General features: G+C 52.9%; 60 protein-coding genes (1 of these 60 running past the window's edge). 45 read left to right on the top strand and 15 right to left on the bottom strand.

Features of this window, described 5'->3' with window-relative positions; all coding sequences use genetic code 11:
- The 6 genes in view from VGS28_03475 to VGS28_03450 are tightly spaced (at most 59 nt apart) and all read left to right on the top strand, a layout consistent with a single transcriptional unit that may run on beyond the window.
- Window positions 1-3,697 carry the 3' portion of a fibronectin type III domain-containing protein gene (locus VGS28_03475; protein HEV2412841.1) on the top strand. Its footprint begins 353 nt before the window's first position, so only the last 3,697 of its 4,050 coding nucleotides appear in the window; the start codon falls outside the window, past its left edge; its stop codon occupies window positions 3,695-3,697.
- 10 nt (window positions 3,698-3,707) lie between these two features.
- Window positions 3,708-4,301 carry a hypothetical protein gene (locus VGS28_03470; protein ID HEV2412840.1) on the top strand — a complete coding sequence of 198 codons (594 nt, stop codon included), beginning with the start codon at window positions 3,708-3,710 and terminating at the stop codon, window positions 4,299-4,301.
- A gap of 59 nt (window positions 4,302-4,360) precedes the next feature.
- Window positions 4,361-4,882, top strand: coding sequence for a hypothetical protein (locus VGS28_03465; protein ID HEV2412839.1), 522 nt, complete (start codon window positions 4,361-4,363; stop codon window positions 4,880-4,882).
- The gene (locus VGS28_03460) at window positions 4,879-7,596 is read left to right on the top strand and encodes a PQQ-binding-like beta-propeller repeat protein (protein ID HEV2412838.1); all 2,718 of its coding nucleotides are present in this window, start codon (window positions 4,879-4,881) and stop codon (window positions 7,594-7,596) included. Before VGS28_03465 ends, VGS28_03460 begins: the two co-directional genes overlap by 4 nt.
- The gene (locus tag VGS28_03455) at window positions 7,596-8,075 is read left to right on the top strand and encodes a prepilin-type N-terminal cleavage/methylation domain-containing protein (GenBank protein HEV2412837.1); all 480 of its coding nucleotides are present in this window, start codon (window positions 7,596-7,598) and stop codon (window positions 8,073-8,075) included. The genes VGS28_03460 and VGS28_03455 overlap by 1 nt, the downstream gene beginning before the upstream one ends.
- Window positions 8,076-8,114: 39 nt before the next feature.
- The gene (locus tag VGS28_03450; protein HEV2412836.1) at window positions 8,115-9,920 is read left to right on the top strand and encodes an alkaline phosphatase family protein; all 1,806 of its coding nucleotides are present in this window, start codon (window positions 8,115-8,117) and stop codon (window positions 9,918-9,920) included.
- Window positions 9,921-9,933: 13 nt separating this feature from the next.
- Here the strand turns inward: VGS28_03450 and VGS28_03445 are convergent, their stop codons facing one another.
- From VGS28_03445 to VGS28_03435, 3 genes are read right to left on the bottom strand one after another with little or no spacing between them, the layout of a single operon-like run.
- A complete protein-coding gene (locus VGS28_03445) occupies window positions 9,934-10,200 on the bottom strand; it encodes a hypothetical protein (GenBank protein ID HEV2412835.1) in 267 nt (88 codons plus the stop codon).
- Window positions 10,201-10,203: 3 nt separating this feature from the next.
- Window positions 10,204-10,443, bottom strand: a complete 240-nt coding sequence (locus tag VGS28_03440; protein ID HEV2412834.1) for a hypothetical protein — start codon at window positions 10,441-10,443, stop codon at window positions 10,204-10,206.
- 11 nt (window positions 10,444-10,454) lie between these two features.
- Window positions 10,455-10,817 (bottom strand): YbjQ family protein, encoded by a 363-nt coding sequence (locus tag VGS28_03435; protein HEV2412833.1) that lies wholly within the window; start codon window positions 10,815-10,817, stop codon window positions 10,455-10,457.
- A gap of 58 nt (window positions 10,818-10,875) precedes the next feature.
- Here VGS28_03435 and VGS28_03430 point away from each other — a divergent pair, with 58 nt between their 5' ends.
- From VGS28_03430 to VGS28_03415, 4 genes are read left to right on the top strand one after another with little or no spacing between them, the layout of a single operon-like run.
- A complete protein-coding gene (locus tag VGS28_03430; protein ID HEV2412832.1) occupies window positions 10,876-11,106 on the top strand; it encodes a hypothetical protein in 231 nt (76 codons plus the stop codon).
- Between the two features lie 5 nt (window positions 11,107-11,111).
- Entirely contained in the window at window positions 11,112-11,516 is a 405-nt protein-coding gene (locus VGS28_03425) for a VOC family protein (protein HEV2412831.1), read from the top strand.
- Complete coding sequence (locus VGS28_03420) at window positions 11,517-11,882, top strand: hypothetical protein (protein HEV2412830.1); 366 nt, start codon at window positions 11,517-11,519, stop codon at window positions 11,880-11,882. It abuts the gene before it with no gap.
- Window positions 11,883-11,913: 31 nt separating this feature from the next.
- Complete coding sequence (locus tag VGS28_03415) at window positions 11,914-12,447, top strand: hypothetical protein (protein HEV2412829.1); 534 nt, start codon at window positions 11,914-11,916, stop codon at window positions 12,445-12,447.
- Here VGS28_03415 and VGS28_03410 read toward each other — a convergent pair.
- The 3 genes from VGS28_03410 to VGS28_03400 are packed head-to-tail and all read right to left on the bottom strand — an operon-like array spanning window position 12,444 to window position 15,415.
- Window positions 12,444-13,406: an alkaline phosphatase family protein gene (locus VGS28_03410; GenBank protein ID HEV2412828.1), complete on the bottom strand. Its 963-nt coding sequence runs from the start codon at window positions 13,404-13,406 to the stop codon at window positions 12,444-12,446. The genes VGS28_03415 and VGS28_03410 overlap by 4 nt on opposite strands.
- Before the next feature lie 42 nt (window positions 13,407-13,448).
- A complete protein-coding gene (locus VGS28_03405; protein ID HEV2412827.1) occupies window positions 13,449-15,065 on the bottom strand; it encodes a PspC domain-containing protein in 1,617 nt (538 codons plus the stop codon).
- Complete coding sequence (locus tag VGS28_03400; protein ID HEV2412826.1) at window positions 15,038-15,415, bottom strand: PadR family transcriptional regulator; 378 nt, start codon at window positions 15,413-15,415, stop codon at window positions 15,038-15,040. The genes VGS28_03405 and VGS28_03400 overlap by 28 nt, the downstream gene beginning before the upstream one ends.
- Before the next feature lie 65 nt (window positions 15,416-15,480).
- On the opposite strand from VGS28_03400, the gene VGS28_03395 reads away from it, so the two are divergent.
- A complete protein-coding gene (locus VGS28_03395) occupies window positions 15,481-16,068 on the top strand; it encodes a hypothetical protein (GenBank protein ID HEV2412825.1) in 588 nt (195 codons plus the stop codon).
- A 3-nt stretch (window positions 16,069-16,071) separates the two neighbouring features.
- Here VGS28_03395 and VGS28_03390 read toward each other — a convergent pair whose 3' ends face one another.
- Genes VGS28_03390 through VGS28_03380 form a run of 3 tightly spaced genes read right to left on the bottom strand, consistent with a single transcriptional unit; the run spans window position 16,072 to window position 17,729 of the window.
- The gene (locus VGS28_03390) at window positions 16,072-16,386 is read right to left on the bottom strand and encodes a hypothetical protein (GenBank protein ID HEV2412824.1); all 315 of its coding nucleotides are present in this window, start codon (window positions 16,384-16,386) and stop codon (window positions 16,072-16,074) included.
- A gap of 31 nt (window positions 16,387-16,417) precedes the next feature.
- On the bottom strand, window positions 16,418-16,921 hold the full coding sequence (locus VGS28_03385) for a hypothetical protein (GenBank protein ID HEV2412823.1): 504 nt from the start codon (window positions 16,919-16,921) through the stop codon (window positions 16,418-16,420).
- A gap of 25 nt (window positions 16,922-16,946) precedes the next feature.
- Window positions 16,947-17,729: a hypothetical protein gene (locus tag VGS28_03380; GenBank protein HEV2412822.1), complete on the bottom strand. Its 783-nt coding sequence runs from the start codon at window positions 17,727-17,729 to the stop codon at window positions 16,947-16,949.
- Window positions 17,730-17,882: 153 nt separating this feature from the next.
- On the opposite strand from VGS28_03380, the gene VGS28_03375 reads away from it, so the two are divergent.
- The 9 genes from VGS28_03375 (at window position 17,883) to pyk (ending at window position 25,360) form a co-directional block, all read left to right on the top strand.
- Window positions 17,883-18,437: a hypothetical protein gene (locus VGS28_03375; protein HEV2412821.1), complete on the top strand. Its 555-nt coding sequence runs from the start codon at window positions 17,883-17,885 to the stop codon at window positions 18,435-18,437.
- A 37-nt stretch (window positions 18,438-18,474) separates the two neighbouring features.
- Window positions 18,475-19,158: a VIT1/CCC1 transporter family protein gene (locus VGS28_03370; GenBank protein ID HEV2412820.1), complete on the top strand. Its 684-nt coding sequence runs from the start codon at window positions 18,475-18,477 to the stop codon at window positions 19,156-19,158.
- A 49-nt stretch (window positions 19,159-19,207) separates the two neighbouring features.
- Window positions 19,208-20,308 (top strand): DUF3048 domain-containing protein, encoded by a 1,101-nt coding sequence (locus VGS28_03365; GenBank protein ID HEV2412819.1) that lies wholly within the window; start codon window positions 19,208-19,210, stop codon window positions 20,306-20,308.
- Window positions 20,309-20,364: 56 nt separating this feature from the next.
- Window positions 20,365-21,093, top strand: a complete 729-nt coding sequence (locus tag VGS28_03360; GenBank protein HEV2412818.1) for a hypothetical protein — start codon at window positions 20,365-20,367, stop codon at window positions 21,091-21,093.
- A gap of 57 nt (window positions 21,094-21,150) precedes the next feature.
- Entirely contained in the window at window positions 21,151-21,819 is a 669-nt protein-coding gene (locus VGS28_03355; GenBank protein HEV2412817.1) for a hypothetical protein, read from the top strand.
- A 36-nt stretch (window positions 21,820-21,855) separates the two neighbouring features.
- Window positions 21,856-22,581, top strand: coding sequence for a DUF4232 domain-containing protein (locus VGS28_03350; GenBank protein ID HEV2412816.1), 726 nt, complete (start codon window positions 21,856-21,858; stop codon window positions 22,579-22,581).
- 68 nt (window positions 22,582-22,649) lie between these two features.
- Complete coding sequence (locus VGS28_03345; protein ID HEV2412815.1) at window positions 22,650-22,874, top strand: hypothetical protein; 225 nt, start codon at window positions 22,650-22,652, stop codon at window positions 22,872-22,874.
- Window positions 22,875-22,880: 6 nt separating this feature from the next.
- Window positions 22,881-23,828, top strand: coding sequence for a phosphotransferase (locus tag VGS28_03340; protein HEV2412814.1), 948 nt, complete (start codon window positions 22,881-22,883; stop codon window positions 23,826-23,828).
- 71 nt (window positions 23,829-23,899) lie between these two features.
- Window positions 23,900-25,360, top strand: a complete 1,461-nt coding sequence (pyk, locus tag VGS28_03335) for a pyruvate kinase (protein ID HEV2412813.1) — start codon at window positions 23,900-23,902, stop codon at window positions 25,358-25,360.
- 3 nt (window positions 25,361-25,363) lie between these two features.
- On the opposite strand, the gene VGS28_03330 is transcribed toward pyk, so the two are convergent.
- Window positions 25,364-28,759 (bottom strand): glycosyl hydrolase family 28-related protein, encoded by a 3,396-nt coding sequence (locus VGS28_03330; GenBank protein ID HEV2412812.1) that lies wholly within the window; start codon window positions 28,757-28,759, stop codon window positions 25,364-25,366.
- 159 nt (window positions 28,760-28,918) lie between these two features.
- Between VGS28_03330 and VGS28_03325 the strand changes: the two genes are divergently transcribed.
- From VGS28_03325 to VGS28_03310, 4 genes are all read left to right on the top strand, one after another.
- Window positions 28,919-30,193, top strand: a complete 1,275-nt coding sequence (locus VGS28_03325; GenBank protein HEV2412811.1) for a phosphoglycerate kinase — start codon at window positions 28,919-28,921, stop codon at window positions 30,191-30,193.
- 81 nt (window positions 30,194-30,274) lie between these two features.
- Window positions 30,275-31,045, top strand: a complete 771-nt coding sequence (tpiA, locus tag VGS28_03320; protein HEV2412810.1) for a triose-phosphate isomerase — start codon at window positions 30,275-30,277, stop codon at window positions 31,043-31,045.
- Window positions 31,046-31,061: 16 nt separating this feature from the next.
- Complete coding sequence (locus VGS28_03315; protein ID HEV2412809.1) at window positions 31,062-32,072, top strand: hypothetical protein; 1,011 nt, start codon at window positions 31,062-31,064, stop codon at window positions 32,070-32,072.
- Between the two features lie 41 nt (window positions 32,073-32,113).
- Entirely contained in the window at window positions 32,114-34,282 is a 2,169-nt protein-coding gene (locus VGS28_03310; protein HEV2412808.1) for a UvrD-helicase domain-containing protein, read from the top strand.
- 6 nt (window positions 34,283-34,288) lie between these two features.
- Here the strand turns inward: VGS28_03310 and VGS28_03305 are convergent, their stop codons facing one another.
- Entirely contained in the window at window positions 34,289-34,657 is a 369-nt protein-coding gene (locus tag VGS28_03305; GenBank protein HEV2412807.1) for a hypothetical protein, read from the bottom strand.
- A 111-nt stretch (window positions 34,658-34,768) separates the two neighbouring features.
- Here VGS28_03305 and VGS28_03300 point away from each other — a divergent pair, with 111 nt between their 5' ends.
- The 5 genes from VGS28_03300 to rsmA all read left to right on the top strand — a co-directional run bounded on the left by VGS28_03300 (window position 34,769) and on the right by rsmA (window position 38,337).
- Window positions 34,769-34,957 (top strand): hypothetical protein, encoded by a 189-nt coding sequence (locus VGS28_03300; protein ID HEV2412806.1) that lies wholly within the window; start codon window positions 34,769-34,771, stop codon window positions 34,955-34,957.
- Complete coding sequence (locus tag VGS28_03295; protein HEV2412805.1) at window positions 34,950-35,726, top strand: alpha/beta fold hydrolase; 777 nt, start codon at window positions 34,950-34,952, stop codon at window positions 35,724-35,726. The genes VGS28_03300 and VGS28_03295 overlap by 8 nt, the downstream gene beginning before the upstream one ends.
- Window positions 35,727-35,833: 107 nt before the next feature.
- A complete protein-coding gene (locus VGS28_03290) occupies window positions 35,834-37,096 on the top strand; it encodes a ubiquitin-like domain-containing protein (protein HEV2412804.1) in 1,263 nt (420 codons plus the stop codon).
- Window positions 37,097-37,122: 26 nt separating this feature from the next.
- On the top strand, window positions 37,123-37,548 hold the full coding sequence (locus VGS28_03285) for a PPC domain-containing DNA-binding protein (GenBank protein ID HEV2412803.1): 426 nt from the start codon (window positions 37,123-37,125) through the stop codon (window positions 37,546-37,548).
- Window positions 37,549-37,551: 3 nt separating this feature from the next.
- Entirely contained in the window at window positions 37,552-38,337 is a 786-nt protein-coding gene (rsmA, locus tag VGS28_03280) for a 16S rRNA (adenine(1518)-N(6)/adenine(1519)-N(6))-dimethyltransferase RsmA (protein HEV2412802.1), read from the top strand.
- 15 nt (window positions 38,338-38,352) lie between these two features.
- On the opposite strand, the gene VGS28_03275 is transcribed toward rsmA, so the two are convergent.
- Complete coding sequence (locus VGS28_03275) at window positions 38,353-38,478, bottom strand: hypothetical protein (protein ID HEV2412801.1); 126 nt, start codon at window positions 38,476-38,478, stop codon at window positions 38,353-38,355.
- A gap of 247 nt (window positions 38,479-38,725) precedes the next feature.
- Here VGS28_03275 and metG point away from each other — a divergent pair, with 247 nt between their 5' ends.
- Genes metG through mnmA form a run of 7 tightly spaced genes read left to right on the top strand, consistent with a single transcriptional unit; the run spans window position 38,726 to window position 44,617 of the window.
- Window positions 38,726-40,204: a methionine--tRNA ligase gene (gene metG, locus VGS28_03270; protein ID HEV2412800.1), complete on the top strand. Its 1,479-nt coding sequence runs from the start codon at window positions 38,726-38,728 to the stop codon at window positions 40,202-40,204.
- Window positions 40,191-40,955: a TatD family hydrolase gene (locus VGS28_03265; protein ID HEV2412799.1), complete on the top strand. Its 765-nt coding sequence runs from the start codon at window positions 40,191-40,193 to the stop codon at window positions 40,953-40,955. The genes metG and VGS28_03265 overlap by 14 nt, the downstream gene beginning before the upstream one ends.
- A gap of 11 nt (window positions 40,956-40,966) precedes the next feature.
- Window positions 40,967-41,302, top strand: a complete 336-nt coding sequence (locus VGS28_03260; protein ID HEV2412798.1) for a hypothetical protein — start codon at window positions 40,967-40,969, stop codon at window positions 41,300-41,302.
- An 11-nt stretch (window positions 41,303-41,313) separates the two neighbouring features.
- On the top strand, window positions 41,314-41,748 hold the full coding sequence (locus VGS28_03255) for a hypothetical protein (protein HEV2412797.1): 435 nt from the start codon (window positions 41,314-41,316) through the stop codon (window positions 41,746-41,748).
- Between the two features lie 52 nt (window positions 41,749-41,800).
- A complete protein-coding gene (locus VGS28_03250) occupies window positions 41,801-42,958 on the top strand; it encodes a cysteine desulfurase family protein (protein ID HEV2412796.1) in 1,158 nt (385 codons plus the stop codon).
- Window positions 42,955-43,578 (top strand): YdcF family protein, encoded by a 624-nt coding sequence (locus VGS28_03245; protein HEV2412795.1) that lies wholly within the window; start codon window positions 42,955-42,957, stop codon window positions 43,576-43,578. The genes VGS28_03250 and VGS28_03245 overlap by 4 nt, the downstream gene beginning before the upstream one ends.
- Window positions 43,565-44,617 carry a tRNA 2-thiouridine(34) synthase MnmA gene (gene mnmA / locus VGS28_03240; protein HEV2412794.1) on the top strand — a complete coding sequence of 351 codons (1,053 nt, stop codon included), beginning with the start codon at window positions 43,565-43,567 and terminating at the stop codon, window positions 44,615-44,617. The genes VGS28_03245 and mnmA overlap by 14 nt, the downstream gene beginning before the upstream one ends.
- Here the strand turns inward: mnmA and VGS28_03235 are convergent, their stop codons facing one another.
- Both VGS28_03235 and VGS28_03230 read right to left on the bottom strand, forming a co-directional pair.
- Window positions 44,618-44,926: a hypothetical protein gene (locus VGS28_03235; GenBank protein HEV2412793.1), complete on the bottom strand. Its 309-nt coding sequence runs from the start codon at window positions 44,924-44,926 to the stop codon at window positions 44,618-44,620.
- Entirely contained in the window at window positions 44,926-45,198 is a 273-nt protein-coding gene (locus VGS28_03230; GenBank protein ID HEV2412792.1) for a hypothetical protein, read from the bottom strand. The genes VGS28_03235 and VGS28_03230 overlap by 1 nt, the downstream gene beginning before the upstream one ends.
- 53 nt (window positions 45,199-45,251) lie before the next feature.
- Here VGS28_03230 and VGS28_03225 point away from each other — a divergent pair, with 53 nt between their 5' ends.
- The 8 genes from VGS28_03225 to VGS28_03190 all read left to right on the top strand — a co-directional run bounded on the left by VGS28_03225 (window position 45,252) and on the right by VGS28_03190 (window position 54,560).
- Window positions 45,252-47,159 carry an alanine--tRNA ligase gene (locus VGS28_03225; GenBank protein HEV2412791.1) on the top strand — a complete coding sequence of 636 codons (1,908 nt, stop codon included), beginning with the start codon at window positions 45,252-45,254 and terminating at the stop codon, window positions 47,157-47,159.
- An 81-nt stretch (window positions 47,160-47,240) separates the two neighbouring features.
- Complete coding sequence (locus tag VGS28_03220) at window positions 47,241-47,936, top strand: hypothetical protein (GenBank protein ID HEV2412790.1); 696 nt, start codon at window positions 47,241-47,243, stop codon at window positions 47,934-47,936.
- Entirely contained in the window at window positions 47,936-48,628 is a 693-nt protein-coding gene (locus tag VGS28_03215; GenBank protein HEV2412789.1) for a hypothetical protein, read from the top strand. Before VGS28_03220 ends, VGS28_03215 begins: the two co-directional genes overlap by 1 nt.
- Before the next feature lie 91 nt (window positions 48,629-48,719).
- The gene (locus VGS28_03210; protein ID HEV2412788.1) at window positions 48,720-50,003 is read left to right on the top strand and encodes a cell division FtsA domain-containing protein; all 1,284 of its coding nucleotides are present in this window, start codon (window positions 48,720-48,722) and stop codon (window positions 50,001-50,003) included.
- Entirely contained in the window at window positions 50,000-51,682 is a 1,683-nt protein-coding gene (locus tag VGS28_03205; protein ID HEV2412787.1) for a hypothetical protein, read from the top strand. Before VGS28_03210 ends, VGS28_03205 begins: the two co-directional genes overlap by 4 nt.
- Window positions 51,675-52,082 (top strand): Holliday junction resolvase RuvX, encoded by a 408-nt coding sequence (ruvX, locus tag VGS28_03200; GenBank protein HEV2412786.1) that lies wholly within the window; start codon window positions 51,675-51,677, stop codon window positions 52,080-52,082. Before VGS28_03205 ends, ruvX begins: the two co-directional genes overlap by 8 nt.
- A 3-nt stretch (window positions 52,083-52,085) precedes the next feature.
- Window positions 52,086-53,207, top strand: a complete 1,122-nt coding sequence (gene mltG, locus VGS28_03195; protein HEV2412785.1) for an endolytic transglycosylase MltG — start codon at window positions 52,086-52,088, stop codon at window positions 53,205-53,207.
- A gap of 159 nt (window positions 53,208-53,366) precedes the next feature.
- A complete protein-coding gene (locus VGS28_03190; protein HEV2412784.1) occupies window positions 53,367-54,560 on the top strand; it encodes a CHAP domain-containing protein in 1,194 nt (397 codons plus the stop codon).
- Window positions 54,561-54,571: 11 nt separating this feature from the next.
- Here VGS28_03190 and VGS28_03185 read toward each other — a convergent pair whose 3' ends face one another.
- Complete coding sequence (locus VGS28_03185) at window positions 54,572-56,308, bottom strand: hypothetical protein (protein HEV2412783.1); 1,737 nt, start codon at window positions 56,306-56,308, stop codon at window positions 54,572-54,574.
- Between the two features lie 112 nt (window positions 56,309-56,420).
- Between VGS28_03185 and obgE the strand changes: the two genes are divergently transcribed.
- On the top strand, window positions 56,421-57,671 hold a 1,251-nt coding region (gene obgE / locus VGS28_03180), incomplete at its 3' end, for a GTPase ObgE (protein HEV2412782.1).

Here is a 57,671-nt window from a genome sequence, read left to right as displayed (position 1 = left end):
TAACCAGCCCGCCTATGATTTTCCGGAGACGCCGATTCTTTACTTCTTTGAAGGTGGAACGTATGGACCTCTTGGCCTAGCGTCTATCAGCGGCGACGAATTTATTGGTGGATCGGCCAATGGCTACGGAGAACCCCAATTTGATGACGGTGGGAACGCGGATGGCATCGATGCCGGCAATGGCAGCCACTACTTCTCGGGCGGATCAAGCACCTTGGCCGCGATCGCCAACTCCGGCTCATCGACTATTACGACTACGTCGTCCATCCCCGGCTTCATCAGCAAGGTAACTTTCGCCGACGGCTCAACCTACGGTATTGCCACTGCCTCAGGGACATCCATTACTCTCAGCTCTCCGTTAACGGCTACGGAATCGTCAGGCAGTCAGGTGTGGGCCAACGTGGAGCAGCCGCTTGCAGAGGCCGCGTCCTCCGCTTCGCAAGGAGGCACCACTCTCACGCTGACAAGCTCGTCAATCCCGTTGGTCCAATATGCCAGTATCGTAATTGGCAGTGATACCTATACCATAACGTCGGTATCAGGCAACGAATCGGGATACACGATCGGGGTGGCCGGCTTGGACTCAGCTGTGGCAGCCAATACCCCTATCTATTACAACGCGCCAGCCGGCAGTGTGACGGTGTCATACCTCAATATAGCTCATGACTCGCATAACACCACGGGGACCATCTATACGGGTACCGGCTGGACGATTACGCATAACGATATTCACGATGGGTATATGAATGCCCAGGGGACACCTACTCCTGGCGATGGGGTGGCGTTATATGGCGGCGATCAGGGTACCATCGAGTACAACTGTCTCTCGAGGATGGGTGACTACGGCATTAATGCCTTTGGGACCAATAACACTTTTGACTACAACGAGATCTATGAATCCAACTATGAGCCCGATCCGGGTTGTGGCTGTAGCGGCGGTGGAAAGTGGTGGGGGACACTCAATGCCAACATTGTGGACAACTCATTCATCAACGACTCTCCGGTCGGCGGCACACCAGTCTGGTTAGATAACGGCAACTCGGGCACCTTGATCCAGGGCAACTTCTTTAATATGAGCTATACCTCGTCGATCGCGAGTGAGACGGGTTTCAATCTTGACGTAACTGGCAACCTTTTCGAGGATGGCGGCTGGGGCAGTGGCACCGGAGGATGTGGTGGAAATAACAACTGTAACGGAGCTATTAACATCAACACGTCAGGCGGCGCCCAGGTTCCTGGCAGTCGCTATGAGAACTCTATCTCCATCAGCAGCAACTACTTTGTCAACGATTGGCAGGGTATAGATATCTGGCAGGCCGGCGGCCGGTCATGCGAAAACTCTGGTGAAGGCTGGCCAGATGATGCGCCGTACTGCTCTGGAGGTTTTCCGAATACAGCAACGACAGCCGGTGGCGGGCAGTATTACTTCTCACATACCGGGGATACGGCCCATGGGGGCACGACCACAGTGGCTCAGTCCGCCTCTTCTGGTAGTTCCACGGTCGAAGTCGTCGGCACTGAGGCAATCGACGATCAGATCGGTTTTGCCGATCCTACCTCAACGACCACTACTGACACCACAAGCGTAACGACCTTTAGTGGGTCGGGCACCATTAACGCGAGTACAAGCGGCTTCCCCTCTTCTGGACAGTTACGTGTCGGTACCTCAGCTGCCTGGAGTGACGGCAAAGGCAGCTGGACGGGGGCTATCCTCTCATACACTAACACGACGGCCGGTACCTTCACCGGCGTCTCGCTGGTACGAGGTACGGGCACCTTGTCCGGCCCTATCCAGCAGGTTCAACCATACAAAGTTACAGCTGAGACCTGTTACGCTAACGACTGTAACCTCTCGATAACACCATCACTGTCATCGAATGAATCTTCCGGGACGGAAGTCAGCAACGCCGGTACCTGCCAGCTATACGCCACCAGCACCGCTACGCCGTCGAGCCCGATGGCCCCCTCCACTCCAGCCCTCTCGTACTGGGATGGCTGCCAATGGGAAGCCAAAGACATCACGGTTACCGGTAACACGTTCGTCTTCCAACCATCGGTGATTGCCAGTAGCGCGCCGCTGACGGGCGGAGGGACTTCGACGGCCTGTAGGTCTAGTAATACCGACTTCTGTGGCACAAACTTTATGGCCTACCAAGTAGGCGGTGAAGCGCCATTTCTTTCACAACTCACTGCAAATGCTATGGTAAGCAGTTCCTCATTCACTACCTGTCCGACATGGGACTCAGGTTGCACCTCAGACCCGCTTAATAACTTGAACGCGCTTTCCAGCCCGCCGGGCGTTCCAGCGGGCAATGGTATGGCGGCAGATAACGATGTATGGTCCAATAACACTTATTACGGTCCATGGAGCTGGTCAGACTTTATCTATGGGAACTGTAACGGAGGTGGCCTGGTCATGCCAGACGACCCGGCGACTGGCAAGAGCCTGACGGCTACGGCCTGCACCACCAACTTCTCTACGTGGCAGTCTGACTGGCAGCAAGATCAAGGTTCTACTTCGTCTAACGCCACACCGCCTTCGACCCCCTCGAACGTCACCGCCACAGCCAATGGGCCAACGAGCGTAAACGTCTCATGGTCAGCCAGCACTGACGCGGGGGGCCCAGGGCTCGGCGGTTACTACCTCTACCGTAACGGTGTTCTGGTTACGTCACTGGGCGCTGGCACCACAAACTACAACGATACAGGCCTGACTGCTGGCACCCAGTACAGTTATGTCGTCATCGCCTACGATTCGGCCTCACCCCAGCCGACTGTCTCTAATGCGTCGTCGACGGTCAACGTCACTACGCCGCTCTCATCCGTCCTCTCCTGTACGTCTCCTTCGGGTACCGGCAACAGCCTGGCCTGGTATGACGGCACGGCGCTCTTTGGCTTTTCCGGGCTAACCGGTTATAACACAGCTTCGACGGTATCGTCTGGCTACAGCCTCCCCAGTTGGGCCGGTGTCGGACAGTATAGCGGCAGCAAGAACGGCATCTTCTGGTACGACCCAAATACGACGACGATCTACTATATTAACGGCAGCAGTTTCGCCAATGCCCAAGCTGTCCGCGGACCTGGCATCGGCGCTCCGACGTGGGCCTGTGTCGGAGACTTTACTGGTGACGGTCGAGACGACAGTATCGCCTGGTATAGCGGCGGGACGCTCTATCTTTTGGCAGGCCCCGGACTGGCTACCAAAACCGCGATCACCGGTTACAGCTCGCCTGCATGGGCTGGCGTCGGCGACTATAACCATGACGGCAAGGATGATCTTTATTGGTATCTCGGCAGCACCGGAACGATCTACGTCATGACCTCGAATGGTTCGAGCTTCAATGGAGCCGCTCAGGTCAGGGGACCAGGCATCGGATCACCGACTTGGGCTGGCATCGGTAACTTCAGCGGCAATGGCTATCGGGACGCTCTAGCATGGTATGACGGATCTACACTTTATACCTTTGAGGGTCCTGGGCTGAACACGTCAGGTGCGGTCAGTGGCTACAGCCCGCCCGAATGGATGGGCGTGGGCCAGTGGAGTAACAACACATCGAAAGACGGTCTTTACTGGTATCTGTCTAACGGTACGGTTTACGGTCTTAGTAGTGACGGCAGTGCGTTCTACGGGGCTGCGACCCTACGAGGCCCCGGTGTTGGCGCCCCTGAGTGGGCAGGGACTGGGCAGATATACTAAGAGTCGGCATATGGCAGTAAAGAAGTATAGGAAAAAGCAGAAGAGCTTATCGCGCTATGTTAGATGGACGATGGCAATTGTCGTTCTTGCCGTCGCACTTATACTCGTAATCACCTATATCGTTCAACCAAGTTCTATAACACCTTCACCGAAAAACACTATTTCACGACCCTTATCGCCTCCTTCGACACCAGCCGTTCACTGTTCGGCCCCTGGGGCATCTTTCTGTCAGACACAGAACCTGTTCGTGCATTACGTCGGCATGAACGACTTTTCAGATATTCTTGAACATCAGGTCGCTACACCGATTACCTGTGGAGCTGCGGCCGATTCGACCGGAGTCTGTAGCGGAATCTCTGATAAGCTGGCTATCCAGACTTTTAAGGTCAGTCAGAACGGGATCGTTACTTATATGACCCGGAATGATTACATTAACTACTTCCTTACCTACGCCCAGCAGTACGGACCCTTTCACATGAGTGGTGATACAGGAGATAGTTCAGACATAACGATGGACTTTGTGAACGCGTCGGCCACAAAAGTGCTGGATTTCACATTTCATCACGTCAGTAGCGGCTGGCAGTTTATCTTCCCATCTACCTGAGCATAGCTAACGAGCAAACTTTTGAGAACTAAGTCAAATGACTTACAATAGCCGTAGTTATGGCAGAAAAAGAAAATAAGAGGGGAACTAGATTATCTGCCTCGAGAGTTCTGATCTTACTCTCGATACTCCTGTTGGTGATTGCCGGTTATAACCTGGAGAGATACAGCGGTTCAGCCTACTTCGCCCTTACCGGACGACCATTAAATCTCGACTTCTGGTCGAGCAAACCGAGCTTCTCACAGGCGCTGCCGGTCTTTTCGGGCACTGAAACATTCGGTCGTTCGACCTTAGCACCTGGCGATACACAGACGATTACGGTGAGCGCCACATCAAATACGACCATTTCAGCTTACTTTGAAGCATGGATAACGAGTCCGAAAGGCAAGCAAGTCTGGAAGAGCCCGATGATCAATCCGGTAAGCTTTAAAGCTGGCAAGCCCACGACTACTACCTACTCTTACGCCTTGCCTGCTGGCCTGCCTCCAGGAGTCTACACAGGTTCGTTGATCATCAACTCTCAGGACACCCACACAGACTATCTTGCTAAAGAGAATATCGTGAGGTTTAAGGTATCGTGAACCGTATTTGGGAAGAGATTCGCAGTAGCAAGCTATCGGTAGCCATCTTTCTGGTCGCCCTTGCTCTCTTTGTCGGTTCATTCGGCGTCAAATTCTTCGTTCTGAATCAGGGCCGCTTTCGCCCAGGCGTAGCCAAGGCCCTAAACGGCGACGTTGCCTGGCAGGTCTTTGACGGCGGGGCAGATGATCCAGGTACCAACTATAACGAGTCCGCTATAACTCAGTCGAACGTCCATAGTATGGCCGAGCTGTGGTCGTCAAGTCTGCCGATCGATGCCGACAACGCCATCGTCGAGCAACCTAATGTCAGTACCCCCGAAGGAGTGATGGATCTCGTCTTCGTCAACACCGAAAAAGGCAATCTTATCGCCTATAACGCCTGGAACGGGACGAAGATCTGGGAGGCCGATCCCTCATCAGCCAACTGGAACGGGCAGGGGACAAAATCAGCTCCGGCTATCGATCCGTCCGGCAACTACGTATACGCCTACGCCATAGACGGCTATATCCACAAATACAACATCGGAACTGGCACAGAAGTAACCGGTAACGGTTTCCCGGCTCAAGTGACCCTCCTCGCTAATAACATCGAGAAAGGTTCTGCCAGCATCAACATCGCCGGCGGCTATCTGTATATGACGACCAGCGGTAACGACGGCGACTACGGTCACTATGTCGGTCACGTCATAGCCGTCAAGCTGTCCAACGGCACAGAGACGGTCTGGAATTCAGAATGCTCTAACATTACCCAACTGGAAGATGCCAACTCAGGCGATTCAAACTACTGCGCTAATATCCAATCGGGTATCTGGGCTAGACCGGGCGTCAAAGTCGACCCAGTAACCGGCAATATCTTTGTGGCGACTGGCAATGGTCTCTACGACGCGAACAGTGGCGGCCATGAGTGGGGGGATAGTCTCATCGAACTGAAACCCGATCTTAGCCAGATCGTCGACTCATATACGCCTTCGACTTACGCTAGCTTGCAGAGTGGAGATGCAGACCTCGGGAGCACCGCTCCCGCCATACTGCCGACGCAGAACAGCTCGAATACCCCCTACATGCTGGTCCAGGCTGGCAAGGACCACATCGTTCGCCTACTCAATCGGGCGAACCTGTCTGGCCAAAGTGGCCCCGGCCATACAGGCGGAGAGCTTCAGACGATCACTATCTCGGATGAGGTCCACGAACAGCCAGCCGTCTGGGTTGACGGTAGCAATAATACGTGGGTCTTCGTGACTGATGAATCGAGCGATCTCTACGCCTACAAACTAGTGACAACGTCCGGCACCTCGCAACTTGTCCAGCAGTATGCGGAAAACATCGGTTCCAGCTCGTCGCCGTTCATCGCCAACAATGTTCTCTACCTCGATGCCGGCAGCAGCATCCTGGCCCTCAACCCAACAACTGGCGCCACCCTCTTCAACAGTAGCTCCATAAGCGTTGGTATCAGCATGCACTGGGCGTCACCGGTGGTTGTCAATGGCGTACTCTATACCCCGGATCTTAGCGGTCACCTGATCGCCCTTTACGTACCAGGCGCAACGGTCATCCCACCGACCGATCCGTCTGGTCTGCAGGCCACAAGTGAGACTAATAATTCGATCAGCCTATCATGGAACCAAGCGACGGACGCAAATGGCCCGGGTGTCGGGGGCTACAAGATCTATCGAAATGGCAGTCAAGTTGGGTCTGTCTCGGGGGCAACGAACCTGACCTATACGGACAACGGCTTAACATCCGGTACGGCCTACACCTATACGGTTAGTGCCTATGATACCAACAATCTCGAGGGCGGCCAGAGTGCCAGTATCAATCCGAGTACAACTGGGGGCGCATCCTCTCTCTCATGCACCACTCCCGCAGGGGCAGGAAACAGTCTGGTTTGGTATAGCGGCCAGTCTCTCTATGGTTTTTCAACGCCCGGTTTTGGAACGGCTGCCACGGTTGCTTCTGGTTACAGCCTGCCGGGTTGGGCCGGTGTCGGACAGTACGGTGGTGCAAGCAAAGACGGTATCTTCTGGTACGACGCCAACACGACTTCGATCTATTACATCACCGGTGGCAACCTTGCAAATGCAATACGGGTTCGTGGCCCGGGTATTGGTGCCCCAACGTGGGCCTGTGTCGGGAACTTCACGGGTGATGGCCAGGACGATAGTATCGCTTGGTACAGTGGCAGCACACTCTATCTTTTTGCTGGTCCCGGGCTAGGCACCAAGGCAGCGATAAGCGGATACAGCCAGCCCACATGGGCGGGCGTTGGTGACTACAATCACGACGGCAAGGACGATCTTTATTGGTATCTCGGCACAACCAGCACTATTTACGCCTTACCATCGAACGGTTCAACGTTTACCGGCGCCGTCGCTGTCCGCGGACCTGGCATCGGAGCTCCCGTCTGGGCCGGTGTCGGCAACTTCAGCGGCAGTGGGTTCAGAGACGCTCTGGCTTGGTACAATAGCGGGACGCTCTATACCTTCGAAGGGCCAGGTCTGGTTACCACGGGCAGTGTCAGCGGCTATAGCTCACCATCGTGGATGGGGGTAGGGCAGTGGGGTAGTGGCACCTCTAAGGATGGGCTTTACTGGTACTTACCGAACGGGACAATCTACGGTCTGAGCAGTAATGGCAGCTCGTTCTACGGTGCCTCGAGTTTGAGAGGTCCAGGCATAGGCTCCCCGAGTTGGGCAGGAAGTGGGCAGATATACTGATGGGTAGGAGATCGTCGGCCCGAGGTTTTTCGGTTATTGAAGTGATCTTGGTAGTAGCCATAGTGGTCGTGTTAGGCGTCGCTGGCTATCTCTTTTACAAGCATCATCATAAGACGCCTGTTACCACGCCCAAGCCCGTTACAACTAAGCAGACAAGCGCGATCTGTGGCACAGATGCTCAGACGATTAAACGGCAACAGAATAACTATGCTCAGGGCTGTCACTTCAGCGGCCTCGTAACAGCAAACGGATGCACGAGCCCGGGTCTGCCTATCGGCGATGTTGGGTGCAGTATTAAAGTTGGTAACGCTACGGTTGATGTCGTACATGGCAACATCTATGTGACCAAACCTTGGGGCACCCTGAATCTCACCAATACGCACGTTGGTGCCAGGGTGTTAGTCTATGCTCACCAACTCGACGTAAACAGCTTCACGCTGGAAGGATCAACCAACTACTACTTTAAAGCTGCCAATTAGCAGAGCGCTAAAGCTTTAATTATTTGGTATCATATGGGTGTGTTACGAAAACGACGATCACGATCTTCGCAGGTCCCGAGTTCTTCTCAGGATGCGATGGCAACTGATCTGAGCCACCACCTCGATCTACCGAATATAGGTGGAGATAGAGAAGTCGTAGAGCCAGCCCCAAAGAGAAGGTTCGGATTCTTCAGATCAGAGAAGGGGATTATCATATCCGTTGCGGTTGTGCTGTTGATCATAGGGGCGGGCGTCTTTGCTCTTGTTTCACACAACAAGCAGCAGGTCGCTGATAACAGCGGGATTCATAAGATTAAGCACATTATCATCATCATGCAAGAGAACCGCTCTTTCGATAGCTACTTCGGGACTTTCCCCGGAGCTGACGGCATCCCAATGAAGAACGGAGTACCGACGGTCTGCGTGCCCGACCCAAGGACGAACACATGCCAGAAGCCGTATCACGATACCAGCGATAAGAACACCGGTGGCCCGCACGGCCAGACCAACGCCACTGCCGACATCGATGGCGGCAAGATGGATGGCTTTATAGCGCAGTCGGAAGGCAGCAATAAGGGCTGCGGTACAGCCCCAGAATGCGCCTCATCTTCACAGAGCGACGTCATGGGGTACCACACCGCCCAGGAGATACCGAACTATTGGACCTATGCGAAAGACTTTACACTTGATGACCATCTCTTCCAGTCGAACGCCTCGTGGAGCCTGCCGGAGCATCTCTACTTAGTTTCGGAGTGGTCAGCCAAATGTACAAAGGCTGGCGATCCTCAGTCGTGCGTTAACGAACTGCAAAACCCAGGCAACCCTCCTGACCAAAAACAGGCTGCGAACAACCTGATAAGTAAGTGTAAGGCAGGCAATAACACTCCGGCCTGTCAAAAAGCGCTTGAAGCCGACGGCATTACGCCGGACATTGAGCAGCAGCTGCACACCCTGATTGCCCAGAACTGCAACCTGCAGTCAAGCTACAACTCCGCGACAGACAGCTATGGCTCGCAGGCGTTTACCAGCTGCGAAAACGCCATTAACAACGCTACCGTCAACATTCCGCCTAAGATGAAGCAGAAACTGATCACTGCCGCTAACGGTTTAATGCCGCCGGATTACGCCTGGACCGACCTAACCTACCTACTTCATAAGCAGAACGTCACGTGGGGCTTCTATGTCATGAATGGGACGCAGCCTGACTGTCAGGATGATTCGGATGTCACCTGTGCGTCTGTCACCCAGAACTCACATACCCCTGGCATATGGAACCCCCTTCCGTACTTTGATACAGTTAGGCAGGACGGCCAGCTCGGCAATATTCAGTCGCTCAATAACTTCTATGATGCAGCCCGGAAAGGAACCTTGCCTGCCGTCTCGTGGATTACCCCGTCAGGAAATGTTAGTGAGCATCCGCCGGCACTCGTCAGTACGGGGCAGGGCTACGTTACTGGTCTGATCGACACCATCATGAAGAGCCCGGATTGGAAATCGACGGCCATCATTCTCAGCTGGGACGATTGGGGCGGTTTCTATGACCACGTTGCGCCGCCAAAGGTAGATGCAAACGGATTCGGCCTTCGTGTCCCGAGTATTATCATCAGTCCGTACGCCAAGCAGGGCTACATCGACCATCAAACGATGAGCCAAGACGCCTACGTTAAATTTATCGAAGATGACTTCTTAAACAGCCAACGGATCGACCCGAAGACAGACGGGCGGCCGGATCCGCGACCGGATGTAAGGGAAAACCAGCCACAAGTTGGCAACCTAGTAAACGACTTTAACTTTAATCAGACTCCTAGGCAGCCAGTTGTCCTAAAGGGTGGCGTAATCTACTAGCTGTCAGTGTTAATTACAGCGGGCATTTACCTGGCTGTGACATGCATTGGTTGTACTTCTGTTGTGTGATACAGCCGAGCGGCATGCCGTAGTTGACATAACCTGCCGGGCAGTGGCTCGTTTGACCGACATGTATAACAGGTTTAACCGGGCTATGACGGTAGTAGAGCCAGCCAGCCACAATCACTAGTATCATCATGGCCGCAACCGCTGCCGCCAACCAGCCGATTGGCAATCTTCTTCTCTTTGTCTTGCTGATGGCAGGTTTGATGTTCGGCATGATCTAAGGATTGCCGCTAAATCGCTTGTTGAGCTTCTGGTCTATCTTATAAACGAGTGGACTGCAGACAAGAGCAAATACTGCGGTCGCTGAATAGAAGAAGATCCTATCGTGCCACTGCTGGTTGGTATGTGAGAAGATCCTCGCTATGATAGCACCGACTATGACGGCGACGATGAGCGATGCGACCGTTGCGCCGGCCAGATAAGTTACTCGTATCTGTGCTTCTTTGCGGTAGGACATAGTCTTTGAAATTACATTCCCGCTGATCGTTGGCTGCTGTCGTCGGGCTCGACATTGACGGCTGTGCCGTAGGCGACCACTTCGTTCATCTGTTGGCCAATATCGCCTGAGTCAAAGCGCATCATTAAAACGGCGTTTGCTCCACGGGCCTTTGCTTCAGCAACCAGCCGTTGCATGGCCTGTTCCCGGGTATCGGCCAGAAGTTTGGTATACCCTCGGACCTCGCCGCCAAAAATGGTTCTAAGGCCAGCTCCAAAATTACTAAACAGGTTGCGACTACGAACGATGAGGCCGAATACCTCGCCGTAGACTTTGGTGACTTTATATCCGGGCACATCATTGGTTGTGACAACTATTATTCCATCATGTTCCATGAAGCAATCTCCTCTATGCTGTTATTATAGTCTATATAACCGAGTGCGGAGAAGATGTATGGGGGGTGTCGGAGATCAACCTGGTGGTGAACGGTTTAGCGACGGGATGTCGGAGGTATTGACTGACCTAGCTGAAGCTCGCGGGTTGGACCCCGCTCTCGTTCTCAGACGGGCAAGGATCCTCATGGCAGCCCTTGATAGAGCCTCGCAAGCTGGTCGCCCATTGATTCTCCGAGGTGGTGACTCAGATGAAAGAAGACGTGATCAAGCCGAAGAACAGGAGGAGTAAATCGTATGGCAGACAAAACAAAAGTACCTGATATGAAGCTCGAACTAGTCCCTGTGCCAGTCTCAGATATTGATCGGGCTATAAAGTTCTATCTAAAAGCAGGCTTCGGTAATCTTCATGACACGAAGATGAACGATGAGATGCGTGTGGTCCAGTTCACGCCTCCAGGTTCAGGGTGTGCAATCGTCTTCGGGACCGGCATGGGACCGATCACGGATATGAAACCGGGCTCAGTTAAAGGATTGCACTTGGTCGTCAAAGACATCAAAAAGTCCCGTAATGCTCTTCTGGATCGAGGTATAGACATGGGTGAGATTCAGGATCTTGGCGGAGTGCTATACGCCTCGTTCGAAGACCCTGACGGCAACCTCTGGCTTCTTCAGGAGTGGCCTGAGAGCTACAAGGCATAGATGTCTACGGGTTCTCAGAACAAACCTGGCAAGTCGCCGCCAAAGATTGAGGATCCGTATATCATGCTGGCCCAGAGCCAGTTGAAGGAGGATCCAAAGCTAGCCAGGCATGAGACCAACAAGACCTTATCCCCGAGGATCGTTGCCGTCATGGCAATCGTTGGCCTGATCATACTGGCTGCTGGCAGTTACTACTTAGTTATGAGCTCGAATAGTACCTCGCCAAGCAAGAATACATCTACCAATACAAGCACGAGTGGTTCGAACTCCTCGAAGAGCGGTGGCTCGAACCCGTACTATCTCAACACTGACAAAAACACTACTAATGCCGAGAAGACCTGTGCTTCGGACCCGCTGACCTGCTAGGGTATAATGAAGATAGATAAGAGGAGGGGATATGTCATTCTTAGGTTCACTCGGCAAGATAGTTCAAGGTAAGCCAGTTTATGATACCAACCCGCCGCAGCAAAATCCGACTGACGGCCCAACAAATCAGCCTCAACCGGGTGCGCCCGCGCCGGTGCCAGGCGCACTGCCACCGGTCATCCAAAGGGACAATCCAGCAACCTTCCCAGTCGTCTTTATCCGAAACACGCTTACTCGGCCAAATGGTAACGATGTTCAAGTCTACTGCTTCATCCACAACAACTGGCATGACGCGATCAGAGTTAAGAAGATTCGCATCTTTGATCGGGAGACCGAAGTTGATTATGAGCTAAGTCCTGGCCAAGAGCGCGAAGTGCTGGTCTACCAAGGACCGGCTCCCCAGCAGAAGTTCGAGCAGGCTTTCTTGGACTATGAGACAGTTACTCCTGGCGGCTACTTCGAGGCGATGCATCTTGTGCAGTACATCTATCATGACGATAGTAAAACGTATCAAGTCGATCGTATGCAGCTTCATCAGCCGATACGCTGTGTCAGTACTTCCTAGTTTTTGAAGAACTCGTTCATGATTGGAGCTCGAACATCATTGCTTGTCATGGTCGGAAGGCTCCACTTCGATTCGATAGTGTGAAGCAGTGAGTAGTGACTGTAGGTCGCCTGAGACTGGTAGCCGTCCTTGACAGCCGACCCAGCCAAGATGGCCGCGACGTTGTTATCTGTCGAGCTGCCTTCATCCCAGACGACCACCAATAGAGAGTTCTGGGTGGTGAAGGCCTTGGATTGAAGAATGATCTGGGCGTTCGTCGATAGCCAGCTGTCGCCCGTAGCGATTGAGCAGTCATGCATGTCGTCGCAGAGATTCGGTGTTATAAAAGCGAAATCTGGCGTGGTCGCTAGTGATTGGAGGTCGTTTGTTAGCTGTGCGAACGGTACAACATGACTGTTGCAGCGTGAGGAGTTATTGATAATATCCGAGTAATAAACAAACGGGTTGTGCTTGGTGGCGTACTCACCTGAGTTAGCGGCGTAGCAGCTTGAGGGCATCCCCTCAGCATATTCTTTCCAGGTCCGTCCCGACTTTTCGATCTCGTCCGCCAGGTTATTAACGCTAAGTTCACATCCGGCTGCGGGAGGGTTGCAGTCGGAAGTGACGCCATCAGTTGACCCGCTTGTCAGGGCCAGGTAATTTGGCAAGCTGGGGTGTGAGACGGCGGAGTAGTTGGCGGCGTATGAGTACTCCTCGGCCAACTTATTGATATACGGAGCCTGAGAGTTGTTTATGATGCTACTGGCAGACTCGTTCTCCTCAAGAACGATGAAGATGTGCGCTAGACCTGTCGACACCGGTTGCTTTAGGGTGTCACGTGATTGACCCGGCGGGGCCGCAGGATAGCTGGCTCGTGGTAGCAAAACGGGCTTGTCGTACCCTTCTTTATCGATGAAAAGAATGACTAGGATTACAAGGGCGATGAGGGCACCGACACAGATAGTTAGTCGTTTCCACATACCTCTACTGTAGTACGCCGTGCCGAGCAGGGGCAAATTTTTTCAGTCTTGGTTGAAGCAGACGTTGCTGTCGATCTCGTTGACCGACATGCGGTGGCCGTTGACGATGGCTCTCGTGGGAAGGCCGGGTAGGGTAACGATAGAGTTTGGAGGGAGTGGGGGAGCCGGCTCCAGGCAACCGAGCGGGACGTTAGCGGTCAGGTTTGTACTGATCGGGATGGCGACGTTCGAAGTCTGATCGATGTTAACATTCGTGTTTTCGGCAGTCGTATTGTTGGCAATGAGGCTGGCGTAATTCGAGACGGTGATAGACATGTTGGTGGCGTAGCTATTGTTGATATTAGTGACCGACCAGTTAGTAGCCGTGAAGGCTACCGACGATCCAAGGCTGGCGTTGTTGATATTAAGAGTAGCCCCTTCGGTGTTGTTGTACGTCTTGAGGCTTGGACCGTAGAGAAAGACATGGACGGGCAGATAGATATGCTTGCAGAGACCACCAAGACAGCTTGGGGCTGCATCAGCTAGGTTCGTTGAGTCAACGTGCAGTATACCGTTATCATCCGTGATCTGGATGTTCGGGTGGTAGAGACCCGGGTAGTCCTCGAACGTGGCGTGAATCGATTGGTTGGTAACGACATAGGTCAGATCAAGATTGCTGTCAGAGCCGACGGTGAGTGAGGTTGGGGTAATCTTTGGCGTCTTGTTGACCAGGCTCAGCTCCCGGATGCTCTTATTGTCACCGTATTTATTGCTAAAGTGGTTGTAGACAAACATGCCTGAGGTAGCCGTACCTGCGATAGATAGGATAAGGAGCACAGAGAAGGCGATGGCCGAGATATTAAGTCTGGTTGAACGGTGCCCCCAGATGCGGATAGTGCAGATGATCAGCAGACCGATAAACGACAGGCAGCTAAGCCACATCAGGCCAAGCAGTAGATAGTCGGGTGAGTAACTTGTGGCGATAGAGCTGAACGGGTCGACATAAAAGAGGCCTGAGAAAGCACCGAAAGCACTGAGAAGAATAAGCGAGGCGATGGCCGTACCAATGACGGAGACGAAACGGCAGATCTTAGTGAGGATACGTCGGATCATGTTTGTTCCGTAGCCCAGGGACTTTTGGGCTGATCCCCGATAGCGTTGCAGGTTAGCAACAGTTACTGCCTTACCTGACATCTGCAGCTTATCTGCATTCGTCTTAGCTTCGGGAAGTAGTACACACAGGAAGATGTAGAGGAAAATGCCGAATCCGTAAAGGAAGGTAGCGACAAAGAAAGCCGCACGGATGAAGTTAGCATCGATGTTGAAGTATTGTCCTATTCCGCTGGCGACTCCACATAAGATAGCGTTATCTGGGTCACGAAAGAGCTTCTTGGTGTTGACCTCAGCGCCGGAGTGTTCATCGCTTGAGAACTGCTCAGGTTCACCGAGCTGCTCTTTCAGGGCCAGGATGTCTTTGTGGGTAACGACATCACCTTGCTTGATGTGTCGCTGAGCAAGAAGCTCCGGGATACGGGACTCGATGTCCTGCACTACTTCGTCGGCCATATCTTCGTCAAGATGATTACGAATGGCTGCAAGATATTTATTGAGTTCAGCCTCCGCTTTGGCCTCGATGCTGTAGGGTACTCTACCTATATGGATTTTATCGATTTTGTCCATGACTGCTCCTTTTCGATTGCGTCAATTGCCGACTGCATTTGACCGCTGCTCACTTTTAATTCCTCTAAAATTGCCTTCCCGTCCTCGCTTAGGTGGTAGTACTTGCGAGGAGGTCCTTTCACGGACTCTTTCCACACATGCACTAAGACGCCATCCTTTTGCAGACGGCTTAAGAGGGGATAGATGGTTCCTTCAACGACGATCAGTTTGGCCTCACGTAGCCGCTTGATGATGTCAGTACTGTAGACGTCGCCTTTTGAGCAGATGAGAAGGACGCAGTAGACGAGAATACCCTTTCGCATCTGGGTCATCAGCTGGCGGGCGTAGTCGCTGGAGAAAGATTCGTTCATATGACTACTATGTTATGCAAGGTAGTATGTTATGTCAACTATTATTTATTTGATATAGTTAGCTAATGTTTGAAGTGATTGGCATAGCTTCCGGAGTGCTATCCTGTGTCGGCTACATTCCGTATATTCGTGACATTCTGAGAAGTAAAGCTCGCCCCGAACGGGCTACGTGGCTTATTTGGAGTGTCTTGTCGCTGATTGCGTTCTTTGCTCAGCTTAACAAAGGAGCGACCCAGTCACTTTGGTTTACGGGTTTTAACTTTCTCACCACAGGTCTGATCTTCTCACTTTCGATCAAGCGAGGTATAGGTGGGTTGGCGCGGCGGGATATCATAGGGCTCTTGACGGCAGCCATCGGGTTGGCGCTCTGGTACCTTACGGGTAATGCGCTTTATGCCTTAATCGTTACGATCGCAGTCGATACGGTAGGATCTATACTGACGATCCTAAAGACTTACGACCATCCATGGACTGAAACGTACACAGTCTGGGTGCTTGACGGTCTAGCAAGTATACTCGCAGTTATTTCGGTCGGGAGACTCGACTACACGCTCATGCTCTACCCATTTGTTTTGTTTGTGTCTAATTTCATAATCGTCGGCACGATATATACTGGTCGGCACCTCAAAAAACCTACCTCCAACAAGAGTTGAGGTCTACCTGCTTTCGAGTAGACCCTCTTCCTTCTTATCCATTCTCTCGATCCTGTCAGCCTCTTTATCGATATGGCCGAGGATCTTCCTCAGGGCTGCGGTTTGCCTGTTGGAGACGACCGCGTTGGCTGCCAGAAGAAGTAGCTGTAAGTCGTTCTCAACGTCGAGTAAAAACTGGCTAGCGGTCGGTGGCTGAGTAACGCGGAGTACGAGTATGAAAGCCAGTGATAACCAAAAGAACCACATATTCCCGGTCGCATTGGTGACAATTGAAGCTATTTTCTGATTGAAACCTTTTGATTCATTTTCTTGTTTCATCGTATCCCTCCTAACTATTCGTTAGGCATCATTATATGCGAACTAAGCCGGATCGTTCCCTGAGGAAGAATAGAAAGGTTGGGTTTCGATCGAGCGAGATATGTCGTTGGGGCGGTTGGAAACCAGGGAAGCGTTCGCGGATCTCGGCCAACCCGATTGGATTATTGAGTCTGTGGACCTGCTCTATCGGGTGAGCCGAAGCCGTGTCGTATCCTCCGAGCCAGTCAGTCGTCGGTAAACTGCCGCCAGCTTGCTCACGAGCAATTAAGGCGGATACGGCTTCTATACCGATGATAGGTGGGCCGAATCGGGCGACAGCTACAAGGGCAGAACAAGTAAGCTCCCTATCTTCTCTGCCTTTCGGGGCCGTCGCATAGATAAAAGCAGTGGCAGCTCTCTTGATAAACAGACCGCGCCGGAACTCGAAACGTTTTCGTCCAGCTATGACCTCGCTGGCATACCTCGGCCAGAGACTGACCAGGACATTGGGTGGTGTCCACCATTCAGGACCGTACTGAAGTTCGAGCTGAGACACACTAGAAGTATAACGCCGGATGTTACTAGGCAGCCTCTTGACTGGTGGCTGGAGCGGGTTGATGGAGGCGCATTAAGCGGCTTCTTATCAGGGCCTGCGCGGCCAGCTGGCGGACGGGTCCGTAACCCGCAGTGAGCACTTCCGGCCTCGAATGGTGCGCTTGATGACTTCTCATGCGAAAGGCCTGGAGCGGGTCGAGGTTCTCGACGCCAATCCTGCCGTCCTGAGTGCCCGCTCTTCCTTCCGTATAGGCTGTGGTTATGCCGTGGGCTGACAAACCTGTGACGAAGCCGGCGACTGATCCTGCTGCACTCCACCACGGGTGGTCACGACCAGCTAGCCTGTTACCTAACCCGATTGCCGCCGCCGTGCCGAGCAGTGGGAGCATGCGTCTCATGCCACCTCGTGCGACGAATCTTTCAAGTCTCGGGTCATTTCTGTACCTAGGGGCACCGTCAACTACTTGGATAAGCGCATCGTCATCATGTGTCGTACCATCGAAGAGGAGGGAGGCTCGTACGTCGGGGTCGTCTAACGAGACACTGTTGCCACTGCTCTCTTCGAAAATATGCGCAACAGCCTGTCGTAGGGAGAGAGCTGGCTCGTTACCGAGGGCATGATGGTAGCGGTGATAGGCGGCAAACCGGTTCGGGCTCATACCAGTTACATTAAGTATTCTGCGTACTAATCGCTCATACCTCGGGTCGAGGATTGCGTTTCGATGCGCCAGTACCTGGTGAGCTAATGGTTCTACGGTTAACGGCTCAACCGCAGCACCAACCGCTGCTCCAACAAGAAAATTTTGCACAAATCCGTGCTCGCCACGTCCTAGTGACATGTATCTCTCCTGACTAAATTTAGAGACAAATTATACCTTTTGAATACGCATATGTCAATTGTATTTACTGGGGTCGACTTGCCTCATTTGCAATAGCCGTCCCTAGATCGTATGCTATGGGGTATGAGTAGTAAGAGTGGCACTAAGACGGCTCTCCTGGTGATTGTGTCCCTCATCGTCATCGCGGCTGCAGCCGGAGCAACCTACTATTGGCAACACAAGAAGGTTAATAACCTGAGTAATCAGGCTACTACCCTGCAAGGTCAGGTCAACAATCTCAACAAACAGGTTTCCAGTCTCAAGGGTAAGCTCCCGACGTCATCCAGTCCATCTCAGTCAACGAACAGCGCGAATGGGCTTGTTAAGGACTCATACGATACGGTTCTTACCTATGAACAGCAGCATCCGGGGGTCAGCCAAGCCGAGATTAACACCATCAAGAGCAACATGACGACCGGCCTCTATAACTGGCTGACCGCCAGCATCAAGTCGCCAGGAGCCGATCCGATCCTTTGCGCCCAAGCCGTCCCTGCCAGCGTCTCGGTCTCTGATGGTTCGACGAGCGGAGGTAACCTGACCGTACTGGTTACCGAATCGTTCGGCACTTCTACCTCGACCGTAACTACAACCGTTAACTTGAGTAGTAATAAGCTCGCTTCAATCACTTGCCCACAGTAAATAAAACGATACACTAAACAGGTATTTAAAGGACTCTATGGAACACGAGCCACATGCTAAGACTAACAACCTAGCCAATATCATTCTGGGCGGACAAGATGGCCTGGTGGCCATTTTGGGCCTTATCCTCGGTCTGGTCGCCTCGACCCACTCAATCCGTATCATTTTAGCCGGTGGTCTTGCAGCTACCTTTGCCGAGAGTATCTCTATGGGGGCGGTAGCCTACACCTCGAATATGGCTGACAGAGATCACTATGCCGCCGAAAGGAAGCGGGAGATGGAAGAGGTTGTCAAATATCCTGAGCAGGAGCGAAGCGAGGTCGAGGAGATCTTCAAGTCAAAGGGCTTCGGCGGCAAGCTGCTCACCGAGATCGTTGATCACATCACATCAGACAAGAAGCTGTGGGTCGATACCATGATGCGTGAGGAGCTCAATCTCCAGCTGATCAGCAAGAAGGATGTCTACAAGGCTGCCTATGTCGTCGGCCTATCAACACTGGCTGGCTCTATCCTACCGCTTATTCCGTTCTTCTTTATGCATAACGCTAATAATGCACTGGTAGTGGCCTTAGCCATATCCGTTCTCACACTGGCTGCCGTCGGTATCTACAAGGCCAAGACGACTCTTGGTAATCCGGCTAAAGCGGCTATCGAGATGGTGGTTATCGGCATGGGCGCGGCCTTGGCAGGCTATATAATCGGTCAGTTCTTCAAACAGTAAGACTTTAGGCTAAGACACTTACGCTTACGATGCTATACTGGGTGGCAAGATGGCCTCTTTGCGGAAGCTACATTGGATACGCTTCAAGTATTGGGTTCAGACCCATAAGAAGCAGACGATCATCATATCGGCGGTGGTGGGCATTCTTGTCTTTGGGGTTGGCGGCTACTTTGGTTATAAATATTTCTTTACTGCCAAATCAAAATCCGAGCCGGCGATTCATACTGCCGCGGTCATTCCTAAGAAACCACCGAAGCCGATTCTATCGCCCTTAACTGGGCTACCAACCACGGCTGCCTTGGCGGCTCGTCCAGTGACGGCCATTATGATTGAAAACGATCCACCGGCCAGGCCGCAGGCGGGTCTGAGCGAGGCAGGGCTTGTCTTTGAAGCCATCGATGACGGCGGTATTACCCGCTACCTTGCACTCTACCAAGAGGCGGAGCCGACCAACATCGGTCCAGTTCGCAGTCTCCGCCCATACTATCTTGATTGGGGAGCTACCTTTGACGCTTCGATCGTTCACGTCGGCGGTAGCGCGCTGGCCTTACAGGAAGTTACCAACGGTAACTACTTCAACGGGGATTATCTGAGATATCCACAGTACTTCTGGCGGATCACCCAGCGGGTGGCGCCGTATAACGTCTTCACCGACACAAGCCATCTCGATGAGCTGAACGCCAAACTTGGTCTGACACACAGTAACTTTGCCCCATTTCCACGAAAGCCTGACGCTCCGGCCGCAGTGCCGACTGCCACCAATATCCAGGTTAACTTCTCGAGTTACCTCTATCAGGTTAACTATACCTATAACAAAGCGACCAACACCTATCTGCGTGACCTAGAAGGCTCACCACAGATAGACTCTCTTGATAATCAGCAGCTCAACCCCAAAGTCGTGGTTGTCATCCAAGTTAACGAGTCAACCGTTATGGAGGATGGCTACAGACAAGTAATCGACACGACTGGTAGTGGCCAGATGTGGCTCTTCCAGGACGGAATCGTCACCCAAGGGACGTGGTCCAAACCGAGTGACAGTTCGCAGTTCGTCTTCACTGACACTGCCGGGCACGTTCTCAAGCTGAATGCCGGGCAAGTCTTTATCGAAGCCGTCCCAACCTATGAATCAATCTCATATACCGCTTCGTAAGTGTTGCTCAGACCAACCAGCTGTGGTTACATGGTAGCAACATAAGCGGTTTGTATATGGACGACGAACACGACTCGAGCTCTTCGAAGAAATACGTTAAAGAAGTTCCAACATCAAAGCCAGAGCCCTCAACAGTTGTTGGTGGTCCGGGTATGAGCAAGCTGATGACTGCACTATTGGTGATCATCGCCCTGCTGATCGCGGCGGGTGCTCTCTACGGAACCTACTACTGGCAGCACCAGAAAGTCACCAAGGCGACGAATCAGGTCAGCTCGCTTAATACCCAGATCATGAGCCTAGAGAACCAGGTCCGATCGCTCAATGGGCAGCTTAGTAAGAAGCCGGCGAGCTCTTCAAGCACCCCATCTACTCCAACGACTACGACGGTCAAACTGACCCAGATGGGGGTCGAGTTCACCGTCCCAAGCTCACTGAGTGATCTGACGTACTACTATTCGACAACTGACCCATCAGGCGGCGGTACCATAAGTGGCGAGACATTCGCTGATGTGTCGGCGTCATCGATAGCGTCGCAGGATTCAGGGTGCACGGCAAACTCGACAACTAATAATGCACAGGGGACTGCTCTTGGCATGATCATCAAAGGAACTGGCACGGGTGTGAGCGCTGAAGGTCTGGATGTTATCAAGCAGTTCAACGGCTACTTTATTGCCTACTCCGAGCCCCAGGCGACCTGTAGTAGCAGCACATCGGTCGACTCCACTCTTATGAGCGATATCGCAGCTCTGAAGACGGCTCTCAGTTCCGTGCAACCGATCCAGTAGATATCAAAAAGCATAAGGTTGCCCCGTTGTCGACTCTGGGATAATAATGATTCTATTATGTCGATTCCAAAGGGCAGCACCTTGCTGGCACCAACTCTTACACGTCCCGAAGTAGGGGACTACTTCTTGCCGAGTGAGGGGATCAGGCTTAACGAGCGCGTTCTACCATGCCCCGCTCTCTCACTTCTTGAACTGCAGAGGTTTCGGCTGCTTGCTCAGCACGCCCTAGAGGTGAGAGTTAGTGGCCAAGACTGGCAGGCAGAAACCAAGTTAAGTTTAAGCGAACAAGGTGTTATTGCCGATCTCGGTTTTCGGGCCAGAACTCTGGCAGGCATCGGTATCACCTTCAACAACCTATGTATGAGCCCAGACCAGCTCGCTAAGATCACTTTCAATGAAGCGACCGGCTGCTGGGTATTGCCCAGGCCACAATCGTCAGCCGAAGGCAAGGCGCTGAGACCTCCTCGTTATGCCGTACTCGGCTGTAAGGCCCTCACCAGCTCGAGGCAGGCCCACCGAGTGACATGGGCCCAACTTATGCCACAAGGGCCGGACTACGAACTCGGCGACCTAGTGCTTGATCATCAGTGTCTCGAAACATTTTGTGTCTACCCACGCCATGCCGAAGCCGTGACGAGCGAAGAGAATACCCGTCGATGGCGTGCGCAACATGAGAGTAGGGGAGGTACACTGTTCCATCTTGCTGGCGACGGAAGCATAGTCTGATATACTAGCACGTAGCGTAAGCAAGATAAAAAGATCATGGATCCTTCTAGTCAAAAAGCCTTCGAAGAGATGCCGATTGAGAAGAAACACGAAGTGGCTCCCGAGCATCATCTTCATGCCAAGCCGCTACACAAACACGGCCACCGCTTTATTCTGGCCTATATTGCCATTCTGCTTCTGGCAGTCGGCTGCGGAGGCATCTATACTTGGCAGCACGATAAAGTGATAAAACTCGATACTCAGATCAGACAACTCAACGCGCATGTCGCCAACTTGAAGACGCTAGTAGATAAGATCCAGAAAGAGGTCGCTACGACCACGAAAACCAGTGGTTCGTCGAAATCAACCAGCTCGTCAACGAGTTCGAACACCCCCTCGGCCTGCACAAATTCGGAACTCGGCCTTAGCTTGAGCCAACCAAATGGAACGGCGGGTACGATCTACGCCGATGCTATCCTGACCAATCTATCCTCAACGACCTGTACGCTCGAAGGCGTGCCGCCGAAGGTTACTTTGACGACCTCCAGCGGATCTGTTCTCGGTACAGCCACCGGCTCGGGCACCGGCACGACCATCACCCTGACACCCGAAACGGCGGCCCACGCCACCGTCGGCTTTCCCTTAGATAATGGGGAGCAGTGTACCGGCCCGGCCAGCTATCTTGAGTTGACTCTACCCGGCCAGACCGCCCCGCTTAAAGTGGCTGACACCAATCAATACTGTACTGGCTTCTCTGTTCAGGCTATCACCAACGGCAGCTAGATACCTTGTCATCAAGATCATAACGGGGCATACTAAGAGCAAAAGTAAACAAAAGGACTATCGTATCGATGAAATGCCCCAAGTGCGACAAAGACATGCGCGTCACCTACAGTGACATCAGCTCCAACAATCGCAATGGCCGCAAATATGATCGTACCTATTACACCTGCGACACGGACGACGTCTGGTTAAGCGTTGAGATTCCGCGAATGGATGACGAAGCCGCCATGATTACTCCGGACGTGGGCGCGGAACCAGCACCGCCACCTCCTCCCACCGATACTCCAAGTTAGTTTTCGATGAAACCGCCCACTACCCATCCGGCACCAGACGAGATTCTCGATCGTGGCTACGAACGCGTAACTTCTTCTCTTGATGGCTTGGCATCGGCCCGCTTCGCGTATGCTAAGCTACGAAAAGACGGAGAATATTACTTTACCAAGTTTAAGATCTCGCCGGACGCCAGAGCGGGGGCACTTTTGAATGATGTCAGTTGGTGCCAGGCGATTGGGGCAATAGACACGACCAGACCTCTTAACTTCAGAGCGCCACGTATCATCGAGAATGATGGGGCAGGGGAGTGGTACGTTGCGCAGTGGATAGATGGGCAGGTAAGGGTAGGCCCTGACAGTTTCGGCTCGAGCCTCGATCGCTATTTGGAGACCTACGTTCAGGCCTTGATCGATGTCGATCGGGTTCCGGCTGAATCGGTTAAGGCCTTCTTCGGGGGAGGGCAGGGGAGTACTGCTACTCCCCCACTCACCCATCGTTGGTCGGAGTGGACTCCCAAACCCCTTCGCGAGGGACAGCTGCAGCAATCAGACGTCCAACGGGCGGCTGCTTTAGTTGACCAATACGGACGGTTTGTCGAATCCAGATTTCAGCATGGCGATTTTGTCCCGTGGCATTTTATGACGGACACAAGAGGGCAGTTATGGCTGATCGACGGTGAACACGCCAGTTACGCAAAGCCACGCTACTACGACCTAGCCTACATCTATAGCCGGATCTTTTGCCGGATGGAAGATCCGGGCAGAGCGATGCGGCTTATTAAGTTGTTTATGGAGTGGTCGACCCGATCACTTTACGACCTCTACCCTGCCCTATTACCAGTGATGGTTGCAAGGGCAATCGGGCTGCAGTTTGATGCCATCAATGACTATCCGGAGATTGACTATCGTCATCGGGCGCAAGACTTTATGGCCCGTTGTCTGAGCGAGGACCCTAAGCAGCTTCTCGAGCTCTAGGCTTGCTATCTGGGATTCTCGAGCGCATACTGCGGGTAAGAGCTAACAAGTACGTAAATAGGATATAAAAAGTGAGTCTCACAGAAAAAGCCCCCCAAGTCTCTTCACGCGCCTTTAAGCGGACCAAGATAGTCGCCAGTATTGGACCTGCAACCCACAGCTACGAGATGATCCTGGGTATTATGAAAGCTGGCGTGAACGTCTTTCGTTTCAACTTTAGCCATGGCATCCATGATGAGCGCAACGAGCAGATCAAGTGGATCAGAAAGGCCAGCGCTGAATTAGATAAGCCGGTAGCAATAATTCTTGACCTGCAAGGGCCTAAGATTCGATGTGGTGGATTTGTGGCTGAGATGTTGATCAAAAAGGGCGACGTCCTCCACTTTAAGTACGGAGCCGAATTCGATGAGGACGCCAAGATAATCCCAATTGAGTACGATCTCAGTGAGAAAGTTAAGGTCGGGGAACGCATCTTCCTAGTTGACGGCAAGTTCAAGGGCAAGGTGGCCAAAGTCAGTAAAGGCGTCATCGACGTCGAAATGGAGAATGAAGGCCTCTTCGTCCAGCGGGCCAAACAACACAAAGCCTTCAACGTACCCGACACCAGCTTCGGCGGTGACATCCTAACGAAAAAAGACCTTCAAGATATCGCTTACGGGGCTGACAAGGACTTCGATTATGTGGCCATCAGCTTCGTCCAGACACCTGAGGATATGCACCACCTGCGTCACCTTCTCGATAAGCACGGCTACAGCCCAGATATCAAGATTATGTCCAAGATTGAGACCCCTGCAGCTGTTCAGGATGGCGTCCTCGAAGAGATCGTCAAAGCCAGCGATGCTGTCATGGTCGCTCGCGGCGACCTGGCAGTCGAGGTCAGCCCTGAGGCTGTTCCAATCGTCCAGCGAAAGATTCTCGCTTTCTGCCAGAAGCATGCCAAGATCAGCATCGTGGCGACCCAGATGCTTATCAGTATGGTAGATAACCCAACGCCAACCCGCCCAGAAGTTTCAGATATCGCCAACGCAGTTATCACCGGCGCAGATAGCGTCATGCTCAGCGAGGAGACGACTGTCGGTGAATATCCTGTCGAAGTAGTTAAGACGATGAAGCGGGTCATTCTTTATACCCAGGAAAATGTAGCCGTCAGACCAATCTACGAATTTCCGGAGAGCGATGCCCTGCAGGACGCTATCAGCGATGTGGTCATGGCACTGGCTCACGAAATTAATGCGGCTGCTATCGTTGTTGAGACAAAATCCGGTAAGACGGCGCGTATGGTCGCCTCTCGTCGCCCCCATATGCCCATCGTAGCGGTGACATCTAACCAGCGGGTTTGCCAGGAGCTGGCCCTTCTTTACGGGACGATGGCGTTTGTGCGTCCGGATGGCGTCTCGGCCGGCCTTGATTTGGCTATGTGGCTGAAAGAGAAAGAGGTCTTCAAGAAAGGCGACCGCGTCGTCATTGTATCGGGAAAGCAGCCAGGACTCATCGGCGGTACTGACACAATCAAAGTCCGTGTTCTCGAATAGCTATCAGCTCAGGTAGGCGTAATAGTTGCGGTTACCACCACCAACTAGACTGGCCATGGTTGTGCCGGTCGACGGGGGTGTGGTCTGTCCAGAACTCGAGGATCCACTGTAGATCGGAGTGAGGTTGTAGACGGGGTTTCGAATAGTGGATCCGGCGCAAAATGTTGGCATAGTCGTTGCGGCAACCATGACACCTACGTAGTATTGCCCAGTATAGGTAGTCGTGTAGCTGGCGGTTGTAGCCAAGGTGACAAAAGTACTCGCCGTCCCCCAGTTTCCACCCGTCTGATCGGCGGTGACTGCTCGTACCACTAAGTTATTGTCGAGAAGAACGTACCAACCATGAGTAACTCCAGAGGCTGTAGTCGTGTCTGTGGCCAGTGAGATATTGTTGATTGTCACACCGGACATGATGTTAATACTTGTCACGTAGAGCGTGCCGGATGTGCCTGCAGAACCGGTTCCAGTGGCGGCCCATCTAGGGATGGTTTGGGCCAATGCAACTGTCGGCTTAACACCGTAAAGAGTCGGATGAATATGGCCGGCGTCGGCCGCCTTGCCGATTGAACCTGCCGCCTGTGTCCCATCAGGCTGTATATCCGTAGCAGTTGTATCTATAGTGCCCCCAGCTGTCGATGAGCTCCATGTGCCGGGAGTGCCGCCGTTTGTACATATCCAGAAGGTGCCGGTCTGGTCAACCACAAAATCCCCGGTATTAAATGTCCCGGAGGTTGGATGGCCTGAAGCCGTCGCTCCGACGTATCTCGACGGGCTGACAGCACCCGTTAGGCCCGAGGACGTCACCACCTGAGAGGTCGTAGTGCCACTGACTGTCAGGCTGTTATCTGTCTGCAGTACTCCTGCAGAGGCTCGATACAGATCGGTATCCTGATTAGCACTACCGGAACCCCACTGGATCTTGCCGGTCGAGTCGATCTTAAAGCGATTATTCGTATCGCCGCTTACCTCGATGCCTACGGAGTTGTCGCCCGAAGCGGCTGCGACTATCTGAGTAACGGGTATGGTTGGTCCGGAGGTCGTATTCGTAACCCTAAGAACAGCGCTAGACGCCGCTCCTTCCGAGATTGCTACCTGGCCCGCTGTTAGTAACGTGCCGACTGTAAATGCGCCGTCGGTCTGGAGTAATGCGCTGCCGTTTCGATACAAGTCGGTATCCTGATTAGCGCTGCCGGTGCCCCACTGCATCTTGCCAGTCGAGTCTATTTTGAAACGGTTATTGGTATCCCCGCTGACGTTGGCGCCGAAGGCATTGTCACCGCTAGCGGCGCTGACGATCTTGACGTTGGAGTCAGTTGGTCCCGAAGTAGTATTGGTGATCTTGAGAACGTCTCCGCCTGAGGCACCCTCTGAGATTGCTACGGAGCCAGCTGTCAGCGAAGTCCCGACAACAAAAGCTGTATCGGTTTTCAAGGTGCCTAAAGCCGACCTGTACAAGTCCGTATCCTGAGTGGCGTTACCCGGTCCCCATTTCATCTCACCGTTGGAGTCAACCCTATATCGACTGCTTGAGTCACCTGAAACCTGGACGTTGTAGGCGAGATCGCCAGCGGTGTTATTCTGTATCTGCAAGAGAGGCGAAGTGGCGTTGGAAGTCGACGCCGCTATCTTAAGTTGAGGTGAGTAACCGGCTCCTCCATCAGTCATCTGGAGTTGGCCGTTACCGATACGCTGGATCTTCGTGTCTCCATTGGCCGAACCACTACCCCACGTCAGACTGCCGTCAGCGTTAAAGCGGACACGTGAGTTGGTATCACCGCTAACAATAGTGGCTAGGAGGCCATCATTGACAGCCTGACCAGTCAAGTTGATGCCAGGTTGTGTTGGGCCGGACTGCAGCTGCGTTATCTGCATGAGCCCGCCTCGAACGCTGCTCGTAGTACCTTGAATCGTCAGACTCTGGCCCGAGATATTGGCGAGATAGGGAGCTGAGATCGCAGAGGCGCTCGGCTGGTAGCCGCTGACCGTTATGACGCTCGGACCAATCCCCAGATAGTTCGAGGGCGCAGCGTCATTGATAGCCGAACCACCTGAGGCGTAGTTGAGCATGCCGGTGTTCATAGTGATACTTGGCGTACCGCCCACACCCCCACCAGCTGCGGTTGCCAGACCGTACTGTGGACAACCACCAACTACGTCAACAGTACCCACGGTAACGCTGGAGCCATCGATAACGACGATGTTATTGCCCGTTACGGATATGCCCGCGTAACCACCTCCGCCGGATCCGCCGTTAACACCATCTTCGCTGAATATGCAGCCGCTCACTATAACTGGTGAACGCTTGGCGTTGCCACCGACGGATGAGTTGGTGATATTCATACCATTGTGTTGGTTCCTCTGGGTACCACAGCCGACGAATATATTAGAATCTTCATAACCACCTCCACCGGGGTTATCGACGGTGTAGCCGTTTGTATTGAGGTCGGCCCTGCAGCTGATCCATCTGTTATTGCTGCCCTTCGAAACTATGCCGTCTCCACCGCACGACTGGGCGTGGCAGTCGACAGCGACCGTGTCGATAAAGTAGCCGTAGAAACCATCACTGCCACAGTTTTGGGCCAGGCAGTTATTCATATGCCAGCCGTCGGGCGAAATACCGTTGTCTTGGTAGAGAGCGATACCTCTACCGGTCGCTTTGTAGACGCCGACTGCGTCGAGTCTGACCGATTGGAGCTGGCCAAACGAGGCAATACCGTCGACGCTAGCGGGGGAGTTGGTACCGTCAACCCAGATATCTCGGAGGGCAATGCCAGGAGTTGCCCCACCTGTGCCAGGTGTCTGATCGAGCATCAGGATAGCGGCTGAGGCGTAGGCTGAATAGGTCGGGTTGGTCCAACCGGCAGAAGGCTTGATGATACTGCCCGCATCGATGCTGGCATCATAACCGGAGGCGGTGCTGCCCCGTGTCCCCATAAGTACAACGGCTTTTTGAAGAACGAGAGGCTTGGAAGTCACATAGATTCCCTGGGGAAAGTAGACAACCTGACCGGCAGTCGCGGCATTGATGGCGTTCTGGATCGAGGTTGTATCGTCGGTACTGCCGTCGCCTTTGGCGCCGTACAGTTTGACATTGATCCAGTCGGTCGATCCCGCCGAGACACTGCTCCATGTCGCTGCGCTATTGGAGGTGGCCACGAGGCTTTGACCGGCAGAAGGAGTGCCACTGATACTGACACCACTTAGTTTGGCGACCGACGGGGCAGCGTAAGTGCCTGCGAGATCTCCACTCGGCGTACCACTAGAGAGAACGACTCCAGCTGTCTGTAGGGCGGTCGGCAAAAGAGTGCCGTCAGAGTTGAGGGAAACCTCAAGAAAGTCGTTGAGGATAGCACCCCAATTACCGCTGTCACCTCCGGGTACGGGTAAGCGTGCCGTCATCTAGACTACGATTAACTCCCTACTTCTTACTGCTTATGTATTCTACACGAAGCTTGTGAAAAGCGCACCTGTCTCACCTCTGTTCGTGTGATAAGACCCACAACTCGAGTCGGAAATCCTTTTGGCTAACGAACGCTTATGCTTTAATGGAAGTGCGCTATGACAGACTTTCCTAAGCGTACGATAAAAGATATCCCCTTGACCGGCATGCCGATTCTTCTTCGAGCCGACTATAACGTACCTGTCGCCGCAAACGGCCAGGTCCATGACAGCTATCGCATTACCCAGTCAATCCCAACCATCAAGGCGCTCCTTGCCCTGAAAACAAAGATCGTTATCTGTTCACATCTTGGAAGACCTGAGGGCAAGACCGTTCCCTCGATGAGCCTCGCGCCGGTTGCCGTTGAGCTGACCAAGCTACTTGGCCAGGAAGTTAAGTTCGTACCCGAATGTGTAGGGGACCAGGTCGTCTCGGCTGTCGCTAAGATGAACCCAGGTGATGTCATTCTACTCGAGAACCTGCGATTCCACGAGGGCGAAGAGAAGAACGATCTCGCTTTCGCAACAAGGCTGGCTCACGATAGCGGGGCCAGATATTTCGTCCAGGACGGCTTCGGGGTTGTCCACCGGACCAATGCTTCGACCGTTGCCATTACCCACCGCCTGCCGAGTGTCGCCGGACCGCTTGTTGAGAAGGAATATGTCTCCATCCGCTCAGCCCTCGATCAGCCGAAGCGCCCGCTGACGGTCATTATGGGTGGCGCTAAGGTGGCTGATAAGATAGATCTGATCGGTAATATGATCGATGTTGCCGACATCATGGTCATCGGTGGGGCGATCGCTAACACCTTCCTCAAGTTCTATAACGGCAACGAGATAGGTACGAGTTTCTATGATGAGGATGGCGGGGATGCGGTGGCAACCCTGATGCACAAACTCTGTAAGAAGTGGTGCCGTCAGAATAACGCCTGTCAGTGCGAGTCGTGTCCTGATTGCTCAACCCATCTCATCCTCCCCCGTGATGTCGCCGTAGCTCCAGAGATTGAGCCGCATGCAGTCAGAAAAGAGGTCAGTCTCGATAACGTTACGCCCAACGATAAGATCCTTGACGTCGGCGAGCATACTGCCCGGCAGATCGTGGCCGCCATAGAGTCCTCGAGGGCTGTCATCTGGAACGGCACGCTCGGTTACGCCGAACTGCCTCAGTTTGCTGACAGCTCTAACGCGGTCGCTGCGACGTTGGCTTCTCGACGCCAGCAAGTTGACACCTTGATCTGCGGAGGTGATACGGCTGACTTTGTTCTTGGCTGGGCAACCGCTCATCATCACGATCCGGCCGCCTTTTTCTATCATATATCGACCGGAGGTGGAGCCAGCCTGGAGCTGATGGAAGGGAAGAAGCTCCCAGGGGTAGAGGCATTGATGGACCGCTAGCTCTCATCGGCTGAAGCGTCTGGTCAAGCCCGTTAAAACATAGTAGGATTAAGACAAAGAAGCGTAAGTTCATTGGTGGGTATGTCCAAGAAACTGATTGTCGCGAACTGGAAGATGCACTTTGATGTTGGCAAGGCCAGCATTTTTCTGCACCGTCTTCAGGAGCGGGTCCCGACCTTCACGAATGTCGAAGTCGTTCTCTGTCCCAATTTCATCGCCCTCCAATCGCTCTCCTTGCAGATAGACAACCATAAGTTTAAATTGGGGGCCCAGGACTGCTATCATCGAGACGAGGGCGCTTATACGGGGGCCACCTCGGCCACCATGCTTCGCGGCCTGGTCAAGTATGTGATCGTCGGCCACTCTGAGCGCCGTCATGTATTTGGCGAGACGGATAAAGAGATCGCTTTGAAGGTAGCTGCCGCTGTTAGAAACGGTCTGACGCCGATTCTCTGTGTCGGTGAGACGGGCGAAGAACGCAGGGACGGCGAGATGAAGGCGGTTCTGCACGATCAGATAACGACAGGGGTGATGCACCTGACCCGTAATGAGATTAAAGAGATCGTCATCGCCTACGAACCAGTCTGGGCGATCGGTACCGGTAAAGAAGACAGCCCGGATGATGCTGTTGAGGCAATCGATGTGATACGATCTCAGATCAAGTCACTTTACGGTGCCCCTGCCTCACTGATGGTCAGAATTCTCTATGGGGGCAGCGTGACACCAGATGATATCGTAGCCTATGTGGCCAGAGAGAGTATAGATGGGGCCCTCGTCGGAGGAGCTAGCCTCAACTACAACAGTTTCGCACAGATAGTAGAGAAGACCCACCTTGCGGTCGGTGAATCATAGGAGAAAGGGTAAAGACGTGGCCAGCGATTTAGACTTTGACGAATTAGATAAAGCGGTGAGTGGCTATATGCAGAAACGCAAGCGTGGTCCTTCTCAGGTACCCGCTCTAACAGATGGTAGTTCTCAACTTGAGCAGACCCCCGTACCTGAGAAAGAGGTGGTAGCTGATGCACCTAACAGACCAGCCGTGTCTGTTCTCCCGAAACCTCAAGGGCACCATTCAGCACCCCCTATCCATCTGGAACCTCGGCGCTCGCTTAACTACCGAGATGATATCATCCACGATATCGCACCTCCTCGACCGCTACCACCTCGGACTGGCAGGACTCTCAAGCCATCTTCGTTATCCAGCCGAGTCAGTGAGGATGAGCGTCCGGCTAGCAGATCTGAAAAGGTAGAAGTTGCTCACCACGACCAGCGCCCTCACCTGTCTTCCCTGTTTGGGCACGGTGACCACGACGAAGGGCATAAAGTACTGGCCCGCATAGAGCCGCCCGAGGAAGAAGACAAACCTGTTAGTGAACCCGCCAAACCACCTACCGATGCAATGCGTGAAGGAGCTATCTCTGATGCACTTGCTGAGGATCTTGGTAAAGAGAAGAAGGCTTTTGAAACCGATGAGACAGAGGCCGCTGACAAGTTGTCAACTGCACCCGCCCCAGAGGTAGACCTACCAACTGCTACCGAGATTGAAGAGAGAGAAGAAGAGGTTAAAGCCGAAGCCAAGCCGTTGCACGAACCATCCAAGAACGAGACTGGCTCTGAACCTCTCGACGAACCCGACAGGTTGCTCCCAGAGGGCCCCCATTCGATGGCTAGCCCAAGTACACCGCAGGTTCCCCGAGAAGAGGCCGATCACTCTGTTGACCTCTTTGACACCAAGCAGTATCACACACCGCTCAGTACTGCTCCAAGCGGCAAACCGAAGCAGCAGTCATCTCCGCTCAAATGGGTTCTGATCATTATTATCTGTCTGGCGGTCATTGCTCTCGGTGTCTACTACTATCTAGCCTACGTAAAGAAGTAAGACTGACCACCTGATTGGTTGGAGTCTGATACAATCTTCTCGTGCAACAACTGCTAGACCAGCTGAATGAAGAACAGGCCAAAGCGGTTCTTCAGACCGAGGGGCCGGTCCTTATCCTGGCCGGAGCGGGCTCAGGTAAGACCAAGACCCTGACTCATCGGATTGCCTATCTGATAGCTCAGAAACAGACAGCGCCCCAGTCTATCCTGGCCGTTACCTTCACCAATAAGGCGGCCAAAGAGATGCGGACTCGCTTGGCTATCCTTATCGGTAATGAACGGTTGGCCTCCGAGCGTTCCTTTATGTCTTATATGGGGACCTTCCACTCGATCTGTGTCAGAATTCTGCGGATGGACGGGGAACAGATCAATATCCCACGAAACTACGTCATATTCGATGAGGATGACAGGCTGACGGCTGTCAAACAGGCCATGAAAGAGGTGGGGATTACAGATAAGGCGACCACTCCCAGGTCACTCGCCTCTTTAATCAGCTCGGCTAAGAACGAACTGATCAGTCCTGATGAGTACGCAGAGACTGCCAGTCTGCCACTACAGAGGTCGGCTGCCAAGGTTTACCCAGTGTATGAGCGTATTCGCAAGACCGCTTCAGCCCTTGATTTTGACGATCTTTTGCTTGAAACGGTCCGACTCTTTAAGGAGGTTAAAGAGATACGCACCAGATGGCAGGAACGTTTCCGCTATATCATGATCGACGAGTATCAGGATACGAACAGTGCCCAGTACAACCTGATCAGGCTACTCGTTAACGACAGCCACAACCTCTGTGTCGTCGGGGATGACTGGCAGTCAATCTACTCCTGGCGTGGGGCCGACTTTCGCAATATCCTAAAATTCGAGCGTGACTACCCCAATACGACGGTGATCAAGCTGGAGCAGAACTACCGCTCAACCAAGCATATTCTCGATGCAGCCCATAGGGTCATTACCAAGAACGAACAACGCTCAGATAAGAAGCTCTGGACCAAGGCAGGTGCTGGCCAGCCGGTCCACATCGACTATGCCATTAACGAGCGCCACGAGGGTGAGTTAATCGCTAACAGGGTAAAAGTGGCCGTTGAGACCCGTATCTCCAGATACGGTGACTTCGCCGTCCTCTACCGGACCAATGCCCAGTCCCGAGCAGTTGAGGAGGTCTTCATTCGGGCCGGTGTCCCCTATCGGATGGTCGGGGGTTTGCGCTTTTACGACCGTAAGGAGATACGCGACCTGGTCGCTTATCTGAGGCTGATCTACCAGCCCTCAGATAGGGCCAGCTTTCAGAGAATCGTCAACGTACCCTCACGGGGCCTCGGACCCACTTCAGTAGATAAGTTCCTGGCCTGGCAGGCCCAGACAGATATGACTGTCATTACCGCCCTTACAGAGGTTGATGACTGCCCGACGCTGCAGGCAAGGTCAAAGAAAGCCTTTGCAGAATTCGGTGAACTCCTTGAACGTCTCCACGAGTATGCCGAAGAGGCCAAGCTGGGAGCGTTAATCGAGGCGGTTATCAAACGAACCAGCTACGAGGACTATCTTAACGACGGGTTGATTCAGGGAGAGACGCGCCTTGAGAACGTCAAAGAGCTTCTCTCTGTAGCAAAAGAGTACGAAGATGTCGGTCTGGCCGGTTTTCTTGAGGAGGTAGCCCTTATTTCAGAGCTGGATAGGGTGGAGGACAACGCCGACGCGGTCATGCTCATGACGCTTCACAGTGCCAAAGGGCTGGAGTTCCCGGTCGTCTTCATGATTGGTATGGAGGAGGGTGTCTTCCCTCATACTCGAGCCCTCTTCGATGCCCAAGAGATGGAAGAAGAGCGGCGCCTCTGTTACGTCGGTATGACACGAGCGCGAGAAGAACTCCATCTGATCAGTGCCGCCTCGAGGATGCTCTACGGCACCACCCAGCATAATCCCCCTTCTCGTTTTCTGGCCGACGTCGGTCCAGATGCAACGGTGGTGCCCAGCGAGATCTTCACCAGCTCGGCTTTTACAGGTGCCTCGTCCGAGCCGTTCCTCTTTGGATCTCAAGAACCCAGAGTAGAACCTGAGGAACAGATAGATCTCAAGATTGGCGATTCCGTCAGCCACCAGCTATTTGGCCCGGGCAAGATAGTGGCCGTCGATGGGGAGACAATCAGTATTGATTTCAGGGGTAGGGGAGTCAAGAAGCTGAACGTCCATTTTGCTCCTCTCGAGAGACTCTAGACAGGTTTAGGAAGTTGCTGCAGGCACTTCAGGTGATGGGCTGGGTTGTTGACGGGATTTTACGAATGCGACAGCTGCGCCTGTCAGTGCGAGGCCGGCGATGGCTACACCTACCAGACCGCCGATGAAGGCTGTCTCTTGGGCGTGCTTAAGATACGATACCTCTTGTCCGCTCACTTGGTCACTGCCGAGTACCTGATTGGCGAACCGGAACTTTTCGATCATTGCCCCTGTATAGAGAGAGGCCAACATGAACGCAGATGTAGCCATCCAACCGAGGCGCCGGAAGAGTCTCTGCCTATCAGGGTTTGTCGGTCGCTCTGCTACTCCATCTGGGCCTGAGCCCTGTTCGAGATGCCCTGTGCTGCTTGCCATGTCTACCTCCGAGTTACTTTGCGTATAGCGATTGTTACACTAAATCGATCCAATGGCAAGGATATGGGGTGCTATCTTATGAACCCAGATAATCTGACGTATAATAGTGGCATGAGCACCTCGAAAAGACTGCTTATTGGTGGCTCCGCAACCTTTATCATCTATCTGTTGGTGGTCAATATCTTTGGACAGATGAGTCTCCTCATCTTCCTCATAGCCGTACTGCTCTTCCTCGGGTCTCTCTCGGAATACACCAGAGCCAAACTGAAAGCTCGGTTTAAGACAGAGGTGGATGAGTAGGTCGAGCGGTTCTCTACTCAACACCAAGATCTCCGGGCATGGCCCAGTGGTGGTCTTGCTCCATGGCTATCTGTCCTCGCTTCACTACTGGGATGACCTTCGGGGTCTTCTCGAGAAAGACTACACCGTCGTGGCCATGGATCTGCTCGGTTTTGGTAACTCTCCAAAGCCCAAGGAGTCAGATTACGACTACGACGACCAGATCGCCTCTATCAAGCGAACGCTGGCCCACCACAATCTGGACGACCCCATCCTACTTATCGGTCACTCTATGGGCGCCTTGTTAGCCCTCAGATACGCCTCAGTCCGAGACCAGCCAACGGATAGACTGCTACTACTCAACATGCCTGTCTTCAGCGACGCCAAGGAGGCGAGGCGGGAGCTGGCTGGCACGAACCTCCTCTATCGGGCAGGTTTCTATTGGGGCCTTCACAGACTCATCTGGCCTGTTTTGCGCACCAAGCCTGCCAGAGAGGCTCTCAAGCGCAAGATACCCCTTGATTGGTACGGAGTAGAGAAAGCAGCCCTACAGCCCTCTGCTGAGTCCCGGAGTCGCTCTCTGAGGAATGTCATTGAAGCCCAGTCAAGCATCGAAGACCTCAAGAGCTTGACGACACAGGTCACCCTTGTTGTTGGCCTGAGGGATCGTCCGATCTATTTAAAAAACCTCCGTCGATTCGCTCGGTCAGCCGAGTTCCAGGTCATTGTCAGAGACACCGAACACAATACCCTTGGCGAGGACTTCGACTTTATAGCGGGCCTTCTCTGACCGATTTGATCAGAGATTAGGCCCTAGCCGTGACCACTCAACAGAGGCGGGCGGGCTGTTTGAAGTATTGACATAAACATTATCATATTCTATAATATTCTTTCGTAATGAGTACCAATTTGCTATACTCATTGTTAGCTCTTATGACTTTGTGTGAGAAGACATCTAAGAGAGTGCTACGCAACTACCTCAGCATTGTAACTGCGGCATTATTCGTAATTACAGTTGCTTCTCTGATCATCTTCTTCCCTCATCACCAGGCCCAGGCCGACAACCTGACCTACGTAACCGTTTACGATAACGGCTCTAACCAGACGTTTGCTACCCACGCTAAGACGGTCGGTGACCTCTTGAACGAGGTGCATATCCCTGTTGGTAAGTACGATCTTGTTGAGCCATCTGAAGATACCGTTCTTCTCGGTGCGGACTACAATGTCAACATCTACACTGCACGCCCTGTCGAAGTCATTGACGGCACCAACAAGTACACCGTCATGACCGCTGCTCAGACACCTCAGGATATTGTCGCTGCTGCCGGCTTGAGTCTCTATCCTCAGGATACGACCTCAACGAATCTGATTAATAACTTTGTTGAAGCCGGTAATGCTGGCGTACAGGTGACCATTAATCGAGCCACTCCGTTCACATTCGATCTCTATGGCAACCCTGTCCCCGTCAGGACTCAGGCGAAGACAGTCGGTGAGTTCTTGGCCTCTCAGAATATCACCATGAAGCAAGGCGACCAGCTGATGACTCCTGTCGATACCCCCATCAGTACTGGAATGACGGTCAATCTTGTTCATAACGGCTCAGAGGTGGTGACAACTCAACAGACTATTCCATTCGCGATCCAGACTGTTGCCGACGTCAACGAACCGGCAGGTTACAGCAATATCACCCAACAGGGGAAAAACGGTCAGCAGGTGGTCACCTACGAGATTACTACCCAGAATGGCCAAGAGGTCTCAAGGCAGGTCCTCAACACTGTCGTTGAAACTCCGGCTGTCCCAGAAGTTGTTCACGAAGGCGTCGGTGACGTCTCGGCAGATCAGGTTCAGCTGATGGCTGATGCAGGTATTTCGGCATCAGATTACAGTGCTGCGAGCTACATTATTACCCACGAGAGTGGTTGGTGTCCGACCAAGTGGCAGGGTGAGTACGGTGGCTGCCCGGCCTATCATGGCACCCCGACATCATACATAGGCTATGGTCTCTGTCAGTCGACACCAGCGTGGAAGATGGCCTCTGCGGGTTCAGACTGGGCTACTAACCCGGTCACCCAGCTCGAGTGGTGTACGAGTTATGCCAACAGTGCCTATGGTGGCTGGCAGGCTGCCGCTTCTCACTGGGCTGCTGACCACAGCTGGTAGTCACCGTTCTGTGCTAGAGTAAGCGTATGAACTACCGATTTGACGGCTACAACTACATTATTGTGCTCAAGAAGGGTGAAGAGCTGGTTGAAAAGCTACTCCACTTTATTGAGCAGAGCGGTGTCAAGAGCGGCTGGGTAGAGGGGATTGGAGGGGCCATGGAGCTTGAAATCGGCTTTTACGACCTCGATAAGAAGAACTACAAATGGCAGACATACCCGTCAATCTGTGAGATCGACTCTCTAAAAGGATCGATTGCTCACGACGATAAAGGTGAGCCAGTCGTTCATCTACACGGAGTCTTCTCTGGTGACGACTTCGAGCCAATCGGCGGCCACGTTAAACGTCTGGTCGTTGGTGGTACTTGTGAGCTCTTCATCCACGCCTTCCAACTGCCGCTAGTCCGGCAGTTTGACGGTGATACCGGTCTGAAGACATTGCAGTTGGATTAGGTAATGGATACTCCCAAGAAGTCTCTCGGACAACACTGGCTCAACGACCAGGAGAGCCTTAAGGCAATCGTCAGACTAGCTCACGTCACCAAAGAAGACACCATCCTTGAGATTGGCCCGGGTCCAGGCAGTCTGACGCGGCTGTTGGCAGCACAAGCCAGGCATGTGGTCGCCGTAGAACTAGATAGGGATCTGGCCTACGTTCTTAAAGCCAGAGTGGACGCGGACAATGTCGAGGTGGTCGAGCAGGATATACTCACCTTCGATCTGAGACGACTTCCGACCGGCTACAAGGTAGTGGCCAACATACCCTACTATCTAACCTCAAAGCTGATTAGAACGCTTCTGGAGGCCCCAAATAGGCCCACGATCGTAGTCTTGCTTATCCAGAAAGAGGTAGCCGAGAGACTCACTGCCAAACCGGGTTCCCTCTCGATTCTCGGCGTCAGCGCACAGTTTTATGCTGACGTAGAGCTCGGTCCGATCGTGCCGGCCGGCCTCTTCAAGCCGCCCCCAGAGGTCGACTCTCAGGTCGTAGCTCTCAGGCTTCGAGAAGCACCACTCTTCTCGGATATTACTCCAAAAGAGTACTTCCGAGTTGTTAGGGCGGGCTTCTCTGAAAAGCGCAAGAAACTGCGCAGTAGCCTCAGTGGCGGCCTGGCTATTAGCAAAGATCAGGCCGATCGATTACTTGAGAGTGCTCACATTCGTCCCGACGCAAGAGCGCAGGAGCTAACCCTCGAAGAATGGGCCGGATTGACTCGGGAGTTTAAAAACCCTGCGATCTGACCCTAGATCGGCCTCTCATGTATGGGCTGCCGGGAGCCGGGCGGTAAGTTGTGTCGCCGGGTTAATCACGCCACGCCGTTCAAGCTCTCTTGCGAGTGCGGTTGGGTCTGGTGATGGTGCGCGTTCGTGGTCGTCGATCATATCTGTGCGCCGTTTACCAGTTAGCTTTGGAACATTAGTAGAACGATTTAGGCACCTTGTCAAGCAAATGCCCTTTGACTCTCTATTTTAACTGGGGTATGGTAGGAGAGTAATGCCTCAGGGATATTTCTATCTAAATCTCTCTACTCAGCCCACAAGCACGATGGGTATGATGGGCCTTGGCGCCCAAAATCTTTAAACACCAGTTTAATTACCTCTTAAATTTAGATAGAAATGGACTATCACCGTGAAGAAATTCTATATTGCCACTGCTATTCCGTACGTCAACGCTCTGCCGCACGTCGGCAATGCGCTCGATTACGTTCTAGCCGATACAATTAGCCGTTATTACCAGATGCAGGGTTACGCCGTCTTCTTCAGCACTGGTAGCGACGAGCATGGCCAGAAGATTGCCGAGAAGGCTGCCGAACAGCACCAGGCAACCCAGGCATACGTTGACTCGATGGTCCCTGGTTGGAAAGATTTTGCCAAAGCTCTCAATATCGAGTACAGCTACTGGATTAGAACGACCGAGCCGAAGCATGTCAAAGCCGCTCAACTGATCTGGAAGAAGCTCGAACCCTATATTTACAAGAAGAGCTACACCGGCTGGTACTGTGTCGGTCATGAAGAGTTTGTGACTGAGCTTCAATACAAGACCAACAAAGGAGTCTGCCCGGATCACAACAAGCCCTACGTCAAGATCAGTGAGGAGAATTACTTCTTCAAGCTGACCGAGTTTGGGACCAAGATCAAAGAGGCCATCGCCAAAGACGAATATAAGGTCGTCCCAGCTGTTCGCAAGAACGAAGTAATGGCCCTGCTCAACAGCGGCCTTGAGGATATCAGCATCAGTCGCGAGGCCAAGCGCCTCAAGTGGGGAGTCCCCGTACCAGGTGATCCGTCACAGGTTATGTACGTCTGGTTCGAAGCCCTTATGAACTACATTACCACTCTCGATTATCCGAGTGGTGAGAACTTCAAGACTTTCTGGCCGGCAGACATTCAGATCGTCGGCAAAGACATCATCCGTTTTCACGCCGTTATCTGGCCGGCCATGTTGATGGGGCTCGACCTGCCGCTACCCAAACAGCTTCTGGTCCATGGTCACATTCAGGTAGCCAACCAGAAGATGAGCAAGACGATCGGCAACGTTATCTCGCCTCTAGACATCGTCAAGGATTACGGTATCGACGCCTTCCGCTACTACTTCCTGCGTCACATCCCAACCCAGGGCGACGGTGATTTTACCTGGGAGCGTTTTGAAGACGCCTACAATAACGAGCTTGGAAACGAGCTTGGTAATCTTGTCCAACGAGTCGCTTCGATGATCAACCGTTACCAGGAAGGGGTGATCGGGATAATCCCTGAGGCCTCACATGACACGGTGCCGTATCAAGAAGCAATGGCCGATCTGCGATTAGATAAAGCACTTGATTATCTCTGGGTGCTCGTCAAAGGGCTCAACCAATACATCGACGAGGAGAAGCCCTGGGAGATTGCCAAAGCCGAGGATGGTCAGCATCTCCAAGAAGTTCTCGCCTATACGGTCAGCTCGTTGCTGCAGATCAGCCAAATGTTACTTCCATTTCTGCCCAACACCTCCGCGGCCATTAAGGCGACCTTCGAGAAAGAGGTCGTCAAGCCCTACGAGGGCGTTCTCTTCCCCAAGATCTACCTGCATACCAAGGACGCTAGGGCTGGCCATAAGCATGGTGCTCACTGATACCCACTGCCATATCCATAGCAGCCACTATGAGTTTGACATTGATGCCGTTTTAGCCGACGCCTTTGCGGCCGGTGTAACTCGTATGCTCTGTGTCGGCACCGGTGTTGCCGATAGCCAAGAAGCAGTAGCCTTTGCCCAAGAGCATGAGGGCTGTTTTGCCAGCATCGGCATTCATCCTCATGAAGCGGCAACTGAAAAGGGGGAGTGGCTTGACTTCGTCAAGCTGGCTGGCCAGCCGGAAGTGGTGGCGGTTGGGGAGTGTGGGCTTGACTACTTTTACCTGCATTCACCCAAACTCGATCAGCAGAGGCTGCTCCGCCAACAAATTGAATTGGCTCTCGAGCACAACCTCCCTATCGTTTTTCATGTCCGTGACGCCTTTGACGACTTCTGGAAGATATTCGAATCATATCGGGGTATCAGGGGTGTTTTGCACAGTTTTACGGATAATCGGGCCAATATGGAGCGAGGGTTATCGCATAACCTCTATATTGGTGTCAATGGTATCGTGACTTTCACCAAGGATGCCAAGCAGCGTGACCTGCTGATCTCTGTCCCGGAGAAGCGCCTGCTGCTTGAAACCGACGCTCCCTATTTGACTCCAGTACCTAAACGTGGTACCATAAACGTACCGGCGAATGTGGAGTTGGTAGCGGACTTTATAGCGAGGGAACGCAACCAGCCTATAGAGCAAATTGCGGCCATTACTTCACAGAACGCACAGGAACTATTTATCTTAAACGATTGAGACTGCATGACATGGTAGACACAGCTACTGCAGCAACCCTTCCCACTTCTGGACCAGAAGACAACTTAGATCACACAAGAATCGACGAAGAGCTTGCTGCGCTTGAGGCGTCACTTCTTCACGAGACCGACCAACAGACTGGTCCTGATCGGGAACAACTTCCGGCTGAACCGACCGATCCAGCACAGGCTTGGACACAGATGCATTCACCAGCTTTTATCGCACGACCCGAGGTGGTGCCCGATCCTCGAGAGATCTACCGCCAACAGCTTTTGGCGGTAATCGGCCATGACAGTAATGTCGTCGTTAACACCCTGCGAAGGGAGCACCTAGACCGAGCGGCCTAGGAGATTTAAAGATGTTTGGCCGAAAGCGTAAACAGCGAAAAGACAATCAGCTCAGCAACAAGCTGCTGAGCATGGCGGTCGGTACTGTTTCAGGCTCAAACCTCAAGCGAGCTCTTACCCAGCGGGACCTGATTGCCAAAGAGTCAGAGATAGGCCGCCACCTCTTCGGGCCGATCCCAAAAGGTCACACCCGTGAATTTTTCTGTCTCGATGAATACACCTGGATCTGGTACGAGAGCTGGACTGATACGCGAACCGGCAAGCGCCAAGAGTGCACTACCCGCTACGAGATCCACCCGAACGTGATCCTCAAGATCCAAGATGGCCAGCCCTACCAGGAGGTGACCGACCAGGAACTGCACAACTTAGCTCACGCTATCCGGCAGTATACTCTCAGGGTCGCTCGCGACGTTTACAAACGGCCGTTTGCCGAAGCGGTCGCCTAAAGGCCCTCCGTCAGACATCTCTTTGTCAGGACTTGATACAATGGATAGAGACGTGGAGACGCCGATATATCTTGATTACGCCGCAGCAACACCTCTTGATGACGAGGTGGCCGCGGCAATGACTCCCTATTTATCGGGGCGTTTCTACAATCCGTCGGCTAGCTACCAGGCAGCTCGACAGGTTAAAGCTGATCTTGAAGAGGTCCGGAAACGAATAGCGCTTCCACTTGGCGCCAAACCTGCCGAAATCGTCTTTACGGCTGGAGCTGCTGAAGCAAACAACTTAGCGATTACTGGTGTCATGACTGAATTTCCAAAAGCCAATGTCTTAGTCGGCGCGATCGAGCATGAGACAGTCCTGGCACCTGCCAAACGCCACACCCATAAACTTATCCCAGTGAATGCCAAGGGTACGATCGATCTTGATAAGCTGTCGGGGCTGATCGACAACAATACGGTCCTCATCAGCATTGGCTATGCCAATAACGAGACCGGCACTATCCAACCCCTGTCAAAAGTAGCTAAACTCGTTCAGGGTGTACGCCGGCAGCGCCTGCTCAGTCATAACAAGCTACCACTCTATCTGCATAGCGATGCCGCCCAGGCCGCTCCGTATCTAGACCTGCATACGGCACGACTCGGCGTCGACCTGATGACACTTAACGGTTCCAAGATGTATGGCCCGAAGCAGGTTGGTTTACTCTTTGTCCAGGGGCAGGTCCAGATAGAGCCACTTATAGTTGGAGGAGGCCAAGAGCGTGGTCTGAGAAGTGGTACCGAGAATGTAGCAGGTATCATCGGGTTGGCAGTCGCACTTGAGAACTCCCAGCTCCATCGCAAGGAGGCTTCTCGGCGTGAAGCCGGCCTACGTGACTCTCTACAGAACCGACTGTCTGAGCGATACGATGATCAGTTGGTCGTTAGTGGTGATCAGAAGCATCGTCTGCCAAACACACTGAACGTGGCATGGCCTGGTTTAGACGGAGAACGGCTTGTAATGCTCTGTGATGAGTACGGCCTGCAGCTTGCGACAGGGGCGGCCTGCAGCGCTAACAAGGAGCGACGCTCGCATGTCTTGAGCGCGCTGGGTTTAAGTGATGAGACAGTCGATGGCAGTATACGGATAACCCTCGGGCGTCAGACGACCGGGGCCGATATTGATAGGGCCGCTCAGATTCTTATTAAGGCTGTCGCGGAGCTGGAGAGATGAGCCGCCATAAGCATACTCGGATCGAGCGACTCAGACGCCATCTTATTAAACTGGCCTTGGTTGTCATTGTCCTGTTTGGCTTGTTTGCTTTTGCTGTACCAGCTTATCTTGGTCCTCAGAATGGTCTCCGAAAGGCCAGCGCTATCGTGGCTATAAGTGGTGGTGACACAACTGCCCGGGCTAAAGAGGCAATCAAGCTCTATAAAGAGGGTTGGGCTCCGCAGATCATCTTCTCGGGAGCAGCCAAGGATCCCTCGAGCCCGTCCAATGCCGACATTATGAGCCGCCAGGCTGTAGCGGCCGGCATTCCGTTAAAGGTTGTCGATGTTGAAGGTTCTTCAGATAACACTGAAGAAAACGCTCAGGATACGGCCTCGATCATTAAAGCCGATAACTATAGGACGATTATCCTAGTTACCTCACCGTACCATCAGCGACGTGCTGAAGTTGACTTCCGACACTATCTTGGCTCAAAGGTTGCGATCATCAATCGTTCCTCAGTAGATAACAATGACTGGGCAGGCTGGACCTGGTGGCTGCATGAACAGAGTCTGGCTATCGGTCTTGGCGAGGTCCTCCGAACGACTTTTGTACTGGTACAGTATCATGCCCGTATCTAAGAGTGTCTTTGTTGGTATGAGTGGTGGGGTCGACAGTTCAGTGACGGCTGCTCTTCTTGAAGGCCAAGGATACCGAGTGACCGGGGTCTATATGAAGAATTGGACCGAAGACTTACCAGGCATGCAGTGCCCTTGGGCTGAAGATCTGGCTGATGCTAAGCGAGTAGCAGTCCAGCTCGGGATAGACTTTAAGGTCTTTGACTTTCAGGATGAGTACCGCCAAACGGTCGTCGATTATATGATCGAGGAATATAAGGCAGGTCGAACGCCAAACCCAGATGTTATGTGCAACCAAGAGATTAAGTTCAAGTTATTTCTCAAGACGGCACTGGCCCAGGGGGCCGATCTGATTGCCACCGGCCACTATGCACGCGTTGAGAGCGGCCAGCTTCTCACTGGTCTTGACGCCTCAAAAGATCAGAGCTACTTCCTCTACCGCGTCGACAGGCCTGCCTTAGAGAAGACACTCTTTCCTCTCGGCTCGCTGAAAAAGACCGAAGTACGCCGCAGAGCGGGTGAGCTAAACCTTGTTAACGCTGACAAACCAGACTCGCAGGGGATCTGCTTTGTCGGGGAGATCGGTATCAAAGACTTTTTGATGCACTATGTCGAGAGCCAGCCAGGGGAGATCGTCGACATCAGGACTCGTGAGATCCTTGGGGAGCATGATGGGGCCATCTTCTTCACCATCGGTCAGCGTCATGGTCTCGGTATCGGTGGTGGCCTCCCATATTATGTCGTTGCCAAGGACATGAAGAAGAATATCGTCTACGTGACGAGTAATCTCGACGATAAGTATCTCTGGAAAGATGAGATAACTCTCGACCAGCTTCACTGGATAAGCGATGAACCGGTTCCCAGTGAGACATACCAAGTTCGCGCAAGATACCGAGGCCCACTCGTCAAAGCATCAATCGCTATTGATGATGGCAGGGCAGTTGTCAAACTCCGCGATGCCGTACGGGGAGTGGCGGCCGGCCAGTCGGTCGTCGTCTATGATGGTGATAGGGTGCTCGGCGGCGGAATTGTTACCGCTTAGCTAGAGATACGGCTCATCCGTACCAGGCATATTAACTATAGTCATTCTCGGTCGTGGCTCCTCTTCATCGCCCGCACCAGCTGCGGCTCGACCAATTCCTCTCAATCTGAGTCCAAGCATTCCATCTCCGTACATCATATCGGCACCCATCAGCTCTTCTGCGGAAACTTCTTCAGGATTGCCACCACCGGGCGGGTATATAAGATATGTATCTTCATTAACTTGGACTATCCTTCCAACAAGCCCGGGCTGCGACTCAATACCCGGTTCTCCATCTGGACCAGGTTGATTTTCATGGTACTGGGTCATTATAGTTCGTCCACAATCCTAAGGCGTCTTGCCAGCGGTGACGGATCAGCTTCGCGTCCAGCTATGACAGCAATGGTTTGATCGTAGTTACCCGTGCCACCTGTGCCTCGCCATCTGTCACTTGGACTGGCTTCGCCCACCAGTCTCGGGCCTCCAACCACGGCTCTGACAAGACCAGCTATGCTGGTCCATGTCGAATCTCTCGGCTGGCGTTCTTGCAGATCTACTTCACCATCTTGTTCACCGACAATTCTCAAATGTCTCTCACTCATACACCCATTATACCCCTTTATGCTATCTGTTGGCTAAGGTATACTATGACCGTATGAAAGCTGAAGAGATCCGTGCTGCGTACTTAAAGTTCGTAAAAGACAGGCAGCACGTCATTATTCCACGAGCCAATCTCGTCCCGCAGGACGATCCGACCACCCTCTTTACTGGGAGCGGTATGCAGCCTATGGTGCCGTACCTACTAGGTGCACCACACCCGGAAGGTAAGCGCATTGCTGACTCACAGACATGCTTTCGGGCCGAGGATATAGAGGAAATAGGGGATAATCGTCACACCACGTTCTTTGAGATGCTTGGCAACTGGAGTCTCGGTGACTACTTTAAGAAAGAACAGTTACCATGGTTCTTTGAATTCTTAACCGTGGTTGTTGGTCTTGATCCTCAGAAGATTTACGTCACATGCTATATAGGCAACGAAAGGCTTGAAATTCCTCGGGATAAAGAGTCCAGCGAGATATGGAAACGACTTTTCAAGGAAAAGGGGATCGATGCACTTGAGGCAGACCTTGGCTCAGAGACTGATGGGGCGGCCCGGGGGGTCAAGGATGGTGAGCGGATCTTTTACTATGACGGTAAGAAGAACTGGTGGAGCCGTGGTGGCCCCGAGAAGACAACGCCAGTTGGCGACCCTTGTGGGCCGACCAGCGAAGTCTTCTACCTCTTTGAGCACATACCACACGATCCGGCCTATGGAGAGCACTGTCACCCAAACTGTGACTGTGGCCGTTACGTTGAGGTAGGTAACAGCGTTTTTATGACCTACAAGCGGGTTAACGGTGGTTTCGCTGCCGATAGCTTCGAAAAACTGCCCGCCGGTAATGTTGACTTTGGTGGTGGGCTGGAACGTATCTCTCAAGCCGCAGAAGGCAGTGGAGATATGTTTAGGATCAGTCTCCTCTGGCCGATCATCCAGGAACTTGAGAAACTGACTGGTCATATGTATCTCGGTAATGAAGCCTCAATGAGAGTAATTGCCGACCACCTACGAGGTGCAGTCTTCTTGGTTGTTGATGGTGTTCTACCAAGCAATAACGAGCAGGGATATGTCCTGCGACGTCTGATCCGCAGGGCTGTTCGTTTTGCCTTTGATCTCAACGTCGACAACGGCCTACTTGAAAAAGTCGTCCCAGTCGTTGTCAGTCTCTACGAGAAGGATTACCCGGAGGTAACTTCCAATAAGCAACAGATCATTGATGCGCTTGTTAAGGAAGAGAAACTCTTCCGCCAGACGCTTCAGGCAGGCGTCAGACACTTTGAACGAGAGCTACAGGGCAAAACTGAGCTTGATGGCGAGACGGTCTTTAAACTCTATGACACCTATGGTTTCCCGACTGAGCTGAGCCTCGAAGAGGCTGGTCGTCATAAAGTGAAGATCGCTCCGAACTGGCAGCACGACTTCATGCATGCCATGGATGCTCAGAAAGAACGCAGCCGGACAGCTTTCAAAGGCCAATTCAAGGGCGGCCTCGAAGGCCGCAGTGACATGCATCGTAAGTACCACTCTGCGACACACCTCATGTACAAAGCTTTGCGTCTGGTACTTGGCGACCATGTCATCCAGCGTGGCAGCAACATTACTGAGGAGCGTCTCCGTTTTGATTTTAGTCATCCTGAGAAGGTAACTCCCGAAGAGATTGCCAAGATTGAAGAGATTGTTAACGAGCAGATCAAAAAGAGCCTGACCGTCACTTGGGAGGAACTGCCGACTGATGAAGCGTTCAAGCGTGGTGCGATGGGTGCATTTGGCGATAAGTATGGTGAGAAGGTCAAGGTTTATACGATGAAAGCTGATGGAGAAGAGAAGCCATTTAGCTTTGAGATTTGTGGTGGTCCTCATGTCGATAACACTTCTGAGCTTGCCGAAGGTGGTAAGAGATTCAAGATCCTCAAAGAGGAATCGTCGTCGGCCGGCGTCCGTCGGATCAAAGCCGCACTCGTTTGAAACCAGACTCTATACTGGACAGGACAGCTAGTATAGGTTTAAGATTGCTTAAACGGGTGCGAGGAAGGTAATGAGAAAAGTATGTCCCTAGAAACTAGATTGTTGGTTGAAGGCAGCTCGCTAGACGGTCCAGGCGTGCATCTAGTCCGGCATGCCGAAAGTGATCTCGACTGGAGTGCGGCAGAATTCCCTGGACAACCTGATGAATGTTGGATGCAGGCAGGTAGCGTGGCCTCACTTTGGGAGCGGGGTGAATCAGCGAGGCTACTGAGTAGAGCCGTGGATGGTTTTGCGTCACTAGGAGTGGGTGCATGGGCAGTTCAGATGGACCGTGGGAGAGCAGGCCGTCAGCTTATCGGCATTGGCAGGCTACGACTTGCGTCAGATGCGGATGAGGTAGTCAACGACCAACTGGATCTTGCCCTCTTCGGTATAGAAGGGCTTGATGACGAGGCGAAGGTTCAGGTGGCCATGCGAGCCATCGGAGGTTTGGCTGAAATATCTCGTAGGAATGGCACGCATGTTGTCCAGAGTCAGTACGGTGACGGCCTTCCAGGATACCACGCGGCCCACATGCTTGATGAAGTCGGCTTCAGACCTACAAGAACCGAGCAAAATACCGATTGGTATTTAGGCGACCCCAGTCACCGTCAATGTGAGCTGGTAGTTTTACCCGCAGGCTTAGCGCGGACAGCGGCAGAACGGAGGGTTGGTGAACGCAGCCTCGCAGCCTGGCGAGCCTTTAGCGAACGAACTAGCTTTGAACCTCGGGCGTAATGACTAAAACCGCATCCTTTTCTCCAGAAATAGCGATAGTCGATACAACTGAAGGCTATCGCGTGTGGCTGTCAACTGCCGTCGCCAAGTATGCGTGGTGGGACAAAGTCGTGCCAACAGCGATGGCCGACTGTCTGCATGTCTCAGGGGAGTGGCCTCTCTTTGTTTCGAGAGGACGCACTCTCGAATTTCTTACGAGGAGAATCCGTGAATTAGGTAAGGCTTCAGCTAGACTCTGGGCTGTTACGATCGTTGAGCCTGATGTCGATTGTAGGCCTGACGAACCGCTCGGAGTAGCGCGCCTCCACGAGGTCGACGACGGTGATCCTCAACTTGACGTCTGTCTCTTCGGCATGCAAGGACATCTTCTCCCACGAGAACGTCTCAAGGCTCCGCAGCTGGAGCGAGTTGCGCAGGTTGCCGTGCTCGGGGGTATGGCGGCTGCGTTCGGTGGAGGTGCCTCGGCTCTGTCGACTGAGATATATGGCGACGAAGTGGGTGTCAGGACTGCTGAACGATTACGTGGAGTTGGTTTTGTCGGGGCCACAGGGCTTACTGCGGATTCTGGCAGCCTCGCTGTCATGTCCGCCTGGTCGCCAGAGGCTGATGGAGCAAGCAGTGAAGCAAGGAATGTGGCCAGGGCGGCCTATGCTCAAGGTATTGGTGGAGTTAGTCTTATGCTCCATCCCTAAGTAGCCGCTTACAATGTTCTGGATCTTTCTCTGTACGCATCACTTTGTACAAGCGTAAACAAAATAGGCGGGGTGATGTATAATGACCCTGATGATTCTCGGCAAGCTGAAGAAAGCGATTCCTTCGAATGGCGGCAAAGGTGCTGACGGAGCACATGTTGTTGCTCTCGACATCGGAACCGAATATGTCAAAGTTCTTATCGCCCGGATCGATGGGGAATCGATTGAGATTATTGGTGCCGGCAAAGCTCACCAAGGCCTCGACGATATGCATTCAGGTGCTATCGCCGATATTGCCGCCGTCGTCCGAAACTGCGAACAGGCTCTTGGCGATGCCGAGCAGCAGGCTGGGATGACTGTCCGTCAGGCGGTCGTCGGAGTAGCCGGCGAGCTGGTCAAGGGACTGACACATACGATTAGATACAAGCGCGCCGAACCCGACAAACCGCTCGATATGGACGAGATGGAGTTCATCATCGAGAAGGTCCAAGAGCGAGCCCACGACAAAGTCCGCAAGTTGGTAGCCTGGGAGACGGGCAACGAAGACGTCGAGATCAAACTCGTTAACAGCGCGATCGTCAGTATCCACATCGACAGCTACAAAGTCAGCAATCCGATCGGTTTCCAGGGTAAAGACGTGGCAATCCAAATCTATACCGCTTTCGCCCCAATGGTTCATATCGGTGCACTGGAGCGAACTGCCTCAGAGCTTGATCTCGATCTCATAGCCGTAGCCGCTGAACCGTTTGCCGTGGCCCGTTCACTTCTTGGTACGGATGCGAGCAGTAATTTTAGCTCAGTCGTAATCGATATCGGTGGTGGGACAAGCGACGTCGCTGTTATCAACGACGGTGGTGTCGAAGGCACCAAGTCATTTGGTATCGGAGGCCGCGCTTTTACTAAGACCATCGCGACCGAGATGGATATCGACTACAATCGAGCGGAGATGCTCAAGGTCGGCCTGACCGATAAAGACGAGATGAATGGGGCAGATAAGGCCAAGGTCCTAAAAGCACTCACCAAGACATTAGATGTCTGGATCGACGGAGTTGAGCTAGCCCTCAGCGAATTCGATGCCATCGACCACTTACCGAACCACGTTCTGCTCTGTGGCGGTGGCGCTAGTCTACAGCCGCTCGTTCATGTCCTAAAAGAGACCAAATGGTATAAGGATCTGCCCTTTACGCGTGAGCCGACGATACAGAGAATTACGCCCGAACAGGTGGCTGGCATTAAGGATTCAACAGGTAAGGCGGGCGATCATACGTTCGTTACAGCCATGGGTCTTCTCAGGGTCGGTTATGATACGATGGTAGGTACCGGTGAAGCAGCCGACTCCCTGAAGGATAAGCTCAATCGAATGCTCAGGATATGAAAAAAGATGTCATCTACATCGATGTCGAAGACGATATTACCGCGATAATCGGTAAGATCAAGAATGCCAAAGAGAACATCGTAGCCCTTGTCCCACCTCGACGGGTGGGTGTTCTGCAGAGCGTAGTTAACCTTAAGTTGCTCAAAAAAGCAGGTGACGCCGCTAATAAGCGAATCGTTCTTATTACGGGCGATCAAGCGCTCTCTGCTCTTACCGCCGGCCTTGGTATACCGATCGCTCACGATCTTCAATCCCGCCCTGAAATTGTTCCAGCCAACGAGTCGCTTAAGAACGAATCTGAGGTTATCGAGGGTGAAGTTAGAACTCCTAAGAAAGACGACGAGAGCCCTAAACCGGTCACGCCGAATAAGGCGGATGCCGCCAGTAAAGCCGCCGGTCTGACGGCTGCTGACGATGTTATCGGGGACCGAAAACCGGCCTCGAAACAGCCAACTAAGAGTAAAGGCCATGGTGGGATAAAGATCCCTAATTTCGAGAAGTTCCGTAAGTGGATAATTCTGGGCGCTGCGGGTCTCGTAGTCTTGATCATCTTTTTGGTTTGGGCCTTTGCCTATGCGCCACATGCCACAATTACTATCCAGGCAGCAGCTAGTGCTAAGAACGGGTCATTTGCCGTTAATCTGGATCAGAACAACAGTACGAATGCCACCAGTCGAGAGATACAGCCAATTGTCAGACAAGATCAGACGACTCTGTCGAAGACGTTTAACGGTACCGGCTCGAAGACCATAGGAACTCCGGCGACTGGTACGATTACAGTCTATCAATGCGAGGATCAATCCCCGAATACTTTTTCACTCGGTAGTGGTAGCGTTTTCAGCGTCAACGGCTTAGATTATACAACCACTCAGTCATACACAATCCCTGGCTACACTGGTCCGTCTTCTGGTTGTTCGCCGAGTCCAGGTGGGCATGCCGGTACTCTCTCGGGTGTGTCTGTGCAGGCAACAGCTTTAGGAACTAACTACAACATGAGCAGTGCCCAAGATTTTGTGTTCAATGGCGATCCAAATGGCACCTATGTTGTAGGTTACGGCCAGGCCTCAGGTGGTACGACGCCACAGACCGTTACTATCATTCAGCAATCTGATCTCAACACCGCTATCGCTGCACTTGAGAGCCAAAGTGACTCCAGCGTTGAAAGCCAGTTGGCAGGTGAATTTGACGCAAATACCTGGGTACTCAAAGACAGTTTCATCGCCAAATACGGTACGCCGACCAGCTCTCCTGCAGTCGGCCAGCAGGCCAGTAACGCGACGGTCACAATACCAGTGACATATTATATGCTTGGCATGAGTAATACCGACATTAACGCCGTCCTGACGTCTTACTTCAATAGTCTAATTACCAATAAGTCTCAACAGGGTGTCATCAATAATGGTTTTAGCCACTTATCGGTCAGTGTGACAGGTAAGCCCTCGAGTTCAAACCCAACCACGGCTACTGCCCAGTTCACAGCAACCGGCTACATAGGCCCACATATCGACATAGCTCAGCTTGCTAAAGAACTTCAGGGTGACAAAGAAGGCCAGGTTCAGGCTACTGTTACGGCTCTGCCAGGTGTGAAATCGGTCCAAGTTCACTACTCGCCCTTCTGGGTGACACAGGTACCCAAACCGTCCAAGACATCGATAAAGCTACAAGTGGCGCATGGCTAGGCGAGCTCTGCTCGGGATTGATGTCGGCCAGAAGAGGATCGGAATTGCCTGGACGGCGGCTGATCCGCAAGTAGCCGTACCTTTGGTGACGATTCAGGCTGGCGAAAACGTAGTCGATGAGATCAAGAGACTGGTCCGTGAGAAAGAAGCCGACGCCATTATTGTCGGGCTGCCGAGGAACCAACAGGGCGAAGAGACAAACCAAACGACCACCGTTCGGCAGTTTGCCGATAAGCTAAAGGAAGCAGGGCTGGATGTTATCTTTCAGGATGAGTCTCTGACCTCTGTTATCGCAGAAGAGAGCCTGAAGGAACATAACAAACCCTATGCTAAAGAAGATGTCGATAAACTAGCCGCCGCCTACATACTGCGTGACTACCTCGAAGAGCAGAGAGATTAGCTGATGCAGAATAATAAGATCCGACCACATCCGATACTGGACGAAGCGAACCATATAGTGGCTCACAAGAAGAAAGGGTGGTCACCAGGCGGATTTGTTCAACGGATCGTTCGAAGCCGACTGACTATTCTGGTGGTCTTTGTTGCGATCGTTATCGTCGCCATCGTCGGGAGCGCTCTCTATACTCTCCACTGGTACCACGACAGTCTTAAGCCGGTCTCATCCATCTCGAGACGAGTCCAGGTTACGGTCGTCGCGGGTGATGGTCCGGGGCAGGTGGCCAATCTCCTTGCTAGCAAGGGGCTTATTCGCGATGCAACGACGTTTAAGTGGTATGTCGATCACAGCCTGGCTAAAACCGAACTGCAGGCGGGGACATATCTCTTTTCGCCGAGCTACTCTGTGCAACGGATGGTGACGATGATGGTTAATGGCCAGGTAGACACCTACCAGATCACCCTGCTACCCGGTAAGTACCTGACCCAGATCGAGTCGAGCTTTGAGGATGCAGGTTTTAGTAGCTCCTCCGTTCAGGCTGCTTTCGCAGGCTCGTATAGCGGGCCACTCTTTGCCGGCAAACCGGCAGGTACAAGCCTTGAGGGCTATGTCTTCCCGGACACCTACGAGCTGACCGTTGAGACGACACCCCAGCAACTACTCCAGAAGTCTTTTGACGACTTCTATACTCAGATCCAAGCAAACGATATCATCCCCAAACTTCAGACCGAAGGCTTCACGCTCTACCAAGGTATAACGCTGGCTTCAGTTGTCCAACAAGAGGCTAGTAGCTATCAGGACCAGCAGACTGTCGCCCAGGTCTTTATCTCCCGTCTTAAAGCCAATATGCCGCTTGGTTCGGACGTCACCTTCATCTACGCATCACATCTGGCAGGTATCGCTCCGGATCTCAACATCAGCTCGCCGTATAACACCCGGATCAATCCTGGTCTACCGCCGGGGCCGATCGGCAATATCTCCCTGGCTGCCCTTGAAGCAGTCGCCAACCCGTCAAACACCAGCTACCTCTATTTTGTAGCCGGAGACAACGGGGTGCTCCACTTCAGCTATACCCAGGCCCAGCAGCAAGCCAACACTCAACAATACTGCACAAAGCTCTGCCAATAACAGGGACGAAGATGCTTGCGGTCGATTGACTGGCCTCTCTGAAACGAGTAAAATATAAGCCAAGCGTTTGCTGCTTGTGTAGCTAACGCTAAAAAACTGAAACATTAAAAATTGATCAAAAACACTCTTGAACTAAGCGCATAGGCGCAAAAGAGGAAGATGTTCGATATCAAAGGCCCGAAGAAGGCCGCCCCAGGGGTGGACACCACATTTGCCAGAGAGCAGCTGCAGAAGGTACAGCAGAAAGTGCACGTACCCGAGGCTGTCGCCAAACGCTCTCCAGGCTTCTTAGGCTTTGTCAGAAAGCTAAAATCTCCAGCCGTCTTATCGAATGGCCTCCTCTTTCTCGTCGTTGTTACAATCCTGGCTTTTGGCTATCAACCATCTCAGAATGGTGCCTCCCAGAGTGGTATCGTCATGGCTATTGAAAACAGTAGCCAGACACCAACAGTCGACCAAGTCGCCTCTGTTACTGCCGCTGCCAACGTGGCTACCAGCGCCAACCTGCTCGTTGTTAACAACGTCAAAGAAGTTGCCGACACAGTAGCGGTCAAGACTGCTCTAGCCCAATCGCAGGACACCTACGTGACCAAACCCCAGCTCGTTACTCAGAGTCTACCGCTCGGGGTCAATAAGTATATCGTCAGGCCGGGAGATTCAGCTGCTACGGTTGCGGCCGCTTTTGGATTGACCGACCAGACCATCCGTTGGGCTAACGATCTAACCTCAGATACATTAACCCCTGGCCAGCAGATCTGGGTGCCAGCTGTTAACGGAGTTGTCTACACCGTCTCCTCCGGCGATACGGCCCAGTCGATCGCCGATAAGTTCCACTCCGATCCGAATCAGATTATTGCCGAAAATGATGATGAGTTGACAGGTGTCCAGGCAGGTCAAGTCATAGTAGTACCGAACGGCGTTCTGCCTGCCGATGAGCAGCCAGGTGCCTCACACTCGTCATCGGCTTCAGTCTCTGCTAGCAGCGGAGCCGGCTTCTCCTTCGGAACCGGACCTGTCTTTGGTGGCGACGGCTATGCCTTCGGTTACTGTACCTACTGGGCCGCACTCAGGCGGCAGCAGATAGGTGACCCGGTACCTAACAATTGGGGTAACGCCTCAACCTGGGCCGACGGAGCTGAAGCCATGGGTCTGACCGTCAATCACACCCCGTCGTATGGTGCTGTTATGCAGACGGCCGGTGGTTACGGCGGGTATGGCCACGTTGCCTTTGTCGAATCAGTCAACTCGGATGGCAGCTTCACTATCTCAGAGATGAACTACGCGGGCTGGGACGTTGTCGACCAGCGGACACTGCCCGCTTCAGATGCCGGCCTCTATAACTTCATCCATTAGACCACTTCAATCTAAGCGGCTCTCAGAGCTCCAGGCTCCTCCTCGTTTTCGTAGAGGACAAGCTGGCTTGAGTTGGCACCCTGGAAGTTAGTGTACTTACCCGTATCAACATCAGGAAACTTGACCTTTACCTCTTTGGTGCGGCTTCTCTGGATCTCCTCTACGTCGTACACCCCGGCTGAATCAAGGGATTCGGGTAACCCGAGATACTCGAGGAACGCGGAACTGATATATGTGTAGTTGGACATATGCAGTGGATAGGCATTGATTGTTATATACCGGACCCCGCTCTTCCGTGCCTCGGCAGCCAGAAGATTGACAAGGTTTTCGGGAAAGCTTGACCACTGGATGAGGTGAGATGGTATCTGGATGGCGTCAAGATGCCAGGCCGACCCTCCTGCCTCTGTCTGCGTTCGTAAAAGATAGATGTTCCCCCTGTACTCGCCGTCTAGGTTAACCTTAACGTTATGAAGACCTATCGGTTCTGCGAATGGTAAGGGTTTGCCTTCAGTACAGTCTCCGCTAATGGCTCCGGGGTTTCGATCCTTCTCGGGATCAGGCCGGGCATCAAGCTGAATGGTCGCGAACTCATACTGCCCTGCATCTGCAACGAGCATCTTCTGAAGCTCGTTTATCCTCCGAGTGGTAAGCTGTGCATACTCGCTCGGAGCGTTGAAGTATCTATTCATCAGTCGCAACAGTGATAGTCTCTCTTTTAGCTCGGCCTGAAGGGCTGTCATCTCACGGTGATTCTGGAATATATCGTCCTGGTCGGTAAGAGCCTGTCGCCGTCGTTTGAGCTCTTTCTCGCGCACTTTATACTCGCCGCGAAGTACATTTGACCCTTGGGCCGCCACCAAAACGGACCGAATCTCTGCACCTGTGGTCATTCCTTCAAGTTGTGCCGCCACATCCGCAAATCCTTGCCGAGTGAGTAGGTCCCGATATGGAACAAGCGCAATAGCGAAGCGCTGTTCTCGAGTAAGGTTGTTGACGTCGGCTTCTTCGGGCAGCTCGTAGGTTGTCGCCCAGTACGGCTCGCTCGTCTCGGCTTCGTCGATGTATGTCTCTGAGAAGGCCTCATCACAAGCCTGTTCGAGAACCTCAACATCTGTCAGTTGTGATTTGAGCCTCTCCAGTTCTGTCCAAATCTGGGCCGCCTGAGCTGGTGTGTACTTCTCAATTTCGTTGATATCAATATCAAATACGGCTGGGAGAAAGTCTACTTTCTTTCGCGAACCAAGATCAAGATCGTGAATGTGATCTTTGATGCCTCTCGCTGTCAATGAGAGGGCTACTTTCATGTATCTATCGCCCTGTTTGACATAGAGGTTCGGATTATCGATACGTGGTATGAGGCCCCTTACGAGCGGGTCGTCATCTGGGAGCCAGCCGAAGTCTGCGGTTTCGTCACATATAACTTCAACCGTTTCAGCGACTCGCCCTATCAAGACATCTGCGTTAACTCGGGCTGCATAGCCACCTTCGGTGGCAACTTGGCCACCGATGACTTCGAAAGGAGGTCGGGTTAAGGCTTCATGTCCCGCATGTAGCTCTTGCTCGTACTGTTCTGCGCTTAGACCGCCAAGCCGCTCCTGCGGCAATAGTCTGAATTCTCCGTCAGGACCCTGGACTCTTGCATAGGCAATGGCTGCCAGAGCCGCTGCGGGTATATGCTCGGCGCCCCCGTGTTCTCGACTTAAACGCTGGGCTTCGCCGATCCGTTGTCTGAGACCATCATCTTGCATACGTGGCTTTCTAGGTGATCGATTAACATAACCAGTGTGCACTATCTGTAAAAGTTACGCAATCACCCTAGTTATCGTGGTACACTTTCCCATGTAAGAAAAGTAGGTGACAATGTTTGTAGATAGAGTCACAGTCAGAGTTAAAGCCGGCAGTGGTGGCGACGGGTCGGTAAGCTTTCGACATGAGAAATTCGTCGAAAAAGGTGGTCCGGACGGTGGTGATGGGGGCAATGGCGGTGACGTTATCTTAGTTGCAGATCCAAACACCAACACCCTTAGTGGCTTTCGCTATAAGCAGGAACTCTTTGCTGAGAACGGTGAGGCTGGCGCTAAACGCAAGCGTCATGGTAAGAACGGAGCTGACTTACGTATCAAAGTGCCAGTCGGAACAGTGGTCCTTGAAGATGACAAACAGATTGGCGATCTGGCCGAAAACGGCGCTGAGTTTGTAGTTGACGAGGGCGGTCGGGGCGGCTTTGGTAACGCCCACTTTATCTCTTCGACACGTCAAGCGCCGAAGATAGCGGAGATAGGGGAGCGACGTGAGCCTCGAGAGATGACTTTTGAACTGAAACTTCTGGCCGATGTCGGATTGGTCGGCCTGCCTAACGCCGGTAAATCGACCTTTCTGTCCGTCGTTAGCAATGCCCGTCCCGAAATTGCTGACTATCCGTTTACGACCTTAACCCCAAATCTGGGTGTTGCCACCGTCGGAGAGTCGACACTGCTGATCGCCGATATTCCTGGTCTCATTGAAGGAGCGAGCCAGGGCAAGGGCCTTGGAGATCAGTTTCTAAAGCATATTGAACGGACGCGCGTCCTACTGCATCTTGTCGATATCTATGATGAAGACGTAGTTAAAGCGTACGAGACGATTCGTGGTGAGCTGGCGGCCTACAACCCGGCCCTCGCCAAACGGCCTGAGGTCGTGGTTATAACGAAGATTGAAGGCCACACTAAAGCCGATATTAGTACCGCCACGGACCTTCTCAAGCAAGTCGTACCTCCGAAGACTCCCATCAGGGCTGTATCCTCTCAAGCAGGCACGGGGATTAAGGAGTTGCTCTTCGAGACGCTCGCAGCGGTCACCAAGGCGAGCCTGAAGCCACGAGCCCTTAAGAAGGTCGATGACTCAGTCGCAGTTATCGAGTTACCGGCGAGCGCCAAGGATGACGCCTGGCGTGTTGAGCGCAGAGAAGCGGGCGTTTTTGTTGTTAGGGGCGTCAAGATAGAGGGTTTCGCGGCACGGACTAACTTTGACAGTGGGCCGGGTCTTGATCGCCTCAAGGTTATTATGCGCAAGATGGGGATCATGCATGAGCTGGAGCGGCTCGGGGTTAAGCCCGGTAATACAGTCATAGTG

It is taken from the genome of Candidatus Saccharimonadales bacterium, assembly GCA_035945435.1.
Taxonomy (GTDB): Bacteria; Patescibacteriota; Saccharimonadia; order Saccharimonadales; family DASZAF01; genus DASZAF01.
The sequence above is the reverse complement of the archived record's forward strand: the minus strand, read 5'-3'. Positions and strand labels throughout refer to the sequence as shown.

Bases quoted from the DNA above. Each gene is read 5' to 3' on its own strand.
- VGS28_03375 (HEV2412821.1), top strand. From the start codon at position 17,883: ATGAGTAGTAAGAGTGGCACTAAGACGGCTCTCCTGGTGATTGTGTCC.
- rsmA (HEV2412802.1), top strand. From the start codon at position 37,552: ATGGATACTCCCAAGAAGTCTCTCGGACAACACTGGCTCAACGACCAG.
- VGS28_03185 (HEV2412783.1), bottom strand. From the start codon at position 56,308: ATGCAAGATGATGGTCTCAGACAACGGATCGGCGAAGCCCAGCGTTTA.
- VGS28_03415 (HEV2412829.1), top strand. From the start codon at position 11,914: ATGTCATTCTTAGGTTCACTCGGCAAGATAGTTCAAGGTAAGCCAGTT.
- VGS28_03405 (HEV2412827.1), bottom strand. From the start codon at position 15,065: ATGGACAAAATCGATAAAATCCATATAGGTAGAGTACCCTACAGCATC.
- VGS28_03300 (HEV2412806.1), top strand. From the start codon at position 34,769: ATGAGCACCTCGAAAAGACTGCTTATTGGTGGCTCCGCAACCTTTATC.
- VGS28_03445 (HEV2412835.1), bottom strand. From the start codon at position 10,200: ATGCCGAACATCAAACCTGCCATCAGCAAGACAAAGAGAAGAAGATTG.
- VGS28_03255 (HEV2412797.1), top strand. From the start codon at position 41,314: ATGTTTGGCCGAAAGCGTAAACAGCGAAAAGACAATCAGCTCAGCAAC.
- VGS28_03410 (HEV2412828.1), bottom strand. From the start codon at position 13,406: ATGTGGAAACGACTAACTATCTGTGTCGGTGCCCTCATCGCCCTTGTA.
- VGS28_03350 (HEV2412816.1), top strand. From the start codon at position 21,856: ATGGATCCTTCTAGTCAAAAAGCCTTCGAAGAGATGCCGATTGAGAAG.
- ruvX (HEV2412786.1), top strand. From the start codon at position 51,675: ATGGCTAGGCGAGCTCTGCTCGGGATTGATGTCGGCCAGAAGAGGATC.
- VGS28_03225 (HEV2412791.1), top strand. From the start codon at position 45,252: ATGAAAGCTGAAGAGATCCGTGCTGCGTACTTAAAGTTCGTAAAAGAC.
- VGS28_03230 (HEV2412792.1), bottom strand. From the start codon at position 45,198: ATGAGTGAGAGACATTTGAGAATTGTCGGTGAACAAGATGGTGAAGTA.
- mltG (HEV2412785.1), top strand. From the start codon at position 52,086: ATGCAGAATAATAAGATCCGACCACATCCGATACTGGACGAAGCGAAC.
- VGS28_03245 (HEV2412795.1), top strand. From the start codon at position 42,955: ATGAGCCGCCATAAGCATACTCGGATCGAGCGACTCAGACGCCATCTT.
- VGS28_03190 (HEV2412784.1), top strand. From the start codon at position 53,367: ATGTTCGATATCAAAGGCCCGAAGAAGGCCGCCCCAGGGGTGGACACC.
- VGS28_03355 (HEV2412817.1), top strand. From the start codon at position 21,151: ATGTCGATTCCAAAGGGCAGCACCTTGCTGGCACCAACTCTTACACGT.
- VGS28_03295 (HEV2412805.1), top strand. From the start codon at position 34,950: ATGAGTAGGTCGAGCGGTTCTCTACTCAACACCAAGATCTCCGGGCAT.
- VGS28_03220 (HEV2412790.1), top strand. From the start codon at position 47,241: ATGTCCCTAGAAACTAGATTGTTGGTTGAAGGCAGCTCGCTAGACGGT.
- VGS28_03425 (HEV2412831.1), top strand. From the start codon at position 11,112: ATGGCAGACAAAACAAAAGTACCTGATATGAAGCTCGAACTAGTCCCT.
- VGS28_03285 (HEV2412803.1), top strand. From the start codon at position 37,123: ATGAACTACCGATTTGACGGCTACAACTACATTATTGTGCTCAAGAAG.
- VGS28_03340 (HEV2412814.1), top strand. From the start codon at position 22,881: ATGAAACCGCCCACTACCCATCCGGCACCAGACGAGATTCTCGATCGT.
- VGS28_03330 (HEV2412812.1), bottom strand. From the start codon at position 28,759: ATGACGGCACGCTTACCCGTACCCGGAGGTGACAGCGGTAATTGGGGT.
- VGS28_03345 (HEV2412815.1), top strand. From the start codon at position 22,650: ATGAAATGCCCCAAGTGCGACAAAGACATGCGCGTCACCTACAGTGAC.
- VGS28_03305 (HEV2412807.1), bottom strand. From the start codon at position 34,657: ATGGCAAGCAGCACAGGGCATCTCGAACAGGGCTCAGGCCCAGATGGA.
- VGS28_03430 (HEV2412832.1), top strand. From the start codon at position 10,876: ATGGGGGGTGTCGGAGATCAACCTGGTGGTGAACGGTTTAGCGACGGG.
- VGS28_03440 (HEV2412834.1), bottom strand. From the start codon at position 10,443: ATGTCCTACCGCAAAGAAGCACAGATACGAGTAACTTATCTGGCCGGC.
- VGS28_03390 (HEV2412824.1), bottom strand. From the start codon at position 16,386: ATGAAACAAGAAAATGAATCAAAAGGTTTCAATCAGAAAATAGCTTCA.
- VGS28_03210 (HEV2412788.1), top strand. From the start codon at position 48,720: ATGATTCTCGGCAAGCTGAAGAAAGCGATTCCTTCGAATGGCGGCAAA.
- VGS28_03465 (HEV2412839.1), top strand. From the start codon at position 4,361: ATGGCAGAAAAAGAAAATAAGAGGGGAACTAGATTATCTGCCTCGAGA.
- VGS28_03400 (HEV2412826.1), bottom strand. From the start codon at position 15,415: ATGAACGAATCTTTCTCCAGCGACTACGCCCGCCAGCTGATGACCCAG.
- VGS28_03265 (HEV2412799.1), top strand. From the start codon at position 40,191: ATGGTGCTCACTGATACCCACTGCCATATCCATAGCAGCCACTATGAG.
- VGS28_03455 (HEV2412837.1), top strand. From the start codon at position 7,596: ATGGGTAGGAGATCGTCGGCCCGAGGTTTTTCGGTTATTGAAGTGATC.
- VGS28_03395 (HEV2412825.1), top strand. From the start codon at position 15,481: ATGTTTGAAGTGATTGGCATAGCTTCCGGAGTGCTATCCTGTGTCGGC.
- VGS28_03370 (HEV2412820.1), top strand. From the start codon at position 18,475: ATGGAACACGAGCCACATGCTAAGACTAACAACCTAGCCAATATCATT.
- VGS28_03435 (HEV2412833.1), bottom strand. From the start codon at position 10,817: ATGGAACATGATGGAATAATAGTTGTCACAACCAATGATGTGCCCGGA.
- VGS28_03275 (HEV2412801.1), bottom strand. From the start codon at position 38,478: ATGATCGACGACCACGAACGCGCACCATCACCAGACCCAACCGCACTC.
- tpiA (HEV2412810.1), top strand. From the start codon at position 30,275: ATGTCCAAGAAACTGATTGTCGCGAACTGGAAGATGCACTTTGATGTT.
- VGS28_03420 (HEV2412830.1), top strand. From the start codon at position 11,517: ATGTCTACGGGTTCTCAGAACAAACCTGGCAAGTCGCCGCCAAAGATT.
- VGS28_03365 (HEV2412819.1), top strand. From the start codon at position 19,208: ATGGCCTCTTTGCGGAAGCTACATTGGATACGCTTCAAGTATTGGGTT.
- VGS28_03470 (HEV2412840.1), top strand. From the start codon at position 3,708: ATGGCAGTAAAGAAGTATAGGAAAAAGCAGAAGAGCTTATCGCGCTAT.
- VGS28_03235 (HEV2412793.1), bottom strand. From the start codon at position 44,926: ATGACCCAGTACCATGAAAATCAACCTGGTCCAGATGGAGAACCGGGT.
- VGS28_03360 (HEV2412818.1), top strand. From the start codon at position 20,365: ATGGACGACGAACACGACTCGAGCTCTTCGAAGAAATACGTTAAAGAA.
- VGS28_03205 (HEV2412787.1), top strand. From the start codon at position 50,000: ATGAAAAAAGATGTCATCTACATCGATGTCGAAGACGATATTACCGCG.
- VGS28_03260 (HEV2412798.1), top strand. From the start codon at position 40,967: ATGGTAGACACAGCTACTGCAGCAACCCTTCCCACTTCTGGACCAGAA.
- mnmA (HEV2412794.1), top strand. From the start codon at position 43,565: ATGCCCGTATCTAAGAGTGTCTTTGTTGGTATGAGTGGTGGGGTCGAC.
- VGS28_03325 (HEV2412811.1), top strand. From the start codon at position 28,919: ATGACAGACTTTCCTAAGCGTACGATAAAAGATATCCCCTTGACCGGC.
- VGS28_03215 (HEV2412789.1), top strand. From the start codon at position 47,936: ATGACTAAAACCGCATCCTTTTCTCCAGAAATAGCGATAGTCGATACA.
- VGS28_03290 (HEV2412804.1), top strand. From the start codon at position 35,834: ATGAGTACCAATTTGCTATACTCATTGTTAGCTCTTATGACTTTGTGT.